Source organism: Streptomyces antarcticus (genome assembly GCF_026627255.1).
In the GTDB taxonomy this organism is placed as follows: domain Bacteria; phylum Actinomycetota; class Actinomycetes; order Streptomycetales; family Streptomycetaceae; genus Streptomyces; species Streptomyces antarcticus.
Genome location: NZ_JAPNLM010000004.1, coordinates 57,077 through 114,111, shown reverse-complemented (window position 1 = coordinate 114,111; position 57,035 = coordinate 57,077). Strand labels below are relative to the sequence as shown.

The following is a 57,035-nucleotide window of genomic DNA, read 5'->3' as shown; positions in this document are numbered from 1 at the left end:
CCTCGGCGAGCTGGAAGAGGGTGTTGCGGGTGATGCTGTCCAGGACGCCGCTGGCCAGGTCGGGGGTGATCAGCCGGCCGCGCTTGACCAGGGCTATGCACGATCCGGACGACTCGGTGACGTTCCCCGCGCCGTTGAGGAAGACCGGCCAGTCGGCGCCACGGGCCCGGGCGTCGATGTTGCCCAGCCTGCCGTTGTGATAGTTCGAGAACACCTTCATCGACGCAGGGGAGGCGCCCGGGTTGAAGCGGGGCCAGGAGCTGACGGCGAGCGTGCAGGTGCGTCCCTGCCCGAGCTTGCTCTCGAACTCCCAGGTCTCGATGGCGATCTCGGCCGGCGTGCCGCGCGGCACCATCTGCTCCTTGTGCGTCCCTCCGGCGAAGCCCCACGGGCGCACGTAGAGGTCCTTGCCGCTGGTCTCCCACGAGGAGAGCAGCTCGACGGTGGCCGCGACGAGCGCGTCCGCGTCGAAACCGGGCTCCATCCAGCTCAACCGGAGCGAGTCCAGCAGCCGCTGCATGTGGTCACGGAGCCGGAATCCGTGCAGCGTCCCGCGCGCGGGGCTCCAGTAGGAGTGCACGCCTTCGAAAGCGGCGGAGACCGAGGCGTGCCCGACGGAACTGATGTGCACCGTCGCCTCTTCCCACGGCATGAAGGTGCCATTGCGCCAGATCAAACGCCCATATTCGGAAGACACGCTTGCCCCTCTCGGTGACCCAGACGAACGCAGCTCAACGCGAGCTCACGCAGAGCATGACCGCACTCTAGATTTGACAGTGAGCACTGTCAAGACAGTCACAATCTGAGTCAATATCGGAGGGAAGGGCGCCGGGCTACCGGGTGGTCGCCGCTGTGACGCGGGTGCTGCTGCGCACCCCGCGGTGGTCCCGCCGGGCCTCCGGCAGAGCATCCACGCGGTCGGCGACGCCGACTTCCAGCTCCTCCTGCGCGCACTGCGGGAGGCCGCGTACGGCGAGGCCGGCTGATCCCCCGGGAACGACCCGGCGGCAGCCCCGGGTGGCCCTCCGCCGCGACGCGGCCGGTGGGCCCGGTGGTCGTCGGGCGTCGGGCGCCGGTCGCCGGGCAGTCGGGCAGTCGGCCCGCGGTGGGGCGGTCCGGCGTCAGCCGGTGTCGAGGACCAGGTCCGCCCGGCCCCGGCCCGGTGCGATGAGCCGGGCGTTGGCCTCGTCCGAGCGGACCACCCACGCACGCGCGTGCGCGGGGTCCTTGCCGTGGCGGACGTGCCGGTCGACCAGGCGTCCGATCCGCAGCCCGTCGTCGGGGGCGAGGTACCAGGCCTCGTCGAGCAGGGGCCGCACCCGGGCCCACTCCCCCGCGTCGTGCAGCAGGTAGTTGCCCTCCGTGATCACCAGGGGCACGTGGGCCGGGACCGCGATGCTTGCGGCGATCGGCTCGTCGAGCGACCGGTCGAAGGCGGGGGCGTAGACCGGGTGCCCGCCCGGTTCGCGCAGGCGGCGCAGGAGGGCGGTGTACCCGGCCGCGTCGAAGGTGTCCGGAGCGCCCTTGCGGTCAACCCGGCCGAGCCGGACCAGCTCCGCCCCGGCCAGGTGGAAGCCGTCCATCGGCACCACCACGGCGCCGTCCGGCCCCAGGGCCTCGGCGAGTTTCGCAGCCACGGTCGACTTGCCGGCCCCCGGCGGCCCGGCGATCCCGAGGATGCTCCGGCCGCCCGGACCGGCCCGGTCCACCAGCGCGCCTGCCCGCCGTGCCAGTTCCGTCATGTCCACCCCCGTATCCTGCCGCACCGGCGGCCCGGACCCGCGGGCGCACGGCGGGGCCCCGCCCGGGTGCCGGGCCGGGCCCCGGGCGCGGTCAGGGGGTGAACGTCCAGCGCTGGGCCGGGGTGCCGTCGCAGGCGGCGCGTCCCAGGGTGGTGCCGTTCCCGGTGGCGGAACCGGCCGGAGCGAGGCACTGCCCGGCGTTGCGCAGGGTGCCCTGGGAGCCCGCCTGCCAGGCCTGGCCGGCGCTGCCGTCGCAGGTGCGGACGGTGGTGCGGGAGGGGGTGGCCGCGTCCAGGCAGACGCCCCCGAGCCCGGTGAGACGGCCATCCGGCCGCAGGGTCCAGCGCTGGTTGGGGCCGCCGTGGCAGGTGTAGAGGGTGGGTGCGGTGCCGGGTGTGGTGGCGCTGCCCGGCAGGTCCAGGCACGTGGTGGAGGCGCCGTTGACGAGGGTGGCTGCGGCCGGGAGAGGGGCCGGTCGGCCGGTGAGGGTGATCTCGGCGGCGCTGGTCCAGGGGCCGCGGCCACCCGCCTCCGTCAGGGCTCTGAGGCGGAGGTAACGGCCGGCCGTGGCGGGCAGCGCGGTGTTCTTGGCGGTCGCGGTGTCGGCGAAGGCACCGGTGGCGACGGGTGGGCCCCAGTCGGCGGTGGTGTCGGAGACGTGGACCTCGTACGCGCCGATCCGGCCGTTGACCCCGCCGTCCTGGCGGGGCAGGTAGCCGAGGCCGTCGACGGCGTACCGGGCCCCGAGGTCGATCAGGACCTCGTGCGGGAGCGCGGCCGGGGTGCCCGTGGACCAGGCGGTGTGCCACTGCGTGGCCGGGTTCCCGTCGAAGGCGTTGCGGGCCGCGCCGTTCTCGGCGGCGCCCTCCTGGCTGTCGGCGGAGACCAGGGACCAGCCCGCCTGGGCGATGGGGGCGGAGGAGGGCAGGGCCTCGGCCGGCGGAACGCTCGTACCGGTGGCCGCGATGCCGAAGGCGCCCGCCTTCGCGCCGGTCTTGACCCGCAGGACTCCGGAGCGGTCGGCGGCGTCGAAGAACCACCCGGTGGCGGCGGCGTCGTAGGCCGCTCTGGAGTCCAGGCGCGGCAGGGAGGCGCCGTCCGCCGTGACGGCGCCCGGCGCGGAGGCCACGTGGAGGGTGAACTCGTAGCCGCGGGCAGCCGGTTTGCCGGCGTAGTCGCCCGTCGGAGCGCCCACGGAGACGGTGACCGTGCCGGAACCCGACGCCGGGGCGGTCACGTTTACCTGCTGGCGGGCGTAGGCGCCGTTCTCGTGGGCCCGGGTGCGGCCGTCGTCCTCGTACAGGCTGAAGGCGGACGCGCCGCGCGGGTGGATGTCGTAGGTGAGGGTGGAGACGGGCTTCTCCCCCGTGTAGTTCATCTGCGGCCACATCGGCACGATCGCACCGCCCTTGGCGAACAGCGGCAGCGTGTCCAGGGGCGCGCGATAGCCGTTCAGCCAGCCCGGACCCGCGTACGTCTTCCCCGTCCAGTAGTCCGTCCAGGTGCCGGCGGGGAGGTAGATGCCGTCCCGGACGGCCGTGTCGGAGACGACGGGCGCGACGAGGAGGGAGTCGCCGGCCATGAACTGGCCGCTGGTGGCGTCGCCCCGGGCCACGGGGTCGTCGGGATACTCCAGGACCATGGCCCGGGTGCTGGGCACGCCGGTCTCGTGCGCGACGCGGCTCATCGTGTACAGGTACGGCATCAGCCGCATCTTGAGCTGGAGGTACGTGCGGTTGATGGACAGGTAGGGCTCGGCGAACCGCCACGGCTGCTTGTCCTGGTAGCCGGCGGACGGGCCGGTCGCGCCCCACCCGGACATCGTCATGAAGGCGGGGGTGAAGGCCTTCCACTGGAGGTCGCGGGTGTACGTCTGGGGGCTGCCGCCGAAGATGCCGTCGATGTCGCCCGCCGCGTAGTTGAGGGCGGACAGGCCGGCGCCGGCGATGGCGGGGACGTGCCAGCGCATGTCGTCCCAGGTGCCGCGGGTGTCGCCGGTCCAGACGACGGCGTTGCGCTGGGTGCCGGCCCAGCCGTCGACGGTCCAGACGTAGCGCCGGGCGTCGGAGTTCTTCTCGATGCCTTCGACGGCCTGCCGGACGCCGTCGAAGGCGTACTTGTAGCCGCTGCCGATCCACGCGACGTCCGTCTTGACTCCCCGGCTTCCCGCGGTGCCCACCTCGTCCGCGATGGAACCGAGGCCGGTGGAGGTCCACAGCCCGGTCTGGAAGCCCTTGGCCTTCAACGCGTCCACGGTGGACTTCAGGGGCGCCGTGTAGCCGCAGCCGTAGCCGTCGTTGGGGAGGAACCAGCCGGAGGGCATGTCCACGGCGCGGGCGTCGGCCGCGTACCCGACGACGTCGGGGGTCCTCTGGTGGCGGAGGCGGTCGTGATCGCCCTGGTATTCCGGGTTGGAGGCGTTGAAACAGTCCGCGTTGCCCAGTTCGAAGCCCCAGTGCGGCGCCAGGAAGGGCTTTCCGGAGACGTCGGTGTACGCGTCGAGCACGGACTTCGGGGAGTCCCCGGTGAAGTACCAGGCGTCGAAGCGGTTCTCGTCGTGGGTGAGGGCGGCCGGGGCGTCGAACGCGTAGGAGCCCGGTGCCCAGGTGTTGCGCATGACGCCGTACCCGTTGGTGGACATGTAGAACGGGGCGGGGCTGGCGTTGGAGTTCTCGCGCCAGGTGTTGTCGACGGCGACGGGGACCGTCTTGCCGCGCAGCGCCCACGCTCCGAGCCGCAGGCCGGTGCCGTAGAACTGCTCGTCCGCGCCCCGGGCGAGGTACTGGGTGGTCCGGCCGCCGGTCCAGCTGGTGGGCCGGGTCTCCTGCCAGACCGGGGTGGTGTCGTCGGCCCGGTACACGGAGAACCGCAGGGGGGACTTGTTCACCCGGATGGAGAGGGATCCGGTGGTGATCCGGTAGTGGGCGCCGGCGTCGGTGTGGGCCGCGGTCACCGGTCCGAAGTCGGTGGTGGGGGCGAGGTCGGTGCCCGCCGGGTCGTCGGTGAACGCCCCGTCGGGCGAGAGCCACAGCCGGAAGATGTCGGCCCGGGCGATGACCACGCGAGCCTTGGCACCGCTGGACGTGGTGACCGTGAACGTGTTGCCGGACCGGGTGAGGCCGGTGGCGTCGCCCGCGGTGGCGGTGGCACCGGCGGGCGCTGCGGAGGCGGGCACGGCTGACCGCCCGGCGGCGGCCAGGCCCGTGACGGCGAGCAGGGCGGCGAGCAGTACGGCGGGCGGGCGGTGCCTGCGGCGCGGCGGGCTGCCGGCGCGCCGCGCCTCGTGCGCGCGGCGGCCCGGGACGCCATGGGGGCCCCGGGAACTCAGGGGGCCATGGGGGACTGGGGGGCCATGAAGGACGTGGGGGGCTGGGGGGACCCGGAGTCCTCGGCGGCCGTCGCGCCTGCGGATGCGTGGCAGTCTCATGGGCAGCTCCTCGTGCGGTCCGGATCACGGACACACCGCTTTGGCATGCACATGGCAAGATAGCGCGACCTCACCTCCTTTTGGAGGAAGATGCTCGAAGTTCCATGGAATCACGCAGCTTTGAGCACTTCCAGAGCGCGGAGACCGGCGCGCGCAGGACGGCCACTTCCCCGCCCCGCCGTCGCGCCGGGCGTTGTCAGACCCCTGAGCCATGATCACGGCATGACGACGACCACCGCTGAAGCCCTGGCCACCCGAGACGAGTACGCCGGCGCGATCGCCACCGCCCTGGGGGCGGCCGCCGCGTACTACGGCTCCGGTGAATCCGCCCTCGACGACGCCTCCTTCGACCTTCTGATGGGGCTGATACAGGCCTACGAGGAGCGGTACCCGGAGCACACCGACACCGCCTCGCCCACGGGCAAGGTGGCCGGCGGCGCCGTCGCGGCGGGGGAGGTCGCGCACACGGCGTCGATGCTCTCGCTCGCCAACGCGTTCAGCCCGCAGGACCTCCTCGACTGGGAGGCCTCGCTCGTCCGGCGGCTGGGGGCGCCCGTCGGCGGCGGGTACGTGGTGGAGCCCAAGCTCGACGGGGCCTCGCTGGCCGCCCGGTACCGCGGGGGCCGCCTCGTCCAGCTCGTCACCCGGGGCAACGGCATCGGCGGCGAGGACGTGTCGCACGCCATCGGCACGCTCGTCGGCCTCCCCCGGCAGCTTGCCGTGAACGCCTCCTTCGAGGTGCGCGGCGAGGTGCTCCTGACGGCCGAGCAGTTCGAGCGGGCCAACGCGACGCGCGCCGCGCACGGGGCCGGTCCGTTCTCGAACGCGCGCAACGGCGCGGCGGGGACGCTGCGGGCCAGGGGCCGCTCGTACACGGTGGAGATGACGTTCTGGGCGTTCGGCGCGGTGGAGCTCGACGGCGGCACCGAACTGCCCCGCACCACGCACTCGGACGTCATGGCGTACGTCGCCGCCGCGGGCGTCCGCACGGCGGCCGACACCCCCGCCGGGCTGACGGTGGCGGGAACGATCGCCGGGGCCCAGGAGCAGGTCGACCGGATCGCCGCGCTCCGCGCCGGGCTGCCCTTCGGCATCGACGGGGTCGTCGTCAAGCTGGACGACCTGGCCGAACAGGCCTCCGCCGGCAGCGGTTCGCGCCACCCGCACTGGGCGACGGCGTACAAGCTGCCGGCCGTGGAGCGGCGGACCCGGCTGCTGGACGTGACCTGGTCGGTGGGGCGTACGGGCGTGCTCGCGCCGACCGCCGTGCTGGAGCCGGTGGAGATCGACGGCTCGGTGGTGCGGCACGCCACCCTCCACAACCCCGCCGACATCGAGCGCCGCGGCCTGCGGATCGGGGACACGGTGACCGTCTACAAGGCGGGCGACGTCATCCCGCGCGTCGAGGCCCCGGTGGTGGAACTGCGCACCGGCGGGGAGCGCGTGATCGAGCCGCCGGCCGAGTGCCCGGGATGCCAGGGGGAGATCGACCGGTCCCAGGAGCGGTGGCGCTGCGCCCAGCCCGCCGACTGCGGACGCATCGCCGCGATCCTCTACGCGGCCGGGCGCGACCAGCTCGACATCGACGGGCTGGGCGAGCGGTACGTACGGGCCCTCGTCGAGGCCGGGGACGTACGGGACGTCGCGGACCTGTTCGCGCTGGACCACGCGCGGCTCGCGCGGGCGGCGGGGAGCGAGAAGCGGGCAGCGAAGCTGGTGGAGCAGATCGGGGCGGCGAAGGACCGGCCGCTCTCACGGGTGTTCTGCGCGCTCGGCGTGCGCGGCACCGGCCGGGGCATGTCCCGGCGGATCGCCCGCCACTTCGGAACGATGGAGGCCGTCCGGGCCGCCGACGCGGCCGCGATGACGGCGGTGGAGCTGGTCGGCGAGTCCAAGGCCGCCGCGATCGTCGCACAGGTGGCGGAGCTCGGGCCGGTCATCGACAAGCTGGCGGCGGCCGGGGTCAACCTGGTGGAACCGCGTGTGGAGGGCCGGGACGGGGCGGCGGACGGGCCGCTCGCGGGCCAGAGCGTCGTCGTCACGGGGAAGATGACGGGCCCGCTGGCCGCGTACGACACCCGCGACAAGGTGCGCGAGCTGATCGAGCGGGCGGGCGGCAAGTCCTCGAGCGGCATATCGGGGCGGACCACGCTGCTCGTGGCGGGCGAGAAGGCGGGCGGCAAGGTGGCCAAGGCCGCGGAGGCGGGCGTCGAGATCCTCGGCGAGGAGGCGTTCGCCGAGCGGATCGCCGCGTTCCTCGCCGGCTGACCGCCCCGGCTCACCGCCCCGGCTCACCGCCCCGGCCGGCCTCGCCGGCCAGGGGCTCCGGGACGGCCGACCCGCCCCCGTCCGGGCCCCGCCGTCCGGGCCCCGCCGCGCGGGCTCAGCCCCTGCCGCGCCGGGGGCCCGGGGCCGGTGGGGTGACCGCGAGCACCGGGGGGGCGGGCGAGGACCAGCGGTGACCGCAGGGGTCGAAGACCAACACCACCGGCAGGCCCGGGCGCTGGCGCCAGGAGATGCGCTCCGGCGCGCTCTCACACATCGGGCAGCGGGGCAACGGGCCCGGCTCCGGCTCCGGCAGGCACCCGGGTGCGGCCGCGAGCGGCGTGGAGTGCGTGTCACGCATGGAGGCTCCCTGGTCGTGCGGTTGGGCTGATCGCACTGTGCCATGGACAGGCGCTTGTCCGCACGGGCGAATCATCCAGGGTTTTCGCTGGTCAGAGGTGTGGTCACCAGGAGTATTCCGGTCCTCTTACGGGCACTTGGTGATCAACTGCACCTGTTTCCGGCCGCCACCAGGCCGGATTCGTCCGCCGCGATCACCGCCTGGGCGCGGTCGCGGACGCCCGGCTTGCCGAAGATGCCCGTGATGTGGTTCTTGACCGTGGAGACGCTGATGTCCAGGTCCCGGGCGATCTCGGCGTTGTCGAGGCCCACGGCCAGGAGGTGCCGGATCTCCCGCTCGCGCGGCGTCAGGTGTCGTTCCCCCCTGGTTCCGGCGCTCGTGCCGCTCTCGGCTCAGGCGAGCTTGTCGATCTCCGGGTGGTCGGTCAGCCAGGCGCGGACCGCCTCCTGCTCCTTGCCCTTGCCGATCTCCTGGATCTTCGCCTCCAGGCCGGTGAGCTGCTCCTCGGTGAGCTTGAAGGAGCGCAGCCACTCGGCCACCTCGGGCTCGTCGGCGGCGAAGCCCTTACGGGCGAGGGTGTGGATGCCGTCGCCCTTGCCCCAGGCGCCCTTCGGGTCCTCGAGCTTGGTCAGCTCGTAGGAGGAGTACGCCCAGTGCGGGGACCAGAGCACGGCCAGGACCGGCTCCTTCTTGTCGTAGGCCCGCTTGAGCTCGGCGAGCATGCCGGGGGTCGAGCCGTCGACGACCTGGTACTCGCCTTCGAGGCCGTACTCCTTCAGGACCTTGTCCTTCAGGATCGACATGGCGCCGGCGCTCGGCTCGATGCCGATGATCCGGCCCTTGAACTGCGCGGACTTGCCCTTGAGGTCGGCGAGCGAGCGCACGTCCTTCATGTACGAGGGCACGGACAGCTCCAGCGAGGTGGGGCCGTACCAGGAACCGAGGTCCTCGAGCTTGTTGCCGTACTTCTCCCAGTACTGGGCGTGCGTGACGGGCAGCCAGGCGTCGGTCTGGAAGTCGAGCTGGCCGCCGGCCAGGCCGGTGTAGAGCGCCCCGGCCTCCAGCTGGCGGGCGTCGACCTTGAAGCCGCGGCGCTCCAGGAGCTCCTTCCAGAGGAAGGTGGAGGCGATGCCCTCGTCCCAGGGGATGTAGCCGACGGAGACGGTACGGCCCTTGCCGATGTTCGCGGCGCCGGCCGGGCCGGTCTCGTCGTCCGCGGCGAAGGTGTTGAGGCCGCCCGCGACGAGGGCCAGGACGACGGCCCCGGAGACGGCGTAGGCGGGCTGGGGCCGGTGGTTCCAGACCTTGGCGGCGCCGGTCGCGGCGGACCGGGCCTTGGCGAGGGCGCGCCGGCCGAGCGGGGACACGTGGCGGCCGAGCGCCCCGGTCATCCGGTCCAGGTACATGGCGAGGATGACGATGGAGATGCCGGCTTCGAAGCCGAGGCCGATGTCGACGTTGCCGATGGCGCGGTAGACGGCTCCGCCGAGTCCGCCGCCGCCGACCATGCCGGCGATGACGACCATGGACAGGCCCAGCATGATGACCTGGTTGATGCCCGCCATGATGGTGGGCAGCGCCAGCGGCAGCTGGACGCGGACCAGGGTGTCGCGCGGGGTGGTGCCGAAGGCGTCGGCGGCCTCGACGAGGTCGGAGTCGACCTGGCGGATGCCGAGCTCGGTCATCCGTACGCCCGGCGGCAGCGAGAAGATGATCGTCGCGATGATGCCGGGCACGACGCCCACCCCGAAGAAGATGATGCCGGGGATGAGGTAGACCATGGCCGGCATGGTCTGCATGAAGTCCAGGACGGGGCGCAGGACGGCGCTCACCCGGTCGGAGCGGGAGGCCCAGATGCCGAGCGGGATCGCGATCACCAGTGTGACGAGCGTGGCGACCAGGACCAGCGACAGCGTGGACATGGCGTCGGACCACAGGTCGACGGAGTCGATGAGCGCGAGGCCGGCGAAGGCGAGGAGGCCCGCGAGGAGTCCGCGCAGCCACCAGGCGCCGACGGCCAGGATGCCCGCGAACAGCAGCGGGTGGGGGGCGGAGAGGACGGCGTCGATGCCGTCGTAGAGGCCGGTGACGAGCGCGCTGATCGCGTCGAAGAGCCAGGTCAGGTGGCGCTGGAGGAAGTCGACACCGCTGTCGACCCAGGCGCCGAGGTGCAGACGGGGCATCAGGCCGCCACCTCCGCGCAGGCCATCGGGGGCCGTTGTTCGTCACCGATGAAGGCGATGAGGCGGTCCTGCGGTACGCAGCCCACGACGGCGCCGTCCCCGCCGGTGACGGCCACCGGGTGCGGGACGCGGGCGCTGACGGCGCACAGGTCGGCGAGCGGGGTGTCGGTGGAGACGGTGGGGCAGTCGCAGGCGTAGGCGTCCGCGTCGGGGACGTCCATGACGGCGTCGGCCGTCAGCACGCGCGAGCGGTCGACGTCCTGGATGAAGGAGGCGACGTACTCGTCGGCGGGGCGGATGAGGATGTCTTCCGCGGTGCCCTGCTGGACGATGCGCCCGTCGCGCATGACGGCGATGCCGTCGCCGAGGCGCATGGCCTCGTTGAGGTCGTGGGTGATGAAGACGATGGTCTTCTTCAGGCGTCGCTGGAGCTCCAGCAGCTGGTCCTGCATGTCGCGGCGGATCAGCGGGTCCAGGGCACTGAAGGACTCGTCCATCAGGAGCAGGTCGGCGTCGGTCGCCAGGGCGCGGGCGAGGCCGACGCGCTGCTGCATGCCGCCGGAGAGCTCGTCGGGCCAGGACTTCTCCCAGCCTTCGAGCCCGCACAGGGCCAGGGCCTCGGCGGCGCGGCGCTCGCGCTCGGCGCGGTCGACGCCCTGTACTTCCAGCCCGTAGGCGGCGTTCTCCAGGACGTTGCGGTGCGGAAAGAGCGCGAAGTGCTGGAAGACCATGGAGATCTTCGTGGAGCGCACGCGGCGCAGCTCGCGCGCGCTGAGCGCCGTGAGGTCCTGACCGTCGAAGAGGATGCGCCCCGCGGTGGGCTCGAGCAGTCCGTTCAGCATGCGCAGCAGCGTGGACTTGCCGGACCCCGACAGACCCATGACGACGAAGATCTGGCCGGGCTCGACGCTGAAGGAGGCGTCGATGACCGCGGCCGTCGTGCCGTCGGCGCGGAGCTCGTCGCGGCCGGAGCCGCTTTCGAGCGCGCGCACGGCGTCGGCGGGTCGTCTTCCGAACACCTTGTAGACGTGCTCGGCCTGGAGCGTGGACACATACACCTCACGGGTCGTACGGGGTACGGCGGCGCCGGGCGGGCCGGCGGGCCGTGGAGCGGGACGGGATCGGCCCGCGTGCGCCGCGCGTCCGGCGCGCGGCGCCGGAGATACGTGGTTCCGCTCCGGCGGCCACCATGCCCGGTATTCGCACCGGCAAACGAAGGGGTGATCCACCTCACGTGCGGGTCAGGGACGCCGCCGATATCCGGCCGCAATGGGGGTTGAGCGGCGGAGTTCGGGTAAGCGGGGGCCATGAAACCGTTCAGCAAGGCGATGACGAAGCCCAGTTGGGGAAGCCGGCTGCGCGCGGGCCGGACCGCCGGAGCGGGGGCCGCGGGGGCCGGAACGCTCGCACCGGATGTGACGCGGCCGACAGGCATGAAGCACGTGGCGGAGCCCTCGCAGGCCGCGCCGCGCGAGACGGAAGGGCGGCGCGAGACGCAAGCGCCGCGGGAGCCCGACGGGGCCCAGGGGGCGGAGGAGTCGCGGCGGGCCGTGAAGGAACGGCTGGCGGCCGCCCGGCAGAACGGGACCGCACCCGAGTACAAGGCGCCCGCCCACCCGGCGGTGCGGGCGGCGGCAATGCTGGCCGCCCTGGCCGGCACGGTGGCGTTCAGCGTGGTCCTGGCCCGGCTGACGCTGGAGCCGTCACCGGCCTCGGTGGCCCTCACGTACAGCAATGTGCACCCGGGTCAGTCGATCCGCGCCTACCTGGACCACGGCACGGCCCGGGAGGCGGCGCGCCAGCTCGGCGGGAACCTGCTGCTGGGCGTGCCGTTCGGGGTTCTGCTGCCGGTGCTGGTGCCGCAGGCCCGCGGACTGGCGCGGGTGGCGGTGTCCACGACGGTCGTGATGGTCCTCGTGGAGCTGGTGCAGGGGGCGCTCGTCACGGGCCGGGCCTTCGACATCGACGACGTGATCCTCAACACGGCGGGCGCGCTGCTCGGGTACCTGTTCCTCGGGCGGCGGTTGGGCCGGGCCGTGCATCCGCGCCGGTACCACTGGTGGCACCGCTTCACCCGGCGGTCTCCCGCCGGGTGAAGGGTCCTGCGGGCGCATCAGACCCGGTCGGCGCAGGCCATGCCTGCCGTCGGCCGGGCGTCCGTGTTCCGGTCCTCCAGCATCGAGGTGCGCAGGTGGGCCAGGAGCCGGGTCAGCAGGCGGGAGACCTGCATCTGGGAGATGCCGAGGGCGGCGCCGATCTGCGCCTGGGTCAGCTCTTCCCCGAAGCGCATCTGCAGCATCCGGCGCTCGCGGTCGGTGAGCTGCTCCAGCAGCGGCGCGAGGCTCTGGATGTCGTCGACCAGCTCCATGGCCGGCTCCTCCTCGCCCATCACGTCGGCGAGGGTGTGACCTTCGGTGGGGCCGTCGCCGTGCTCGGCGTGCGGCGCGTCCAGCGAACCGCTGGTGTGGCCGTTGGCCGCGACGAGGCCCTCTATGACCTCCTCGTCCGAGAGGCCGAGGTGGCCGGCGAGGTCCGCGACGGTGGGCGCGCGGTCGAGCGTGGTCGTCAGTTCTTCCTTCGCCTTGGCTATGTCGATGCGCAGCTCCTGGAGGCGGCGCGGGACGCGCACGGCCCAGGAGGTGTCGCGGAAGTGCCGCTTGATCTCGCCGGTGATGTACGGCATGGCCAGCGTGGAGAACTCGTTCTCCCGGGCCGGATCGAACCGGTCGATGGCCTTGATCAGACCGATCGTGCCCACCTGGACGATGTCCTCGATGTCTCCGCCGTCGGCGCGGTTGCGGAAGCGGCGCACGGCGTACTGCACCAGTGAGGCGTTCATCTCGATGAGCGTGTTGCGGACGTACTGGTACTCCGGGGTGCCCTCGGTCAGCTCGCGCAGGCGCAGGAAGAAGACCTTCGAGAGTTCCCGTGCGTTGCCCGGGGCCACTTCTCGGGGCTCCGCTATGCGGGGCAGGCCCGCCGTGCGGGCGGCCTCGCCGCTGCGGCGGGGCCGGGGGACGGAGATCGCGGTGGGGGTGGAGGTACGGGCGGACGGGGAAGGGACCGGCATGGGGTTCGCTCCTTGGGCTGGTCGGCTTGCGGCGCGGGACCTTGACTGCCGTCGATGGTGGACCGCATCTGCTCACACGTCAAGAAACACCAGAAATCCATTTCACGTCTTGCGTCACCTGAATCATTTAACGCATCATGAGTGCATGGGGAGCACGTCTCAGCGCCAAAATTGGACATTTCTGACGAATCACGCCCGCGTTCTGGTGGCCCTCGCCCGGGACCCGGCCATTCGGCTCAGGGATGTCGCCGCGATGTGCGGACTGACCGAGCGCACGGTCCAGACGATCGTGACCGACCTGGAGGCGGACGGGTACCTGCGCCGCGTCCGCGACGGCCGGCGCAACCGGTACGAGATCTCCACCGGCGCCGTCTTCCGCCACCCCGCGGAGGCGGGGGTCCAGGTGGCAGGCCTGCTCGCCCTGCTGACGGGCGCCGCCGCCGACCCGGACGCCCCGGCCCTGGTCGCCGACCTGGACGACAAGGACGGTGCGCAGGACGCGGACGGTGCGCAGGACGCGGACAAACTCCAGGACACGGACGAAGTGCCCCTGCCCGGGGCGACGGCCCTCCCCGACGCCGCCCCGCTCCAGGACCCCGCTCCCGACGGGGCCTCGCCGGTCCGCTGATCTGTGGGAAACCTCACCAGGCCTTCCCCTCCGTAGAGGACGTCCCGGTGGGTGGCGGAAGCCGCCGCGGCGCGTCGTGGCGGCCTACGTGACCCGGAAGCCGGTGGCCGCGTGGTCGCGGCGGTCCCGGTGGAAGGTCAGGCGGTCCCAGGTCGGAAAGGACAGGTCGGTCACGGCGAGCAGCCGGCCGGCGGGGTCGTGCAGGGTGCGCCGCACGCTCAGGCCGCAGACCGGCGAGGCGGCCGGCGGGTGGCTGGTGCGGGTCATGGTGATGGTTTCGGCGACCCGCCCCTGCGCCTGGACCCGGTCGAGCCAGCGGTGCAGCGGCTCGAGGTCCTCGTCGCGGACGTCGGCAGCCCGGTCCCGGTAGCGGGAGAGCTCGGGATCTGCGGCGGTCACCGCGGGGCTGAAGTACGTGGCCGCGTGCCGCAGGGTCTCCCCCGCCGGGCCGTGGTCGCGCTGGTGGTGGACCAGGGTGCGGGATCCGCCGCCCATGCCGAGGAGTCCCGCGAGCGAGGGCGGCACGGTCACCAGGGTCAGCCAGCTCTGCGTGAAGGCCGCGGCGATCACGCACGCGGATCCCGGAGCCGGGGGGCGGGCGGCCGCCGGCCTGTCGGCGGACGCGGGGTTGGCCGCGGCCTCTTCCGCCGGCGCCGGCTCCAGCGCGGGCCGGGTGCCGCGGCGCCCGGTGACGACGAGCCCGTCCTCGCGCAGCTGCTGGAGCGCGGCCCTGATGGTCTGCCGGTTCACCTGGTAGCGGGCGGCGAGGCTGCGCTCGGAGGGCAGCTTGCCCCCGGGGGTGCGCGCGGCGCGGTCGAGATCGCCGCGCAGGGCTGCGGCGATCCGCTGGTACTTGGGCATGGCGGCCGGGCCGCCGCCCCGCGAAGGGGAGGGCATGGCTTCTCCTCTGACGGGTGGTCAAGGACTGCGCGGTCTGCCCGACCAACGTAGCATTGGTCTATACCTCTGAGTGAGGGCGGACCGGGATCGCGGTCCACGTTGGCCGATTCCGCACCCCCCGCCCGTACCCCCCGGCCCGTACGCCCACGCCCCGGCACTTCGCCGTCGCACGCCTCCCCCACCGAGGCCGCGTCCTACACCCGCAGCGGGTTCGGCAGCGGCAGGTAGCGGGCGTCCGCGCCGTCCGCCCGTGTCCAGCGCAGCAGCAGGTTGGTCTTGGCCGGCAGGGACGGCGCGGCCAGCAGCTGCGCGATCTCGGGGAGCCCACGCGTGGCGTCGTAGCGCAGGAACTCCTCCCGCACCGCCGGCCACACGTGCGGCGCGGTGTCCGGATGGTGCTCGGTCAGCGCCCCGGCGATCTCCATGAGGTGGTTGACCACCAGGCAGTACACCAGCCGCTGCCACGCGGCCGCGCGATCGAGCCCGGACAGGAGCCTGACGCCCTCCGCGTCCCGGAAGAGGGCCTGAACGGGCAGGCCCGACGCGTCCACCGCGACCAGGGTGTTCTGCAGGTGGGCCTCCAGGACGACCCCGTGCCGGGCGAACAGTTCCAGTACCGGCGGCACCACGTGCCGCAGGTACGCCCGCCACCAGGCCGCCGGGTCCGCCGCCCCGGCCAGCGGGCTCCCGGGCCAGCCCTCGGCGAGAGCGGCCGCCGCGAGGGGCGTGGCCCCGGGCAGCGCGTGCGCGTGCAGGCCGTCGCGGAGCAGGACGGCGAGCTCCTCGAAGGCGAATCCGGCGGTCCGGTAGCCCCGGTCGGCCAGCCAGGCCGCCGTCGAACCGGTACGGCGCAGTACGGCGAAGCCGGCCTCGACCGCCGCGTCGGTGCCGCGCAGCCGGAGCAGGTCGTGGCGCCACAGCCGGCGTACGTCGTTGGTGATCCGGACGTCGAGGCTGAACTTCACGAACAGGTCGGCGGCCGGATCCGGTACGTAGACGGTGCGGATCGACGCGGTGGGCCAGACCGGCCGCCGGCTCTCCCCGAGCCGCAGCAGCCGCCCGTCGGCGAAGGCCTCGCGCACCCCCGGCCGGGCGCCGACCAGTTCGAGCTGCCACGGGTGGGCGGGCAGCAGCCGGTATCCGGCGGGCGGGCGCGGGCCGTCGAGCACGTCGGCGAGGGAGTCGAGAGCGCCGGCCGCGGCCGGGCCGCCCTCCTCCGCCGCCTGGTCCTCGCGCAGTCCCAGGAAGACCAGCGGGAAGCGGGCGTGGGCCTCCGGCGCGTACGGCAGCCAGCTCGCCGCCGGAGCCCCGCCCCGGGACTTGGGGGCCGGGTGGTGGGGGTGGCCCATGAGCAGGGACTGCTCGGAGCGGACGAACGGGTCCCCGGAGGGCTCCGCCTCCGCCCGCGCCGCCAGCAGCGCGGCGACCGCGGCCCGGCTGTCGGCGATCTCGACCGGCAGCTCGTCGTTCGCGGTGCCGGTGTACCGGCGCAGTTCGTCGGAGGTGAGCTTGACGAGGTCGGTGTGGCCGAGCGGGCACCAGCCGTCCGCCGTGCGCAGTTCGGGACGTACGGGCCGGCGTCCGGCGCGTACCCGCAGCAGCCGTCCGCTGCCCCGCAGCCGGTGGACGCCCGCGCCCTGGGGTTCCGCGGCCTCCCTGAGCAGGCAGTTCAGGAGCGGGGTGGCGGCGTACGCGTCGGCGGCGGCGTTGAGGTCCACTGGTTCCATTCGGTCCATCCGGTGCGCCGGAGGTGCGCGGGGCGTACCACCGGCTGTGATCTTCAGTATCCGCGATGATGACGTGATCATCCTGTGAAGCGCCATTCCGACCCCGGAGCCGCATCGTGCACGTACCCGCCACCCCGGCCGAAGAGGCCGTCGCCGTCGGACTGGACGGTGTCCGCCCGGCGCTCGGCCCCGCGTACGCCGCCGCGCTCGGCGGAGCCCGGGCGGCCGTACTGACCCGGCTGTGGCGGGCGCTGGCCTTCGAACCGCTGCCGTGGGTGGCGGCCCGGGAAGGGGGGCCGGGCTCGCTGACCGTCCTGCTGGCCGGGGGCTCCCGCCTGGAGGGACCGCAGCCGGACGCCTACGCGACCGGGCCGTACGTGGAGGAGCTGCTGCTCGACGGGAGGCCGTACCGGCAGGCCGCCCGGCTCGTCGCCGCCCTGGGGGTGCCGCACGGCTCGGAGTTCGCCGCCGAACTGGACGGCAGTACGGCCTCCCTCGCGCTCTCCCGCGCCGGACAGCCCCCCGCCGGGCCCGACGCGGCCGCGCCGACCACCCGGGAGTGGGAGCAGCGGGTGGTCGACGGGCACCCGTACCACCCGAACTGCCGCTCCCGGCCCGGGTTCTCGGTGGCCGAGGAGCTGGCGTACGCGCCGGAGCACCGGCCGGTGGTGGAACTCGGGCTGGTCGCCGTACGGGCCGAGGAGTGCCTGGTGACCGGGGAGTGGCCGGACCGGCTGCGGGACGGGGGCCGGATCCTGGTCCCGGTGCATCCGTGGCAGGCCGCCCACGTCCTGGGCAAGGAGCAGGTGCGGGCCGGGTTCGCGGCGCATCCCCTGATGGCCCTGCGCACCCTGGCGCCCGAGGGGGGCGGCCCGCACGTCAAGACGGCGCTGAGCACCCGGCTGACCTCCTCCGTGCGCGACATCTCCGGCTACTCCATCGAGACCGCCGCGGCCGTCTCCGCCTTCGCGCAGAGCCTGTCCGAACGCCTCGACGGACGGCTGCACATCACCCGCACGCTGGGCGCGGCGACCGCGCACAGCCCGGACCTGGCGGCCGTGCTGCGCGAGCCCCCTGAGGCGTACGCGGACACGGCCGCCGGGGAGCGGGTGCTTCCGGTGGCGGCCCTGGCGGCGTTCCCGCCGGCGCGATCGGCCGCCTGGCGGGCCGAGTTCGCCCGGCTCGCGCTGTCGGTGTGCCTGCGCGTCCTGGACCTCGGGGTGGCCCTGGAGGCCCACGGGCAGAACCTTCTCGTGGTCCTCTCCCCGGCCGGAGCCCCGGTCAGGCTGGTCTACCGGGACCTCGCCGACATCCGGATCAGCCCGGCCCGGCTGCGGCGGCACGGCCTGCCGGTGCCGCCGCTGTCCGGGCGGCTGGTCACCGACGACATCGGCGTGCTCCGGCGCAAGCTCTTCGGTTCCCTGCTGACGGGCTCGCTCGGTGCCACGGCCGGTTCGGCCGGGGCCTTCGCCGAGGCTTTCGCGGAGGCGGCCGGCCTGCCCGCCACCGCCGACACCGGCGCCCTGCTGACCAGCCCGCTGCCCACCAAGGCACTCACCCTGATGCGGCTGAGTCCGGGGGTGCCGGGCGACCAGTGGGCGGAGCTGCCCAATCCGCTGCTGCCCCGTCCGCCCGCGGCACGCTGACCGGGGCCGGTGGCACTCCCTGAGGGCGGGGCGTCCGCCCTGCCGGATGTATGACGAAGCGAATCGTTTCCCTTGTGGGCCGTCCGGGGGGCAGCCAGGGCGGTGTGGGCCCGCCTTCGCACCGATCGGTCCGCGCGGTGGCAGGAAGGGGACATGAGCCTCCATCGCCGCCGGGTCCTGGGAAGCGCCGCCGCGGCCGTCCTCGCGTCCGTCGGGGCGGTGGGCCGGGGGCCGGACTTCGGCGCGCTGGCCCGCGGGATCGACGGGCGGGTGGTGCTGCCGGGTGACCGGGACTACTCCGAGGCACGGCAGCTCTTCCAGCCCCGCTACGACGCCGTCGCACCCGCCGCGGTGGCGTATCCGGCGCACGCCGGCGACGTCGCCGCCTGCCTGGACTTCGCCCGCCGCTCCGCCGTGCCCGTGGTCCCGCGTGGCGGCGGCCACAGTTACGCCGGCTGGTCCACCAGCGCCGCCGGGCTGGTCGTCGACACCGGGGCCATGGCGGCGGTCTCCGTCGCGGGCGGCGGTGTGCGCGTCGGCGCGGGCGCGCGGCTCGGGGACCTGAACGCCGCCCTCTCCGCGCGGGGGCTCGGCATCCCCACCGGGCTGTGCCCCTCGGTCGGCATCGCCGGACTGACGCTCGGCGGCGGCCTGGGCCTGGCCTCCCGGGCCCACGGCACCACGTCCGACCGGCTGACCGGTGCCCGGGTGGTCACGCCCGACGGCACCGTGCGCGACGTCGGCGCCGACCGGGACGCCGACCTGTACTGGGCCCTGCGGGGCGGCGGGGGCGGCAATTTCGGTGTGGTGACCGAATTCCGCTTCGCCACGCACCCGGTCGGCGACTGCGCCTTCGCCGAGCTCCACTGGCCCGCGGCGGACTCGGCGGCGCTCCTGCGCGGCTGGCAGCGCTGGCTGGGCGGGCTGCCGGACCCGTTCTGGAGTCAGGTGGAGTTCACGGTCGGCTCGGGGCCCGAGGCGGCCCCGGCCGTACGGGTGGTGTGCCTCGACGGGCGCGCGGAGCTCGAGCGCCAGCTGACCCGGCTGTCCGACCTGGTCGGCCGCCCGGTGCGGGACAGCTGGGTCGTCGTACGGAGCCACGGCGACACCGTACGGGCCATGTCGGGCTGCCTGGACCGGACTCCCGCGCAGTGCCGCCTGCCGGGCACGCTGCCCGGGAGGGACCCGCTGGGGCGGCTCGGCCGGGACTCGTACGCCGCCCGCTCCGACTTCTGGGCGGGGGCGGGGCTGACGGACGCGGCCGTCGGCGCGGTGCTCGACGCCGTCCGGCGCCACCCCTCCGAGGTCCCCCGGGGCGGCACGGGGGTCGTGCAGTTCGACGGGGTCTGCGGGGGCGCCGTGAACCGGGTCGGGCCCGCCGACACCGCCTTCGTGCACCGCGGCGGCGCCTTCCTCGCCCAGTACCTCGTCTACTGGCCCGACTCCGCCCCCGCCGCCGAGGCCGCCCGGCACCGGGCCTGGCTGGACGGGCTCTGGGAGGCGCTGCGCCCCTGGGCGAGCGGCCGCGCCTACCAGAACTACGCCGATCCGAAACTCACCGGCTGGCGCGCGGCCTACTACGGGCCGAACCTTCCCCGCCTGGAGGCCGTCCGGCGCGCCTACGACCCCGACCGCCTCTTCCGCTTCCCCCAGGCCGTCTAGTGCTGCGCGCGGAAAGGTTCACCGTGTCGCGGCGCCCGGCACGGCGGCTCGCCGCGTTGTCGGAGCACACCGGTACGTCCAGTACGAGGCGTGGCCCTCCGCCTTGCGACGCACCGCACGGGACCGGACCGCACCGCACCGGACCGCACCGGACCGGACCGCACCGGACACCACGACCCGGCACACCCCTCCGGCCCCAGCACTGGACGTGTCGTCACACGCGCCCGGCGCGCACTCCAGGACACCTCGGGGCGTGCCGCGCCCGGCCCCGCGACACGACCTCGACGACGCGGCGCGGGGCAGGCCGCTCGCTCCCTCCGCATCCCCCCACGTCCCCCCACGTCCCTCCGCCGTCCCCCACATCCCTCCGGGCCCGGCGCCGTACGGTCCGTTCCCGCCCGTACCGGGGACACGGCACGGCCGGTACCCGCCCCCTCGCCCGAGACCCCCTTCCCCTGGGAGCTGCGCATGCGACGTACGTTGATCCTGGCCGCGGCGGCCGCCGCGCTGTTGGTCTCCGCCGGGCCGCTGCCCGCCGCCGAGGCCGGGAGCCCCGGCACGGCGGCCGCCGGGCTCTGGTCCGCCCGCGAGGCGTCGGCCTTCTGGACCGCAGAGCGGATGGCCGCGGCGGCACCGCTGCCGGACCCGGCGCCCCTGCCGGACCCGGCGCCCCTGCCGGACCCGGCGCCACTCCCCGACCCGGTGTCACGGCCGGACCCGGCGCCACTCCCCGACCCGGCGCCACTCCCCGACCCGGTGTCACGGCCGGACCCGGCGTCACTGCCCGACCCCGCGCCACTGCCCGACCCCGCGCCACTCCCCGACCCGGTGTCACGGCCGGACCCGGGCGCCCCGCCCGCCGCGGACGTGAGCCCGCCACCGGTCGCCGCCGAGCCGGTCGCCCCCGGGACGCCGGCCCCCGCTCCGGTCCCGGTGGCGCCCCCCGCGGAATCCGGGGCCCCGGCCGCGCCCACCCCCTCACCGGTGACGGAGCCCTCGTCCACCCCGTCCGAACCGCCGCCGCCCGTGGTCCCGAAGTCGCCGCTGAGCCCGGTCGTACCGACGCTGCCCGGCGCGGCCGGCCCGGGGGTCGGGCAGGACTTCGGGGGGCTCCCGGTCGTCGGCCGGATGTTCGTCATGAAGGCGGGCGGGGCGTACTTCTGCACCGCCAGCGTCGTCGCCTCCCCCGGCCGCGACCTGGTGCTCAGCGCCGCCCACTGCCTGCTCGGCCCGGACTCCCGGCAGGTGGCCTTCGTACCGAAGTACACGCGGGCCGCGCCCCGGCCGTACGGCCTGTTCCCCGTCCTGCGGGACGCGGGCAAGCGGCCCAGGATCTGGATCGACCCGCGCTACCGCTCACGGGGGCCGAACCGCGCCGCCACCCTCGACGTGGCCTTCGCCCAGGTGGGCCCGGACTCCCGCGGCCGCCGCGTGCAGGACGTGGTCGGCGGCAACCGCCTTGTCACCGGCGCCGCCTACGCCCAGAGCCGGGTCTCGCTGATCGGCTACCCGGCCTCCGCCGCCCGGCCGCGCCTGTGCGTCAACCGGACGACGAAGTTCACCAGCCGCGACGCGCGGATCCCCGGATCGTTCCTGCGCGTCAACTGCACCGGCTACCCCGGTGGAACCAGCGGCGGACCGTTCCTGCTGCGGCTGGACGCCAAGCGCGGGACCGGTGACGTGATCGGGGTGATCGGCGGCTGGAAGACCGGCGGCGACACGGCCGACACGTCCTACAGCTCCTACTTCGGCGCGGACGTCAGGAAGTTGTACGCGAAGGCGGTTGCCGGGGCGAAGGCGGGGTGAGGCCCCGCACCCGTCGGGTCCGCCGCGGGTTGCCGACGGTCCGCGGGGGCACCGGGAGCCCGCCGTCGCTCAGCACGTCCGCGGGCGGCAGCCCGAGCCGGCGCCGCAGGTCGGCGAGGGCCGCGTGGACCGGCGCGAGTACGACCTCGGCGCCCGGGCCGATGTGCGCGAGGGCGTGCGCGGTGGTCTCGATCGCCTCGGCGGCGTCCTCGGCGGCGGTCCGGCTCCAGCCCGCGGGCCCGTCGGCGCCCCGGGGCGCGACCGCGTCGTAGAGGTGGCAGGCGGCATCGGCCGCGGCGTCGGCCCGCGGGCCGACGCCCGGTGCCGCGGTGGTCGGCAGTTCCATGCCGGGTCAACGAGCGGAGCCCGCCGGGGGAACGAGCCCCGCCCCGGGGCCGGGGCCGGGCCCGTCCCGGTCTCCGGCGGCCCGGCCGTCACGTGACGACGTGCAGCCACAGCGGCAGCAGCGGGAGGGAGGCCAGCGAGGTCTTGATGACGAGGGACGCGGAGAGGTCGACGCCCACGTCGAAGCGCTGGGCGAAGACGAACAGGTTCTGCGGGGTCGGCATCGCGGCGATCAGGACCAGGTAGGCGAGCCACGGCCCCCCGATCCCCAGCAGCGGCCCGCACACGGCCCAGGCCAGCAGGGGGAAGGCCAGGCACGTGAAGCCGATGAGGGCCGGCTCCTCTCGCGTGGTGCCCCGCAGGCCGAGGCCGAGGCCGCCGAGGTGGAGGCCGAGGGCGAACAGCGCCACCGGGGAGGCGCTGTCCCCGACGAAGCCGGCCGCGTCCAGGACCACGCCGGGCACGTGCACCGAGAGCAGGTTGAGCAGGATCCCCGCGTTGCAGGCCAGGACCAGCGGCGTCGCGAGCGAGGCACCGACGACGCGCGCGAGGCGGCGGCCGGGACCGCCGGCGGCGGGGCCGGGGCGGCCCAGTTCCATGAGGGAGATGACCACCGGGGACAGCACGCGGACCTGGAAGAGCAGGACGGGGAAAAGCGGGGCGGCCGTGCCGAACACGGTGATGAAGACGGGGACGGCGAAGTAGGCGGTGTTCGCCTGCACTCCGGCCATCACGCGCAGCGCGACGGCGCGGGGCTCCCGTATGCCGTGGGTGACCGCCGCCAGCGCGACGGCGGTCACCGCGAGGGCGGCCGCGGCCGCGTAGCCGCCGAGCGCCCGCCAGTCGAACAGGGCGGCCAGGCCGCTGCGGGTAGATGTTGCCGAAGAGGTAGCAGGGGACGGCGAAGAGGAAGGCGTAGTCGGAGAAGGCCTAGGAGGCCTCGGCGGGCACGGCCTTGCGGCGGGCGAGCAGCACTCCGGCGCCGAAGGCCGCCATCACCGGCACCAGCTTCTCCAGTGCGGCTGCCCCACCCATGCGTACCGGCCCTCCTTGATCGACCGTCGGCAGCCTACCCGCGCCGCCCGGGGCGCATAGGCTGGGCGGATCATGAGCGACAGAGCCCGCAATCGGCCGCGCGGCCGGACCAGTCGACGCACGCCCTCCCGGGCCACCTCTTCCGAGGCAGCCTCCTCCCCGGCCGGCCCCTCCTCCTCCGTCTCCTCCCGAGCCGCCTCCTCCCCGGCCGCCGGCGCCCGCGTGCCCGGCGCGCTTGCGCAGCTCTCCGTGGTGCTGCGCACGCCCGCGAGGGCGGCCGAGCCGCTGCTCGCGCGGGCGCCCAGGACATGGCAGCGGGTGCTGCCCTTCGTGGTCGTCGGCCTGTTCACGCTGACACTGCTGCCGGTGACCATCGCGGTGCTGACCAACGTCTACAAGGCGGGCGGCGGGTGGTCGGGCGCCCTCGGGGTGGCCCAGACCGTGCCGCTGCTCCTCGCCGTGACCCGGCCCATGCGCGCATGGGCGATGGTGCTGGTCGCGGACACCCTCGGCGCCGTGCTGCTGATCCAGGCCGACGACGTGGCGGGCCGCGCCTGGCCGTGGACCCCGATGGTGATCATCGGCTATCTGGCGCTGATGGCCTGTCTGGGGCTGCGCGAGTCCATCCGGACCCTGGTCGGGGTGTGGCTGGCGACCGGGGCGGTGGGCGCGCTCCTGGCGTTCTTCGAACCGCCGGGCGCCATGAACACGGCCGCGCTCCTCTTCGTGCTCAGCGGGGTGGTGCTGGCGCTGACGGGGGCGCTGCGCGGGCTCGGGGACGCCCAGCAGCGGATCGCGGAGCAGAAGAGCATCAGCGAGGCGGAGCGGTCCCGGCGGACGCTGCTGGAGGAACGGGCCCGGATCGCCCGGGAGTTGCACGACGTGGTGGCGCACCACATGTCGGTGATCACCGTGCAGGCGGATTCCGCGCCGTACCGGCTGCCGGGTATGCCGGAGCCAGTCCGGGAGGAGTTCGCGGCAATCGCGGCGAGCGCCCGCGAGTCGCTGGGCGAGATGCGGAGGCTGCTGACGGTGCTGCGCGGGGACGGGGCGAACGGCGCGGACGGGGAACGGGCCCCGCAGCCGGGGATCGACCGGCTCCAGCAGCTGGTGGAGGCGACCGTACGGGCGGGCCAGCCGGTGGAGTTGTCGCTCGCGGCGGGGGCCGCGGGGGCGGCGCCGCCGGCCGTCGGCCTGTCGGCGTACCGGATCGTGCAAGAGGCGCTCGCGAACGTGGTGCGGCACGCGCCGGGGGCGCCGGCCTCGGTGTCGGTGACCGTCGACGCGGACGAGGTCCTCGTGCTCGTGGTGAACGGCCCGGCCCGGGACGCCGTGGTGGCGCTGGAGAGTTCGGGCACGGGGCACGGTCTGGTCGGAATGCGGGAGCGCGTACGGTTGACGGGCGGGACGCTGGACACCGGTCCGCTGCCCGACGGCGGCTTCCGGGTCGCCGCCCGCCTGCCGTTGGACCACCCGACCGAGGACGCCAGTTGACCATCCGCGTGATCATCGTCGACGACCAGGCCATGGTGCGGGCGGGGTTCGCCGCACTGCTGTCGGCGCAGGCCGACATCGACGTGGTGGGCGAGGCCCCCGACGGGCGGGAGGGGGTGCGGGTGTCCCGTTCCACCCATCCGGACGTGGTGCTGATGGACGTGCGGATGCCGGAGATGGACGGGCTGACGGCGGCCCGGGAGCTCCTGGATCCCCCGCGCGGGGTGGTGCACCGGCCGAAGGTGCTGATGCTGACCACCTTCGACATCGACGACTACGTGTACGAGGCGCTGCGCGCCGGTGCCTCGGGGTTCCTGCTGAAGGACGCCCCGCCGGCGGACCTGATCGCGGCGGTCCGGGTGGTCGCCTCCGGCGAGGCCCTGCTGGCGCCGTCGGTGACCCGGCGGCTGATCGCGGAGTTCGTCCAGCAGCGGCCGGCTCCGCGGAAGGATCCGGCGCTGCGGCTGAACGGTCTGACGCCGCGTGAGACCGAGGTACTGGAACTCATCGCGCGGGGGTTGTCGAACCAGGAGATCGCCGGTCATCTGGTCCTCGCGGAGCAGACGGTCAAGACGCACATCGGCCGGGTGCTGGCCAAACTGGACCTGCGGGACCGGGCCCAGGCGGTGATCTTCGCGTACGAGGCGGGGCTGGTGCGGCCCGGCGACGCGGGCTGACGACCGGCCCCTTCGCATTCTTCGTCCGGCTTCGTCCGGCTCCGCCGCCGCGGCCCGACCGGGCGGGCGCGCGCTGAACTCCCGTGGCGGCCGGGTTCGGCGGCCGTCTCCTCCACCCCCTACCGGGGTATGACATCGACGTTGGCACCACGGTCCGACGTGCCGCCGGGTACCTCCTTCCTACCTTCCTCCTCGTCACGAGGAGAGGAGAAGGGGCATGCGCCGCTTCGGAAGGACAGTGGTCACGGCCGCGCTGGCGGTGGCCGTTGTCGCGGGGACCGCCGGCTGGGCCTCCGGGGACAGCCAGCGGGCGGTCACCGGGCCGCCGCCGGGCACCGCGGCCTGGCGGGCCGATGCGGTCGCGGGCCGTCCGCTGCCCGATCCGGCGAGTGCGCCGCCGGCCGGGGTGGCCCGGTTCTTCGCCGGGCTGGACACCGCCGCGCTGCGGTACCTCGTACGGACCCACCCGCTGGTGGTGGGCAATCTGGAGGGGGCGCCGCTCCGCCTGCGGTACGAGGCCAACCGCGCCGCCGTCGCCGCCACGAGTGACGCGCGCTACGCCTCGCTGGCCGCGCCGGACCGGCAGGTCCTGGCCTTCGACCCGAGGGGGCGGGGCCAGGTCGCGGAGGTCTTCGGTGACCTGGAGCACGCGGCGCACGTCTCGGTGGTCGTGCCCGGGGCGGACAACGACGCCAGCACCCACGACGCCCGGCGCGCGCCCCACACCGGACCGGCCGGGATGGCCCGGAGCCTGCTCGCGGCGGCCGGCGGGGGCTCCGCGGTGATCGCCTGGACCGGGTACACCACGCCGGTCGGAGTGGGCCTGGACACGGCCGTGGGACGGCTGGCGGAGGCCGGGGCGGATCGCCTGGCCCGGTTCACGGCGGGCCTCGACGCGGTCGGCGCGCCCGATCCGGTGCTGTTCTGCCACAGCTACGGCTCGGTCGTCTGCGGGCTGGCGGCCCGGCACACGGACGCCGCCGACATCGTGGTCCTCGGCTCCCCCGGCGTGCGCGCCGACACCTCGGCCGCACTGCGCACCGGTGCCCGCGTCTGGGCGGCCCGGAGTCCCTCCGACTGGATCGCCGACATCCCGAACGTCGAGTTCGCCGGTCTCGGCCACGGCGCCGACCCCACGTCCGCGGCCTTCGGCGCCCGCCGCGTACCCGCCGCCGACGTACGGGGCCACGCCGGCTACTTCGCCCCCGGCACCCAGTCCTTGGCGGCGTTCGCCGCGATCGCGAACGGAGAGGTCCGATGAGTACGAGCACGCTCACGACGCTGCGCGAGGCCGCCGGCCGGATCGACGCGCGGACCCCGGCCCACCGCGACCGGGCGGTCGACGGGCTGCGGGCCTTGGCCCTGCTGGCCGTGCCGACCGGGCACTGGCTGCTCGGCGGCTTCACCCTCGACGCGGACGGCGGCCTGCACAACGCCAGCCCGCTCTCCGCCTTCGGCGGCCTCGCCCCGGCGAGCTGGGTGCTCCAGATGCTCGGCATCTTCTTCCTCGTCGGCGGCTACGCCTCGGCCCTGTCGTACGGACGCCGCGAGGGCTCGACCGGAGCCTGGCTGAAGGGCCGGATCGTACGGCTCGGGCGGCCGGTGCTCGGGGTCACGGCGGTGTGGGCACTGGCCGCGCCCGTGCTGTACGCGGCCGGGGTGCCGGAGGCGACGCTGCGGACCGGGGCCACGCTGGTGGTCCAGCCGCTGTGGTTCGTCGGCGTGTACGTGGTGGTCACCGCGCTGACCCCGTACTGCGTCCGGGCGGCGCGCCGCCTCGGCGGATGGGCGGCGGCGCCGCTGCTCGCCTCGGTCGCGGTGGTGGACTTCCTGCGGTACGGGCCGCTCGCCGACTCGGTGCCGTCCTGGCTGGCGCTGGTGAACATCCTCCCGGGCTGGCTGTTCGCGTACCAGCTGGGCGTCTCCTGGGGCGAGGGCCGGCTCGGCCGGCGCGGCGGCCGGCTGCTGCTGGCCGGCGGGGCGCTGCTGTTCGCGGCGCTGCTGGTGGTGTTCCACTACCCGGCGTCCGTGGTGGGCGTACCGGGTGCGGTGCGGACCAACTCGCACCCGCCGTCGTTGCTGGTGCTCGCCTTGGCGGCGGCGCAGTCGGGGGCCGCGATCCTGCTGCGCGACCGGCTCGCGAAGCTGCTGGCGCGGCCCGCGCTGTGGGCCCCGGTGGTCGTGGTCAACCTGTGCGCGATGACCATCCTGTGCTGGCACCAGACGGCCATGCTGGCCGCGGCCGTTCCCGGTTCCTTCGCGGGCGCGGTGGCGGGACTGACCACGGCGCCGGACAGCCTGGGCTGGATCGCGGCGCGGGTGGCGTGGATGCCGGTGTTCGCGGTGCTGCTGGTCGGTATCGCCCGGTACGCGCGCCGGTTCGAGGGCCCGCCGCGGGAGGGGCGCGGGGCGCCGGTGGTGCGCCGGGCGGTGGCGGGGGTCCTTGCGGCGGGGTTCGCGGTGTTCGCCCTGGGTCTGGCGTAGCCGCGGTGCGGGCCCGGCCCCCGGATACGGCGAGAGCGCCGCTCCCTTCGGGGAACGGCGCTCTCCTCGTGTACGGGTGATCCGCCGTCAGGCGATCGAGGCGGCGACGATGGCGGCGACGGCGAGGTTGCAGCAGGCGGTGACCCAGACCGCCGGGTGGGGCTCGGGGTCGACGACGATGGCGCCGAGCCTGCCCGGGGTCACCAGGTCCAGCACGAGGAAGGCCACCGCCATCAGGACCAGGCCGAGGAGGCCGAAGGCCGCGGTCGACAGCAGGCCCTTGCCGAAGTCGTCGTACGTGGTCCAGATCGAGGTGAAGACGATGCCGCCGATGCCCAGGAGAGCGGAGCTGAGCAGGAGCGCCGCGTTGCGGTTGCGCTCCTCCCAGATCTGCTTCGGGAGCTTCCCGGGCGTCAGCACGTCGACGAGGACGATGCCGAGGATCAGCAGCACCAGGCCGAGGGCGCCGAAGGCGCTGGTGCGGCCTAGTCCGTTGATGATGTCGCTCATGGGGAAGCCTGTCTCCGCGTGGTGGGAAGGATGTGCCGTGGGGAGGCTGGCCGAATCTATCGCACACCCTTGCCCCGGACCACGGGGAGGTCGGCACGTGGTAGAGGTCAGGGCCGTGTCGTCCCCTATCGTCCCTGTCGTCCGTGTCGTGGAGGGGCGGCCGGTCTGAGCCGGTGGACTCGAATCCCTGCGTCATGAACCGGTGATGCACCGGGGCACCGACAGCGGAGGAGGAACGGGGACGTCGAACACCCTTCAGATCGAGGGGAGTTGCCGACACGAACGGGCGAGCCGGCACCGGGTCCTTGACCTCGAGCTTGATTGAGGTTCTACCGTTCGAGTCATGGATATGGAAGTCACCGCCTGGACCTCGCTGCACAGCGCGATCAACGCCGAGCAGGACCGGCGCCCGTTCTCCCGGGCGACCCTGCGCCGCATCGCCGCTTTCGCCCGCCCGCACCGCCGGGGCCTCCTCTGCTTCCTGCTGCTCAGCGTGGTCGGGGCACTGCTGGCGGTGGCCACTCCGGTCCTCGCCAGCCAGGTCGTCGACACCATCGTGGACGGCCGGGAGAACGGCACGGTCACCCGGCTCGCCCTCCTCATCGCACTGATCGCGGTGGCCGAGGCGGGCCTGGGACTGCTGACCCGCAGGCTCTCCGCCACCCTCGGCGAGAGCCTGATCCTGGACCTGCGGACCGCGGTCTTCGACCACGTGCAGCGGATGCCGGTCGCCTTCTTCACCCGGACCCGGACCGGCGCCCTGGTCAGCCGGCTCAACAACGATGTGATCGGCGCCCAGCGTGCGTTCAGCAACACCCTGTCCGGGGTGGTCGCCAACACGGTGACCCTGCTGCTGACGCTCGTCGTGATGCTGGGCATCTCCTGGCAGATCACCCTCCTCGCCTTGGTGCTGCTGCCGGTGTTCGTGCTGCCCGCCCGCCGCATGGGGGCGCGGATGGCCTCGATGCAGCGCGAGGCGTCGACGCTGAACGCCGCGATGGGCACCCAGATGACCGAGCGGTTCTCCGCCCCCGGCGCGACCCTGGTCAAGCTGTTCGGGCGGCCCGCCGACGAGTCCGCGGAGTTCGCCGCCCGGGCGAGGAAGGTCCGGGACATCGGCATCCGTACGGCGATGGCCCAGTCGGCGTTCATCACGGCCCTGACCCTCGTGTCCGCCCTGGCCCTCGCGCTCGTCTACGGGCTCGGCGGGTACTACGCGCTGCGCGGGAGCCTGGACGCCGGCGCGGTCGTCGCCCTCGCCCTGCTCCTGACCCGGCTGTACGCCCCGCTGACCTCGCTGGCCGGGGCCCGCGTCGAGGTGATGAGCGCGATGGTGAGCTTCGAGCGGGTCTTCGAGATCCTCGACCTGAAGCCCCTCATCGCCGAGAAGCCGGACGCCCGCCGGGTCCCGGAGGGCCCGGTGGCCGTCGAGTTCGACCGGGTCACCTTCGGCTACCCCGCCGCGGACAAGGTCTCCCTCGCCTCCCTGGAGGAGGTCGCCGCCCTCGACGCCCGCGGCGGCACCGAGGTGCTGCGCGAGGTGTCCTTCCGCGCCGAGCCCGGCCAGATGATCGCCCTGGTCGGCTCGTCCGGCGCCGGCAAGTCGACCATCGCGCAGCTGCTGCCGCGGCTGTACGACGCCGACGCGGGCACGGTCCGCCTGGGCGGGGTGGACGTACGGGACCTGACGGCCGACTCCATCCGCGAGACGCTCGGCATGGTCACGCAGGACGGGCACCTCTTCCACGAGTCGGTACGGGCGAACCTGCTGCTGGCCCGGCCGGAGGCGACGGAGGCCGAGGTGTGGGAGGCCCTGCGCCGCTCCCGGCTGGAGGGGCTGGTCGCCTCGCTGCCGGACGGGCTGGACACGGTCGTCGGGGAGCGCGGGTACCGGCTGTCCGGCGGCGAGCGGCAGCGGCTGACCATCGCGCGGCTGCTCCTGGCGCGGCAGCGGGTGGTGATCCTCGACGAGGCCACGGCGCACCTGGACTCCACCTCGGAGGCGGCGGTGCAGGAGGCCCTGGGCGAGGCCCTGGCGGGGCGGACCGCGGTGGTGATCGCGCACCGGCTGTCGACCGTGCAGGCGGCGGACCTGATCCTGGTCGTCGAGGACGGCCGGATCGTGGAACGCGGTACGCACGGCGAGCTGCTGGCCTCGGGCGGGCGGTACGAGGAGCTGTACCGCACCCAGTTCGCGACGGCACCCGCCGGTCCGGGCGGCGCGGGGGCCTGACCCGCGGCCACCGCCCCCGGGCGGCGCCCCCGGGCGGCGGCCGGGGGCCCTCGTCGAGCGGCTCCGATGCGGCGAACCGGCCGGCACCCGCGTACGGTCGGCGTCATGCGCATTGTCATCGCAGGTGGACACGGACGGATCGCCCTGAGGCTGGAACGGCTCCTCGCCGCGCGCGGGGACGAGGTCACGGGCATCATCCGGTCGGAGGAACAAGCGGACGCCGTACGGGCGGCCGGCGCCGAACCCGTCGTACTGGACCTGGAATCCGCCCCGGTCCGGTCGGTCGCGGCGGTCCTGCGGGGCGCCGACGCCGCGGTCTTCGCCGCGGGCGCCGGCCCGGGCAGCGGCCACGCGCGCAAGGACACCGTGGACCGCGGCGCCGCGGTCCTCTTCGCGAACGCGGCCGAGCGGGCCGGCGTACGCCGCTACCTCACCGTCTCCGCCATGGGCGCGGACGTGGAGCACGAGGGCGACGAGGTCTTCGACGCGTACCTGCGGGCCAAGGGCGCGGCCGACGACGACCTGCGGTTCCGCTCCGGCCTCGACTGGACGATCCTGCGCCCGGGCGCCCTCACCGACGGGGCGGGAACCGGACTGGTCCGCCTGGAGGCGAGCACCGGCCGCGGCCCGGTCCCCCGCGACGACGTGGCGGCGGTCCTCGCCCACTTGATCGACACCCCGGAGACCGCGGGCCTGGTCCTGGAACTCACCGGCGGCACGACACCGCTCCCGGCCGCCGTGGACGCCCTCACGGGCCGGTCCCGGTAGGCCCTGCCGGTCGCGGGGCCCGGACGGTGGGTGGTCAACCACGCTCACGCCCTCAGAGGGAGCGGGCGGCGCCGCCGTCGATGCGGACGGACTCGCCGTTGATGTAGGCGGCGTCCTGCGAGACAAGGAAGCGGACGAGCCCGCCGATCTCCCGGACCGTGGCGTAGCGGCCGGCCGGGATCCTGGCGAGGAAGGCGGGGTCCTCGGGCCAGCTGTCGACGAAGCCGGGCATCACGCTGTTCATCCGGATGCCGCGGGCCGCGTACTGGTCGGCGTACAGCTTGGTGAAGGCGGTCAGGGCGGCGCGGAGGCTGGAGTTGACGGGGATCAGGCCCATCGGCTCGAAGGCCGTGTAGGAGGAGAGGTTGACGAAGGCCCCGCCGCCGGCCGCCTCCATGTGCGGGGTCACCAGCCGCGCCATGCGGACCACGCTGAGCAGCAGCATGTCCAGGCCGTCGTGCCAGTCCTCGTCGGTGACCTTGAGGAGTTCGTCGTTGCGGGCGTGCCCGGCGCCGTTGACCACGGAGTCGACGCGTCCGTAACCGGCAAGGGTGGCCTCGACGAGGCGGGCCAGGTCGGCGGGGTCGGTGAGCGAGCCGACGGTGGCCGTGCCGCCGAGCTCCGCGGCGAGGTCCTCGACGCCAGGGTCGATGTCGAGCAGCGAGACGCGGTGGCCGGCGGCGGCCAGCTCGGTGGCGATGCCCCGGCCGATGCCGGAGCCGGCGGCGGTGACGATGGTGACGGGGCTGTCGGTGGGGGTGGGGGCGGGGGCGGGGGTGATCACGACGGTGCCTGCTGCTTCCGTTCGGGGTACTGTACGAGATTTACCGTACAGTCGTATTGAAGGTCGGGCAAACCCGGCGGCCACGGCCCGGCGGGTACGCCGCGCGCCGTACCATCGGAACCATGGCCACGTACCACCCCGTCCGCGAACAGCTCCTCGTCGAGGACGTCCTCGCCGCCCTCGGCAATCCCGTACGCCTCGGCATCGTCCGCGAGCTCGCCTCCTCCCCCGACGGGCGCACCTGCGGCAGCCTGCCCCTGGAGGTCACCAAGGCCACGGCCACCCACCACTGGCGGGTCCTGCGCGAGTCCGGGGTCACCCAGGAGCACAAGGTCGGCCGCTACAAGGCGGTCTCGCTGCGCCGCGAGGACCTCCAGCACCGGTTCCCGGGCCTCCTGGACGCCGTGCTGGCCGCCACCCCGCCGACCGTCGGCTGACCCCGGGGGCGACTTCCGGCCGACGCCGGGGCCGACTGCCCCGCAGGCCTCCGAGTTGACCTTCCAGTGGGATGAAAGTCGACAATCGGCGGCATGGACAACGCCACACCCGATCTGATGAGCATCAGCGCGTTCGCCCGGCGGGTCGGACTCGCTCCGAGCGCCCTGCGCTTCTACGACGACTGCCGCGTGCTGACCCCCGCCCACGTGGACGGCGCCACCGGCTACCGCTCCTACTCCCCCGCCCAGGAGACCCGCGCCCGGCTGCTGCGAGGCCTCCGCGAAGCCGGGCTGGCGCTGGCGGACGTGGCCGCCGTACTGGACGGACCCCCGGACCGGGCCCGGGAGGTGCTGGAGCGGCACCGGGTGGCGGCCCGCGCCCGCGGACGCGCCGCCGACGCGGCGATCACGGCGGTGCTCGCCGGGCTGCCCGGCGGTCCGCGGACCACCGAGTTCACCTTGGGCGGGGCCGAGCTGGCGAGCGCGGCCCGGCAGGTCACCCCGGCCGCCGGACGCGACGCCGCACACCCGGAACTGGGATGCGTACTGGTGGAGTTCGATCAGGACGAGGTCCGCTTCGTGGCCACCGACCGGTACCGGCTCGCACTGCGCACCCTGCGGCCGGCCGCGCTGACCGGGCCGGCGGGCCGCGTGCTCGTCGAAGCCGACGCCCTCCTCGGGCTCGGGGCCTGGGCCGCCCGCATCGCCGAGGTGACCCTGGCCGTTGGACCGGCCGGCGTCACACTGGCTGTACGCCACCCGGGCGGCTCGCGCGAGGTGGCCGGCGCGGCCGGGGAGTACCCCGCCTACCGGGACGTGCTCGCCGCGCTGCCCGCGCCCCGGCACCGCGTGCTCGTGGACCGGGCCGCTCTGCTCGGTGCGCTGGAGGCCTGCGGCGACGCTCCGGCCGTCGCCGTCGAACTGGGCAGGGACCGGCTGCTCGTGGCGGACCACGAGCTGCCCGCCCTGCGCGCGGAGGCCGAGCCCGTACGCCTCGGCTTCGACCCCGCGGTGCTCGCGCCGGCCCTGGAGGCGAGCGTCGGCCCGGACGTGCTGCTGGAGGTCGCCGGGCCCGCGCTGCCCGTCCTGGTGCGCTCCGCGGACCAGGGCAGCTTCACCGCGCTCGTGATGCCCGTCGCCCTGCCCGCCCGCCGAGCCTGAAGGAGACCACCCCCGTGAACACGGATCAGCAGACCGTCAGGCTGTGCGCCCAAGGCATGGCCGCCGAGGCCGAGGGACGCGACGACGACGCCCGGGACCTGTTCCGGGAAGCCTGGGACAGCGCCGGCGACGACTACGAGGCCTGTGTCGCCGCGCACTACCTCGCACGGCAGCAGCCGACGCCCGAAGCCGCGCTCCACTGGAACCGGACCTGCCTGGAACTGGCCGACCGGGTGGGGGACGCGCGCGTCGCGGGCTTCCGCCCCTCCCTGCACGGCACGATCGGCCGGGCCCTGCTCGACCTCGGCCGGCCGGCCGAGGCCCGGTACCACTTCGAGGCGGCCGCCGACGCGCTGGGCACCCTGCCGGCCGGCCCGTACGCCGACTGGCTGCGGCTGTGCGTCGCCCGCGGCCTGCGCACCACAGGCGCCGCCACCGACGGCACCGACACCGCCACCACCACCGGCGCCGCGGACGGGGGCGGGTACGAACACGGGTACGCGGACGGGCCGCTCCGCCCGCTGCTGGCCCTGCTGTGCGAGCGGGCCGACCTGGAGGCCCTGAGCCTGCTCCTGCCCCCGTACACGGGCAACCTCCACCGCCCCGAGGACGAGGAACGGCTCACCACCGCGCTGCGCATGCTCCACGCCGAGCGGCGCCTCCCGGAGGCCGAACAGGCGCTGCTCGGCGAGGCCATCGGGCTCCGGGCGGCGGCCGGCGCCGCGTAGGCGTCAGGCCTGCGCGGCGACAGCGGGGACGGCAGTGGGGGCCGGGACGGCGGCGGGTGCCGCGTCGAGCTCCCAGGCGTGGCGCTTGAACTCCCGCCGGAAGTCGGCGTGGTCCTCCCACTGGCGGGCGACCCCGCGCAGGACGTCCCAGTGGAGCTCCACGGTCTGGTCGATGACGCGGCGCACCGCCGGCTCGGCCGCCCCGCGCGTCTCGAGGAGGCCCTTCGTCACCGAGGCCTCCAGCACGGCGTTGCGCAACGCGCGCAGCGCGCGGGAGGTGTCGTCCATCCCGAAGCCGTTCTCGCTGCCCGTGTCCGCCGCGAACAGCGGGGTGAGCCGCGCTTCGATGAACGCGGTGATCCGCTCGAAGTGCTGCACGTCCATCAGGGGGCTCCGCTCCTGCCGGTCCACCACGGGCCCCGGCATCTTGATCGTCAGCTGTACGGCGTCATTATGCGGGCCCGGGCCACGGTCCGGCGCTCGTCGACCGCTCGGCAGGCCTGGTGACGGCGCCGCTCGGCAGGCTGTTCCCCGGACGGCCCCGGTCCGCGCACGGACCGGGGCGTTAGTCTGCACCGCATGGACGAGCTCGACGGAGTGGAGATCATCGCCTTCGCCGACGTCGCGGCGTTCGACGCGTGGCTGGCCGGACACCACACCCGCCACGAGGGGGTGTGGGTCAAGGTGGCCAAGAAGGGGTCCGGCATCGCGTCGGTGACCTCCGACGAGCTGGTCGACGCCGGGCTCTGCCACGGCTGGATCTCAGGACAGCGGCGCTCCCTCGACGACCGGCACTACCTGCAGAAGTACGTGCCGCGCCGGCCCAGGAGCCTGTGGTCGCAGGTGAACGTCGACAAGGTCGCCGCGCTGACGGCGGCCGGGCGGATGCGCGAAGCGGGGCTGGCCGAGGTCCGCAAGGCGCAGCAGGACGGCCGCTGGGCCGCGGCCTACGCGTCGCAGCAGACGGCGACGCCACCGCCCGACCTCGCGGCGGCGCTCGACGCCCGCCCGGAGGCGAGGAAGGCCTTCGACGCCCTCGACCGGACCGGGCAGTACCAGCTGATCCTGCCGCTGCTGCAAGCGCTCACTCCCAGGGCGCGGCAGGCCCGCCTCGACAAGGCGGTGGCCTCGCTCACGCACGGCTGAGCCTCTCGTACGTGTCCCTGGCCCTGTCCCCGGTCCCCGCCCCTGACGCGGGCGACCGGTTTCGCTTACGTACGCACGGGCTGACGATTGCCCTCTCCGTGTGCGCCGCGGCTGGAGTCGAACGGGGGGTGCGGCGGCGGCTGACCGGCTCTCACCCGGCGTCGTACGGCGGACCGCCGGCCCGCTGGGCGTGGCCGTGGCGGACCCCCTCGCGGAAGGCTTCCTCGTACGCCTGGTCGCCGAGCGCGCCGCGGGCCGTGCGCTCCAGCTCGGCGCGGACCGGCTCCAGTTCCGGGGTCCCGCGCTGGGGGTGGCCGACCGCCTGCCAGTAGGCGTGCCCGGTGCCGTACGCGCGGACCGCTCCCTCCTCGTCGCCGTCGGCGGCGCGCGCGGCCGCGAGCAGGTCGAGGCCGAGGGCGGTGCCGAAGCTGTCGTCCAGTTCGCGCTTGCTCTCCAGCATGGCGCGGGCGTGCCCGGCGGACTCGGCGGGGCGGCTCTCGAACAGGCAGATCAGGGCCAGTTGGTAGTCGGCGTAGGCCCGGGTCCAGTGCTCGCCGCGCTCCGCGCAGCCGGACCGCAGCAGCTCGGCCTCCGCGCGGGCGTCGTCGAAGAGACCCATGCCGGTCAGGGCGAACACCCGGACGAGGTGGCAGCGGACGCGCGGCCCGGACGCGAACGGCGAGGCGGGGAAGGCCTCCAGGACGTTGTCGGCCACGATCCGCGCGGCGAGCGGCCGTCCGGCCAGCAGGTGGCTCAGCCCCAGCAGGTACGCGGCGTCCAGGGCCGGCCGCAGGTCGTCCGCGGAGCCGCTGCCCGGGCCGCCCTCCGCGGCCAGGGCCTCGCAGCCCACCGCGAGCCGGTGCGCCTGGTCGTGCTCGCCCCGCAGCAGCAGGGTGACGCCGAGGGCCCACAGGGCGCGGCCGCGGCCGGCCCGGTCCACCTCCTCCGGCCGGGTGGCCGCCAGCGCCCGCTCCAGGTAGCGCCGGGCGGTGTGCAGGTGGCCGCAGCAGGCCCAGAAGAATCCGACCCGGCCGGCCAGCTCCAGGGCCCGGGCGGGGGCGGTGCTCTGGTAGTGGTCGAGGGCGGCGCACAGGTCCCCGTGCACCGCGGCGACGCGCCGGTAGGCCTCGCGCTGCCCCGGCCCGAGCCAGTCCCGTTCGGCGGTGCGCACGAGGTGCAGGAAGTAGGCCGCGTGCCGGTCCCGCAGCGCGTCGGCCTCGCCCAGCCCGGCCAGCCACATGGCCCCGTACTCCCGGATCGTGTCCAGCATCCGGTACGTCCCGTCCCCGGCGGAGCGTACGACGGACTTGGCGGCGAGGGCGGCCAGCAGCGGCGGGACGTCCGCCCCGGTGAGCGGCGGGGCGGCGCAGACGGCGCGTGCGGCGGCCTCGTCGAAGACGCCGCCGAAGACGGACAGCCGCAGCCACAGCAGCCGTTCGCGCGGTTCGCACCACTCGTGGCTCCACCCGATCGCGGTCCGCAGGGCGCGGTGGCGGAGCGGCTGGACGGGGCGGGTGGTGGACAGCGGCCCGATCCGGCGGGCGAGGCGGTCGGCGAGTTCCTCGACGGTGTGGTCCGCCAGTTGCGCGGCGGCGAGTTCCAGCGCGAGGGGGACCCCTTCGAGACGGGCGCAGATGGTCCGCGCGGCGACGAGCGACCCGTCCGACCACGGAGGCCGCCGTCTCGGCGGGGCGTCGGCGGCCCGCGCGGTGAACAGCGCCAATGCCTCGCCGCCGCCCGGGGGGTGCGGCAGCGGCCCGAGCTCGGTCACCCGTTCCTCCGCGAACCCGAGCCGCTGGCGGCTGGTCAGGAGCAGGGCGAGGTGCGGGGCGGCGTCGAGCAGGTCCCGTACGAGCACGCGTACGGCGGGCACCAGATGCTCGCAGCAGTCCAGTACGAGGAGCAGCCGGCGCTCGCCGATCCACTCGCGGACGGCTTCGGCGAGGGTGCGGGGAGTGTGGTCGGCGAGGTCGAGCGCGTCGGCGACGGTGTCGACGAGCAGCCGGTCGTCGGGCAGCGGCGAGAGGTCGGCCCAGTGGATCCCGTCGGGGAACGGCCCGTCGGGGCCGGTGAGTCCTGGCGCGCCCTCCAACAGCTGCCGCACCAGGCGGGTCTTGCCGACGCCGCCCGGTCCGGTCAGGGTGGTGAGCCGGCCGTCACTCAAGGCCGTTCGCAGCGCGGCCAGTTCACCGCCCCGCCCCACGAAGGTGGCGGCTCCGCCGTCGTTCGCCCCGTCCAGTCCCAGCACGGGTCCAGTGTGGCCTACGGGGCGGGGCCCGCGCGCTACGGAGCAAGGACGTCCAGCTCTTCCAGGGCGCCCACCGCGATCTGCCGGGTCAGTGCCTCGGCGCGGGCCGCGTCGCCCTCCCGGACGGCTTCCGCGACCTGGACGTGCAGGGTGACGGCGGCCGGATCGGGGTCGTGGAACATCACCTCGTGCCGGGTGCGGCCGGTCAGGACCGCGGCGACGACGTCGCCGAGCCGGGCGAACATCTCGTTGCCGGAGGCGTTCAGCACGATGCGGTGGAAGGCGATGTCGTGGCGGAGGTAGCCGTCGAGCTGGTGTCCGCGCGAGGTGCGGACCATGCCGAGGGCCGCCTCGGTGAGCTCGGCGCACTGCTCGGGGGTCGCCAGGGTCGCGGCGAGCCCGGCGGCGACCGGCTCGACCGCGGAGCGGAGCACGGTGAGGGAGCGCAGCTGGCGGGGTCGGTCGGTGCCGGCCAGCCGCCAGACGATCACGCGGGGGTCGTACACGTTCCACTCGTCCGTGGGACGCACCGTGACGCCGACCCGGCGGCGGGACTCGACCAGCCGCATCGACTCCAGGACCCGGACGACCTCACGGACGACGGTGCGCGAGGCGTCGAACCGCTCGGCGATCTCGTCGGTCCGCAGGACGCTGCCCGGCCGGTGGTCCCCCGCGGTGATGGCGAGGCCGAGGGTGTCCAGCACACGGGAGTGGAGCCCCTGCCCAGGGCTGCCGTCGGTCGTCATGGGCGTAAGCGTAGGTGACGCCGCAGCGAACGGCGGCGAACAAAAGATGCGACGTTTTCGGTCCACCACTTGAATACGTCGTACTTAATAGGCTTCAGTGGTGCCACACGAACCGATGTCGACGAGGACAGCGAGGTACGGCGTGAGCACCCAGCGCGTCATTGTGGTGATGGGCGTGGCCGGTACGGGCAAGACGACCGTGGGCCGGCTGATCGCCGAGGCACTCGCCCTCCCGTACGCGGAGGGCGACGCGTTCCACCCGGCGGCCAACGTCGCCAAGATGTCGGACGGCATCCCCCTGGAGGACGCGGACCGGTGGCCGTGGCTGGACGCCATCGGCGACTGGATCCGCGGCCGGGCCGGACGCGGCGGCGGGGTGGTCGCGGCCTCCTCGCTCAAGCGCGCCTACCGCGACCGGCTGCGCACGTCGGGCCCCGGGACGGTCTTCGTCCACCTCACCGGGGACCGGCCGCTGATCGAGGAGCGGATGGCCGCCCGCAGGGGCCACTTCATGCCGCCCGCCCTGCTGGACTCGCAGTTCGCCACCCTGGAGCCGCTCCAGCCGGACGAGGCGGGCGTCGTCGTCGACGTGTCCGGCTCGCCCGAGGACATCACCGCACGGGCGCTGGCCGCCCTGCGCCGGCTCGGCACGCCCGAGAACCCCAGCACGCCCGAGAACCCCAGCACACCCGAGAACTAAGGAATCGTCACAGTGACCGGTCTCAGCGTCGAGACACTGGCAGCGGCGGGCGGCGAACCGATCACCTCGGCCGGGAACGCCCAGCTCGGTATCGCCGTACTCGCCGGCATCGCCGTCATCGTCCTGCTCATCACCCGCCTCAAGATGCACGCCTTCCTGGCCCTGACGCTGGGCTCGCTGGCCCTCGGGGTCTTCGCGGGCGCACCCCTGGCCAAGACCATCGCGAGTTTCACCGCGGGGCTGGGAGCCACGGTCGCCGGTGTCGGCGTACTGATCGCGCTCGGCGCGATCCTCGGCAAGCTGCTGGCGGACTCCGGCGGAGCGGACGAGATCGTGGACACGATCCTCGCCCGGGCCAAGGGCCGGGCCATGCCGTGGGCGATGGTGCTGATCGCCTCGGTCATCGGGCTGCCGCTCTTCTTCGAGGTCGGCATCGTGCTGCTGATCCCGGTGGTGCTGCTCGTGGCCAAGCGCGGCAACTACTCCCTCATGCGGATCGGCATCCCCGCGCTGGCCGGCCTGTCGGTGATGCACGGGCTGATACCGCCCCATCCCGGGCCGCTCGTCGCCATCGACGCGCTCGACGCGAACCTGGGCGTCACCCTCGCGCTGGGCGTGGTCGTGGCGATCCCCACCGTGATCATCGCCGGTCCACTGTTCTCCCGGTACGCGGCCCGGTGGGTCGACATCCCGGCGCCGGAACACATGATCCCGCAGCGCCCCTCGGAGGAGCTGGAGCACCGGCCCCGGTTCGGCGCCACCGTGTTCACAGTGCTGTTGCCGGTGGCCCTGATGCTGGTCAAGGCGCTGGTCGACATCATCGTGGACGACCCCGCCGACCCGGTCCAGCGGGTCACCGACGTCGCGGGCTCCCCCCTGATCGCCCTCCTCACGGCGGTGCTGGTGGGCATGTTCACCCTGGGCCGCGCCGCCGGCTTCACCCGGGCGAGGATCTCGACGACGGTGGAGAAGTCCCTGGCCCCGATCGCGGGCATCCTGCTGATCGTGGGGGCGGGCGGCGGCTTCAAGCAGACCCTGATCGACGTCGGTGTCGGGCAGATGATCCTCGACCTGTCGGAGAGCTGGTCCATCCCGGCCCTGCTGCTGGCCTGGCTGATCGCGGTGGCCATCCGCCTCGCGACCGGTTCGGCGACGGTGGCCACGATCTCGGCGGCCGGCCTGGTCGCCCCGCTCGCCGCGGGGATGTCGACCACCGAGACCGCGCTCCTGGTCCTCGCCATCGGATCGGGTTCGCTGTTCTTCAGCCACGTCAACGACGCGGGCTTCTGGATGGTGAAGGAGTACTTCGGGATGACGGTCGGACAGACCCTGAAGACCTGGTCGGTGATGGAGACCATCATCTCGGTGGTCGGGCTGGGCTTCGTCATGCTCCTGTCGCTCGTCCTGTGACCCCCGGGGCGCGGCCGCCGAAGCGGCCGCGCCCGAAGACGTCAGCGCGGCGTCGTCAGCGCGGCGTCGTCAGCGCGGCGCGCGGTCCGCGTCGAGCTGGGCGGCGGCGAGGGCGAGGCCGTTCGCCGCGGTGGTGCACCGGTCGGCGAAGGTGGTGACCTCGTCGCGCAGCGCCTCGGACCGCAGCCCCGGCCACACCGCCACGGCCGGGGTGACGGTGCCGTGCAGCCGCCGGGCGTGCGTACGCAGCGCGTCGGCGTGGGCCCGCAGGCCGGCGGCGGGCCCGGCCCGGTGGGGCTCCGGCCCCGGCGGCCCCTTCGGCGGGCGGGCGGCGGGGGGCTTCGGCTCCCCCGCGTCCGGGCCGCGCGGCGCGGCGGGGCGGGACGGTATGCGGGACGGCCCGCGGCGGCCTGGCCGCCGACCTCGCCACCGACCGGGCCGCCGGCCGGGCCACGGCCGGAGCACGTGCCCGCGCCCCCGCCCGCGCCCTCCTCCTCGTGGCCCCCGCTTCGGTCGCGGTCGCACAAGGCCCGGAAGGCGGCGCCGAGTCCGAGGAGCGGGTCGGCGGTCACGGCCCGGCCGGTGGCCACCTGCCAGCCCGCGTGGTCGTTGAAGGGATTCGCGTCGGTCAGCGCGTTCCAGGCGAGGACGTCGGCGAAGGCGGGGCCGAGCAGCGCGTAGGCGTATCCCGCTCCCCGGTCGCGCACGATGGCCCGGAAGAGGCGGACGGCCTCGGCCTGCCGGCCCGCGTCGGCCGCGGTGAGGACCGCCGCGGCGGCCGGGTCGAGGAGCAGTTCGGGGCGGCCCGCGCTCGCGGCGCCGATACGGACCCGCAGACCGCAGACGGCGACGCTGACCGCGAGGTTCTCCCGGCCCGCCAGCAGCCCGGCGAGCCGGCCGGCGCCGGCGACGCCCCGGCCCCGCGGGGCCCAGCCGAGGCCGCCCGGGTCGGTGAGGGTGCGCATCAGGGTGCGCCAGGCCAGTCGGCGGCGGCCGCCCCGGGCCAGTGCGGCCGAGGGCAGCCGGGCGCCGAGGGCCAGCCCGGAGGCGTGGCGGGCGGCCTCGCCCACCGCGTCGGCGGTCTCGGCGAGTTCGCGGCACAGCGTGTCGAGCAGGACGACGTCCGGGGCGGTGGACGCGGAGGTCGCGGCGTCGGGCATGGGGTCCTCTGTCGTTCGGCAGGGGGTACGGGGCGGATCGGGGCGGGGCCGGGCCGGTGGCGTTCCGTCAGCGGCGGCCCAGGGTGAGCCGGATTCCGTGCGGATCGAGCGTCTCCGGGAGGGGGCCGACGGGATCCAGGACCGGTCTGGTGGTCTCGATCCGGTGGCTGCGCAGCACTTCGGCGCAGAGCGCGGCGGTCACCAGCAGACCAAGCTGGTCGCCGGGGCAGCGGCCGGCGCCGTGGCCGAAGGGGGCCATCCGGATGTCCTGGTCGGCTCCCCGGCCCTTCCACCGGCCCGGTACGAAGGCGTGGGCGGCCGGTACGTGCTCCGGGTCGCGCTGGTGGAAGGCGGCGGGCAGCAGTACGGCGGTGCCCGCCGGGTGGCGCACGCCGTGCCAGTCGGTTTCGGTGCGGGTGACGCGGATCAGGTCGGGGACCACCGGGTAGAGCCGCAGGGATTCGCGGACGCAGGCCCGCAGCCACGGCAGTTCACCGGGAGCCGCGGCGGCGGTGGCTTCCGCGGCGGCCCGGCGCTGCTCGGCGGGGTGCGCGCCGAGCAGCAGCAGGGTGCGCAGCAGCGTCTCCGGGAGGGTGTCCAGGGCGGCGAGCCACTGGTGTGCCCGGCCCGGGGCTCCGGGGTGGCCGGCGGCCCGGCCGAGGAGGGTGTCGCGGCCGGCCCGGCGGGCGTACTCCCGGATGCGTTCGTCGGCCTTCCCGTACAGGGAGCGGGCGGTGGCGCGGGACCTGCCGGTGCGCGGGCCGGGCTCAGCCCCGGGTCCGGGGCTGCCGCCTCCGGCGCGCAGCTGCCTCAGCCAGCCGGTGAGCCGCTCGTCCTGCGCGGCCGCGTGGCCCAGTACGATCCGGCGCGCGACCCGGTCCACGGTGTGCCGGACACGGGTGAGTTCGAGGGTGCCGGAGGCCGTCAGCTGCCGGGCCTCCTCGGCGAGGAGGGTGAGGATCGGCTCGTAGGAGGGGTGTACGGGGAGCCCGGGGACCAGGGCCTGCGTGTCGGTCCGGCGCGGTTCCGGGCGGGGTGCGCCGTGTCCGCAGCCGGCGCCGGCGGGCTCGGCGGCGTACGGGCTGCGGCACTTCTCGGGGGGCTCGGCCGCGAGGACACTCGCGGGCTCGGCGTAGAAGCGGCCGAGGTCCCGGGGGTCGAGGAGGACGAGGACCGCCCGGCCGCTCCGGGTGCGCAGCAGGAGCGGCGCGTACCCGTGGCGCGCGCGCAGCGCGTGCAGGGCGTCGGCCGAGGCGTGGACCGCGTCGGTGCGGCGGGGGCGGGTGCCGACGAGGCCGCGGACGAGGGCGCCGAGGCCGCCGAGGGCGGCCTCCTGGACCGTGCGCATGCGTGTACCTCCGCGGCCGGAAAGGGACGGTCGGTGACGTCGGGATCACCGTACGTCGACCGGGGAGGCTGCGCGCCCCGAGCGCTACGGGGGCGGATCCAGCCCGGCGAGCAGGGCGGCGATGTCCAGGCCGTCGGCCAGGTAGGCGGTGAAGATCTCGTTGTGCAGGGCGTGCGGGGACCTCCTGCTCCGGACGAGCGCGACGGCCCGGTCGGGCGGCAGACCGCGGTCCACCAGGCACTGGGCGACGACGAGGCCGGACCGGTTGTAGCCCGAGCGGCAGCGGACGAGCGTGGTGAGACCCAGGTCGAGGGCGAGGGAGACCGCGCCGGCGAGGTGCTGGACGGCGCGCAGCTGCGCGGTGGTGAGCGGCGCGTCCGGCAGCTCCGTGACCACGTGTTCGGCACGCGGACCGGGGCCGTGTCCGGAACGGGTGAAGAGGCTGACGACGAGGTCGAACTCGTCGGTCACGACGGCGGGACGGCGCTCGCCGGAGGGGCCGGTCCAGAAGTGGCCGCCCATCCAGAGCCCCGGGGTGATCTCGTCCCACGGGGTGGCCGGGTCGGGGATCCCGTGGTCCTGCTGACGGGTCTTGCTCATGGGACGGGACCTCCCGGGCGCGATGGCGCAAGCGTATCCCGCCCGGCCTACGCCCCTTCAGCCGCACCGGGCCCGGCCCCCTCAGCCGGCCGGGGCCCGGGTGAACGCGGCCTCGCGGAAGGCGGTGCGGACCGGGGTGTGGGCGGAGGCCGGGAGGAGGACCGCCCAGCGGCGGAGGCGGGGCGCGACCCAGAGGGCGGGGGCGTCGGCCGCCGGGGCGTGGTGGGCCCAGACCCCGTGGGGCGCCGGGTGCCAGAGGAGGCCGCGGGCGGGGGTGAGTTCGCCGGTGCGGATGCGGAGGGACTCGGCGGTCCAGGCGGGGCTGACGCCCGGGCCGTCCGGGGCCAGGAGGTGGCACGGGAAGCGGACGAGGTCGGTGAGCGGGGCCCGGAGGGTGCCGTCGGCGAAGCGGGTGCGGGTCATGCCTAGGGGCTGCCAGACGCGGGTGGCGGCGAGTTCGGCGAGGGAGGTGCCGGCGAGGCTCTCGGCGAGCCGGGTGAGGGCGGCGGTTCCCTCGGGGTGGGTCAGCAGGTGGTGCGCGGTGGTCCCGGGGGCGGACGTCGTGTCCCCGTACGCGGTCAGGGGGGTGTGCAGTTGGAGCGCGCCCTCGGCGACGAGGCTGCCGAGGGCCGGCCACAGGGCCAGGACCGTGGCGAGCCCGCCGACGTCGAGGTCCCCCGGCGCTGCCCCGGCGCCGCTACCGTCGCCCGGCGCACGCACGGTGGCCGTGATGTCCTGGCCGCCCCGGTCGTCCGGGGAGACAGCGGTGTCCGCGGAGCCGCCGAGGCCGCGGCCGGCGGACGCCGCGTGGACTCCCTCGGGTCCGCCGACGGCCCAGACCGCCCCGGGGTCGGCGGACTCCACGAGTGCGCGGATGTCCTCGGCCTGGTCGCTCAGGAGCGTCATGGTCGGTCACGCTAGCGAACCGGCCCGGGCCCGCCCGTCGCGTCACGCCGGAGCCCCGGCGCCGCCACCCGAATGCCGGGCCGGGCGCGGGGGGCGTACGGGAGGGGGCGGGGTGCCGTCCGGCGCCCCGCCCCCCGTCGGACCCGTGCGGCTAGCTCTTGTCGGGGCGGTCCGTCACCCGCAGCGAGTTCAGCAGGGGCTTGCCGAACCCGCCGTGCGTGACGAAGCGGATGTTGAGGACCCCGTCGGTGACCGTGACCGTGTACGTGCGGGTCAGGGCCGTGTAGGTGCCCGCCTCCAGCGAGATGTCGAGGGAGGGCAGGACCTGCGTACCCTCGGCCAGGACGTCGAAGACGCGCTTGTTCGGCTTGGTGGAGGAGAGCTCCGCGAAGCCCAGCTCGACCGTGTAGGTGCCGTTCGGGACGTTGTCGAAGCGGTACTCGTACATGCCCTCACGGGCGTTGCGGTACAGCTTCTGGTCGGCCGTGCCGGCGATGGTGCGGCCGGTGGCCTGGACGGAGGCGTTGCCCTGGTAGCCGTAGGAGCCGGCGGTGTACTTGCGGTCCGGGGACCAGGGGTCGCCCAGGGCGTCCGTGCCCGCGTAGTCGGAGCCCGCGTCCAGGGCGACCTGGTAGCGCGGGACGATGACCTTGACCGGGACGGTGAGGACCGGGCTGCGGCCACTCACCGAGGTGATCCGCACGTCGGCGGTCAGGACCGTGCCCGGGGCGAGGCCGGCGGTGTCGACGGCGAGCGTGACCGGCGCCTTGCCGCCGGTCGGGAGGTTCCCGGTGGCGGGGGTTGCCGTCAGCCAGGCCGCGTCCTCGGCCACGCTGAACGCCGTGCCGAGGCCGGGGTTGGTCAGGTCGAGGGTCCGGGTGCGCTTGCGGTCGGCCGGCAGGACGACCTCCACGGCCGGCTGGGACGCGGTCACCCGGCCCGTGCGCAGGGACCGCGTCACGGCCGTGACGTCGGCGGCCTTGACGTCGACCGCCGCGGTGACTGCCTCGTACTGGGGTGCGGAGACGGAGACGGAGGTCGGGCCCGAGGGGCTCTGGACCACGTACCCGCCGTCCGCCGCCGTGGTCGCCGACACCGCCGAGCCGCCCGCGGCGACGCTCACCGTGGCGCCCGCGATCCCGTTGCCGTCGTTGGCGTCGAGGACGCGGCCGGCCACCACGCCGCTCTTGGTGGTGCGGAAGGCGATGGAGAGGCCGTCCGTGATGACGGCGGTGTTGAAGGAGTACTTGAACGCGTCGGTCCCGGTGGCGTTCTCCACACCGACGGTGGCCGTGGAGCCGCCCTTGATGCCGGTGCCGCCGGTGCCCTTGTAGGCGTACGTGACGGTGCCGTCCTCGCCGATCGCGGCCGAGAAGGAGAACTTGTCGGCCTGCGCCGACCAGTGGGACACCTCGCGCCACTCGATCACGTAGCTGCGGTGCGGGGCGGTGCCGGTGACCGCGGTGAAGACGCCGGAGCCGCTGCCGGCCGCGCCGACGACCAGGTCGTCCCAGAACGGGTAGAGGGCGGCGTTGGGCGTGGCCGTGCTCGGGATGTCCCCGTTGATGTCACCGGTGTTGTTGCCGCCGAAGCTGACGGTGCCGTTGGTGCCGATCCAGGCCTGCCCGTACGTCTTTCCGTACAGCGGGAGCGGGAACGGCAGGTCGACGCGCTCGGTGGTGTTGTCGCCGGTCAGGGCGAGCTGGCGGCTGCCCGGGGTGTACGGGCGCTCGCCCGAGGCGGCGCAGGCGTAGCCGTAGCCGTCGGTGCGTTCGGGCAGGCTGACCGCGACGGTCGTGTCGCCCGCGACGGTCACCTGCGCCGAGCCGCCGGTCACGCACCGCGAGGTGTGGGTGGCGTTCACGGTGTACGTGCCGTGCGGGAGGGTGACCTCGAAGCGGCCCTGCGCGTCGGTCGTCGCCGTCACCGGGGTGTCGGCGAGGGTGACGGTGGCGCCCGCGGCGGGGCCGGCGGCGGAGGAGACCGTGCCGGTGAGCTTGCCGGAGGCGGCCTGGGTGAGGGTGAAGTCACCGGTGGCGGTGGCGTTCTCGGTCACCGTGGCGGTGGCGCTCTGCTGTCCGTAGCCGAACTTGGAGGCCGTCAGGGCGTAGTCGCCGACCGAGAGGGAGGCGAAGGCGTAGCTGCCGTCGGCGCCGGTGGTCGTCGTACGGTCGATCGGGCCGTCGGCGGTGACCTTCACGCCCGCGACGGGCTCGCCGCCGGAGCGGACGGTGCCGCCGAGCGCGCCGATCGCGCCGCGCGGGGCGGCGTTCACGGCGGCGAGGGCGTCGAGCTTGCCCTCGCCGAAGACGTTGTTGTCGGCGGCCGTGCCGCCGCACTGGCCGTTGTCGGTGTCCTGGGCGGTGCCGTCGAGGAGCGACTCGGTCTGCGCGATGTCCCCTTCGAGGGCGGGCGCGGCGGACCAGAGCAGGGCCACGGCGGCCGCGGTGTGCGGCGAGGCCATGGAGGTGCCGGAGAAGGCCTCGTACCCGCCGCCGGGGACGGAGGAGCGGACGTTCACGCCGGGGGCGGCGATGTCCGGCTTGATGATGCCGCCGGGGCCCGCGCCGCGCGAGGAGAACGAGGCGATGGTGTTGTTGATGTCGAAGGCGCCGGAGCTGTAGGAGCTCGCGTAGTCACCGGGCGAGCCGCTGGTGGAGCAGCCGGGGCCGGCGTTGCCGTTGCTGAAGGCCGGGAAGATTCCGGCGGCACGCCAGGCGTCGACGATCTGCTGGTACCAGTCGTCGTGCGCCGAGCTGCCCCACGAGTTGTTCACGATGTGCGGGGCCAGGTCGGGCCGGGGGTTCTGGCCGTTGAGGTCGGTCGGGGCGACGATCCACTGGCCGGAGGCCAGCAGGGAGGCCTCGGAGCACGAGTTGGTCTCGCAGCCCTTGGCGGCGATCCACTTGGCTCCCGGGGCCACGCCGATCTTGTTGGCGCCGCCGTCGTCGCCGACCATGGTGCCCATGGTGTGGGTGCCGTGGTCGTTGTTGTCGCAGGGGGCGGCGGTGGAGCAGACGCCGGCCGGGTCGAACCAGTTGTAGTCGTGGCCGTAGGTCCCGTCCGCGCTCTTGCCGCGGTACTGGTTGTTGACCGCCGGGTGGGTGTAGTCCACGCCGCTGTCGATGTTGGCGACGACGATGCCCTCGCCGCGCACGCCGGCCTGGTCCCACACCTGGGGGGCCTTGATCCGGTCGATGTTCCACTCGACGGCGTTGGCCGCCGCCTTCTCCCGCTCGCCGTCGGCGGGCTTCGGGAGGGCGACCTTGTCGTCGGCGTCGATCCGGGCGACCTCGGGACGCTGGGCGAGCGTACCGGCGAGCTTCTCGCTGCCGACCACGCGGATGGCGTTGACGATCCAGTACGAGGTGTACTCGGCCTTGGCGCCGTCGAGGGCCTTGAGGACGTCGGCCTGGCTGCGGGCCGCGTGGGCCTTCTTGCTCCGCAGCACGGTCTCGGCCTTGGCGGCGCGGGTCTGCTGTTTACCCGCGGCGGTCAGGTCGGCGGCGCTGTCCAGGTAGACCCAGAAGACGGCTTTGGCGGACTCGTCGAGCTGGGCTCGGAGCTTCGGCTCGATCTTGCGTTCGGCCGCGCTCGGGGTGGGGCCGGGCTCCGGAGCGGCCGCGGCGGCGCCCGCGCCGACGGGTAAGAGCAGGACCGCGGTGAGTGCGGCGAGTGCCGCGCGCAAGGGTCGTCTGGCGAGTTGTGCCACGTGTTGTCTCCTCGTACGCCATGTGCGGGATGTGCGGGAAAGATGTGCGTGTGACGTGCGCGGGTCATGGTGATCGAGGTGCCATGCTCATTACAAGAGGCCCAAATGAGCCGTCCTGGTCGCCGCCGGGGGCGCCCTCGGGGCGCCGGGTGGCCCTTCCCGGCCGCGCGGGCCAGCCTGAAGGCATGACAGCGCCCGCCGATCCGCCTGCCGATCCACCTGTGGAACCGCCTGCCGATCCGCCCGTGGAATCGCCTGCCGATCGACCCGTGGAACCCCCCGCCGATCCGCCGGCCGAGCCCCCCGGAGGCTCCCGCGGGCCCGGCGCGGGGCCGTCCGGCCAGGTCCCCGGCGTCCGGCTGGCGTCCGCGCGCGGCCGGTGGATCCTGCTGACCACCGTGCTCGGCTCCGCCATGGCCCTGCTGGACTCGACGGTCGTGAACGTGGCCCTGCCCGCCATCGGCGAGGACCTCGGCGCCGACCTGGCCGTGTTGCAGTGGACGGTCAACGCCTACCTGCTGACCCTGGCGGGTCTGATCCTGGTCGGCGGGGCGCTCGGCGACCGCTTCGGGCGACGGCGGATCTTCGTGCTGGGCGTGGTGTGGTTCGCGGCGGCCTCCCTGCTGTGCGGGATCGCGCCGAACGCCGGGGTGCTGATCGCCGCCCGGGCCCTGCAGGGGATCGGCGGGGCCCTGCTCACCCCCGGCTCCCTCGCCCTGATCCAGGCCTCGATCCGGGCCGGCGACCGGGGCCGCGCGGTGGGCCTGTGGTCCGGACTCGGCGGGGTGGGCGCGGCCGTCGGGCCCTTCCTCGGCGGCTGGCTGGTGGACGGGCCCGGCTGGCGCTGGGTGTTCCTGCTGAACGTGCCGGTGGCCGCGCTGTGCGTCCCGGTGGCGCTGCGGCACGTACCGGAGTCGCGTGACCCGCGGGCGCACGGACGGTTCGACGTCGCGGGCGCGGTGCTGGCCGCGGCGGCGCTCGCGCTGCTGACCTACGCGCTGATCGAGGCGCGGTCCGGCAGCCCCCTGGTGCCGGCCGCCGCGGTCGGCGGGGTCCTGCTGGCCTGCGCGTTCGTCTACGTGGAACACGAGCGGGCGCACCCGATGGTGCCGCCGGACATCTTCGCCTCGCGGCAGTTCACGGCCGTCAACCTGGTCACCCTGTGCGTGTACGCCGCCTTCGGCGGGTTCTTCTTCCTCGTCGTGCTCCAGCTCCAGGTCGTGGCAGGCTACTCGGCCCTGGCGTCCGGGGCCGCGCTGCTGCCCACCACCGTGCTGATGCTGTTGCTCTCCGCCCGGTCGGGGGAGCTCGGGGAGCGGATCGGGCCGCGGATCCCGCTCACGGTGGGGCCGCTGCTGTGCGCGGCCGGAATGCTGCTGATGCTGCGGGTGGGGCCGGACGCCTCGTACGTACGGGACGTGCTGCCCGCGCTGCTGGTGCTGGGTGCGGGCATGGTGACCCTGGTGGCTCCGCTGACGACGACCGTGCTGGCCTCGGTGGACCCGGGCCGGGCCGGGCTGGCCAGCGGCATCAACAACGCCGCGGCCCGGGCGGCCGGGCTGCTCGCGGTCGCGGCGCTGCCGCTGCTGGCCGGGATGGGGCCGGAGGCGTACCGCTCGGCGGAGCAGTTCGACGCGGCCTTCGACCGGGCGATGCCCTGGTGCGCGGGCATCCTGGTGGCCGGTTCCGTGCTGGCCTGGGCGACCGTACGGACGCCCGCGCCCGGGACGCCGTACCCGCGGCCGCAGTGCCGTACGCAGTGCGCGGTCACCGCTCCGCCGCTCGAACCCCCGGGCGCGGCGGAGCGGTGAGCCCTACCAGCGGGAGGGCGGCGGTGGGGGCACGACCGGCGGGCGGTCGTCGCAGGTGAGGGTGTTCGGCAGCTCCCAGGCGGCGAGCCAGGGTCCGGTGGTGGTGCCGCCGCCGTCGTTGCCTCCGAGGTCGGTGAGGGCGAACTCCGATCCGGTCGCGGGGAAGTTGAAGGAGCCGCAGTTGTTGACCCCCACCGCGCCGACGTTGCGGGCGTCGACGTTCTCGAACGTCGCGGAGCCGGCCGAGCGGACGCTGACCACGGAGGTGCCGGTGCCGTCGACGCGGGTGTCCTTGAAGTGGACGTGTCTGATGCGGTGCGTGTCCTTCACCGGCCAGTCGGTGACGAGCATGATCGCGTTGTAGGTGTTGTCGAGGAAGGCGTTCCCCCCGGCCCGGATGTCGGCCCGGTCGATGCTGCGGTCCAGGGCGTAGAACCAGATCGCGCCGAGCCCGATGTTCCAGTTCAGCTCGTAGGTGCCCGCGCGGACGGTGGTGTTGTCCGCGATCCGCAGGGACCCGGTGAAGGGCTCGGCGCCGAAGCGGGCGCCGATGTGCAGGGCGCTGCCCTCGCGGACGGGGTCGGCGACGAGGTTGGCGGAGAGGGTGGTGTCGGCACCGCCGTAGACGGCGATGCCGTTGGCGAGGCTCGGGCTCTGCACGGTGTTGTGGTCGAAGGTGTTGCGGGTGTTCGCCGTCTTCTCCGACCACATGGCGAGGCCGTCGTCGCCGGTGCCCCGGACGAAGTTGTCGCGGACCAGCGAGTCGGTGACGCCGGTGTGGAAGTTGAGGCCGTCGGCGATCTGGTCGGTGATCACGTTGCGCGTGACCCTGACGTTGCGCATGGGGCCGTCGAACCAGATGCCCACCTTGGTGTGGTGCAGGTACATCCGGTCCACGGTCGAGTCGCTCATGGCGCCGCCGATGGCGTTGACCTGGTCGGTGTCGACGCGTTCGCGGACGTCGCCCTCGATGGCGAAGCGGGAGAGGTGCACGTCGCGGCTGCCGCCGACCGAGGCGTCCTTGCCGTAGAAGCCGACGCCCTTGCCCTTCACGGTGGTGTACCAGCTGCCGGCGCCGGTGATCGTGACCCGGTCCACGATGACGTGGCGGTTCACCCGGAAGGTGCCGGGCGGCAGGTAGACGGGGAGCCGGTGGCGCTGCGCGAAGGCGATCGCCCGGTCGAAGGCCGCGGCGGAATCGCGGACGCCGGTCGGGTCGGCGCCGAAGAGGAGCACGTTGGCGGCGACGGCCTCGACGTGCGGCGCGCCGACGACCTGGGAGTCGAGCAGGTCGATCACGGTCCACGCGGCGGCGGACCCCGCGGGGACGGTGAGGCGCACCTTCTCCCCGGCCCGGTGCGTGCGGCCGAGCGGCAGGCGCTGCTCGTCGTACATGTGGTGGGGGCGGAAGGGCTTGGTGATCACCGGGGCCGGGGTGGTGGCCGCCGGGACGCAGCCGCACTCGGTGATCCACCAGTCGGGGTGCAGCAGCTCGGCCCGCGGGTCGTTGGTGAAGGGGTACTGGTTGTACAGCCAGGAGTATTGGGAGGTCAGGGTCATGGTGCGGCGGTTCTGTCCGCCCACGGTGACGTCGAGCGGGGCGGTGATCCCACCGCCGTCGGGCGCATCGGGAAGGCTGTAGCGGACCGTGACGGCATCGGCCGCGGCGGGCAGGGTGAACTCCACGTACTGGCCGGGGGTCAGCTTCACCGCCTTGCGGCCGGAGGCCTCCGCCGGGAGGGAGTACGCCGTGCGGTCCGGGCCGATCACCGTGCCGTCGGTGGCCGCGTTCTCCGCTTCCTGCTCGGCGAAGTCCACCCGGGCGCCGCGTCCTTCGACGAGCGCCGGGTCGAGACCGGCCCGGGTGACGACGGGAGCCGCGGCGCGGTCGGCGCCCGGACGGGCGAGAGCCGGGCCCGCGCCCAGCGCTCCGAGGCCGAGCGCGGACGCTGTGAGCACCGCCAGCACGGCGGCCGTTCTTCTAGGGGGCATGGCCGGGACAGTAGGGCGGCCCGCAGGAAGACAGCAAGAGTCGCGCAGGAAATATTCGCCGGACTGTCGGGAATTTGCAGCCAGTTGTGGCATGACGGACCGCGGCCCCCTTCGCGCCGGGCAGGGAGCCCCCGGTGAGCCGGCCGCCCGGCCGCCGCGGCCCCCCCGGGGCGGCGGGCGGCCGCCGGGCACGGCGCTCCGGCGGCGCCCCGGCGGCCGGAATCCGCCTGTGCCCGAAGCGCGTTCACCACGGCCGCGTCCCTGCCGGCCCTGGGCCGGGTGCGCCGCCGCGAGCCCGCCAACCCTGTTGCGCGATCGGCTTGAAGTTACGAAGTTACCAATAGGTATGTAGTGACTTCACACGCACGTAGCAGTAGAACTCGTTCTCATTCAGCCGAGAGTGAGGAACGTCACATGAGTGACAACGCCCTGCCCAGAAACGGCTCCAACGGCTTTTCCCGGCGTGGATTTCTTGCAAGAACAGGTTCCATTTTGGGCGCGGTGGCCCTCTCTGCCCAGGTCCTCCCCGCACACGCGGCACATGCGTCGGCCGCCGGCGCCGCCATCGACAACGGCGCCCACGTCCCGGTCCTGGTGATCGGCACCGGATACGGCGGATCCGTCGCGGCCCTGCGTCTCGCGCAGGCCGGTGTCAACGTGCACATGGTCGAGATGGGCATGGCCTGGGACACCCCCGGCAGCGACGGCAAGATCTTCGCCCACACCACGAACCCGGACTACCGCTCGTACTGGCTGCGCACGAGGACGAAGGCGCCGCTCAGCAACTTCCTCGGGTTCCCGATCGACAAGAACGTGCCCAAGTACACGGGCATCCTCGACGCCGAGGAAATGGGCGGGATCATCGTCTACCAGGGCCGCGGCGTGGGCGGCGGCTCGCTCGTCAACGGCGGCATGGCCGTCACGCCCAAGCGGCAGAACTTCAGCTCCGTACTGCCCTCGGTGAACGCCGACGAGATGTACGCCACTTACTACCCCCGTGCCAACGCCGGGCTCGGGGTGGGCCTCATCGACCCGGCCTGGTTCGACACCGTCGACTGCTACCAGTACGCCCGCGTCGGCCGCAAGCACGCCCAGCGCTCCGGCTTCCCCTTCGTCTTCGTCCCGGACGTATACGACTGGGACTACATGAAGCAGGAGGTGGCCGGCACCGTCCCCAAGTCCGCGGTGAGCGGCGAGATCCTCTACGGCAACAACTACGGCAAGAAGTCGCTCCAGCAGACGTACATCGCGTCCGCCAAGGCCACCGGCAGGGTCAGCATCTCGCCCCTGCACCAGGTCACCTCGGTGGCCCCCGCCCCGGGCGGCGGCTACACGGTCTCCCTCAACCAGCTGAACACCGACGGCACCGTCTCGGCCTCCAAGAGCGTCACCGCCGACCGGGTGTTCTTCGCGGCCGGCAGCGTCGGCACCAGCAAGCTGCTCGTCAAGCTGAAGGCCACCGGCGTCCTGCCCAACCTGAACAACGAGATCGGCAAGGGCTGGGGCGACAACGGCAACGTCATGTGCGGCCGCGCGAACCACATGTGGGACGCGACCGGCAAGGTCCAGGCCTCCATCCCCTGCGGCGGCATCGACAACTGGGACGCGGGCGGCGCGTTCGCCGAGGTCGCGCCCCTGCCGACCGGCATCGAGACGTACGCCTCCTTCTACCTGTCGATCACCAACAACCCGCACCGCGCCGAGTTCTCCTGGAACGCGGCGGCGGGCAAGGTCGACCTCAACTGGCAGACGGCCTGGAAGCAGGCGTCCATCGACATGGCCAAGACCATCTTCGACAAGATCAACAGGAAGGAGGGGACGATCTACCGCACCGACCTCTTCGGTCTCAACAAGATCTGGGGCGACCACCTCACCTACCACCCGCTGGGCGGCGCGGTCCTGAACAAGGCCACCGACAACTACGGCCGCCTGCACGGCTACACGGGCCTGTACGTGATCGACGGAGCGCTGATCCCCGGCAACACCAGCGTCAACCCGTTCGTCACCATCACGGCCCTCGCCGAGCGGAACATCGAGAAGATCATCGCCACCGACCTGTAGCAGGACGGGCGGGCACGCAAGCCGGGGCCGGTCGGACACACCGAACGGCCCCGGACCCATGTCAGTGGCCCGGCAGCATGCAGACGCTGTCGAGGCCGAGCACGTGGTTGAGCCGGCCGAAGGCCAGCCAGGACCCGATGCTCATGGTCAGCTCGACGATTTCGAGCTGGCTGTAGTGGCCCGTCATGCGGTCCCAGAACGCGTCGTCGAGGCCGTGGTGGTCGAGGGTGTAGCGCTCGGCGTACTCGGCCGCGAGCCGGGTCCGCTCGTCGAAGCGGTCCGTGGTCCGCCACTCGGTCACCGCGTCGGAGAACTCCTCCTCGACCTGCTCCCCCTCGCGCTCGGTGCGCCAGTCGAGGCAGAAGACACACCCGTTGATCTGCGCGACGCGCAGCCGCGCGGCCTCGAACTCGCGCAGGCCCAGGGTGGTGTGGGCGTACACGGACAGGGAGAAGTTGGCCGCCGCCATGCCGATGCCGGGGACCATGTCGCCCCACACGTACTCGATCGGGTGCTGGCCTTCGGGGATGTCGATCTTCATGGCTGTTTCCTTCCGAGTTTTCCGACGGCGGGGCGCATCGGGACGTCGAGGGCGTCGTAGAGGCCCGGTTCCGCCTCGGCGAGCCAGTCGATGGCGCCGACCAGGCGGCCCACGGCGGTGGCGTTCCCGCCGGCGGAGCGGTTCTCCCCCTCGTCGGTGGCCTCGATGGTGACCTCGATGCGGGGACGGCCCTCGATGACGACGCGGTGGGCGCCGTCGCCCCCGTCGGGCGGCGACGGCCAGTCCGGGGCGCAGGAGGCGTGGATGCGGGTGACGTGCTCGATGACGATGCGGGGTTCGCCCTCGACGATGCCCTGTACCTCGAAGCGGACGGCGCCCTGGGTGCCGGCCTCGAACTCACCCATGGTCCGGGTGGTGACGGTGGTGTCCAGCGCCCGCCGCTCCAACGTCTCGCGTATCTCGTCGAGTTCGACGCCGAGCGCCCGCGCCATCATCCGCACCTGGCCGCCCCACACCATCGTGGGGATCGAGGGCAGGAGCATCATGGGCTCGTAGTCCATGGGCTGGCCCATGCCGATGAGGTAGCGCACGGAGTCCGGCTGGTCGTACGTGGAGTAGTCGAAGATCTCCTGGCAGCGGATCACGTCAACGGTGGTGCCGAGCCCGCTGAGCAGCAGCGGGAGCACGTCGTTGCCCCAGCCCGGGTCGACGCCGGACGCGAAGAGGGAGCCGCCGCCCTCGGCGATCGCCGCGAGCACCGGGTCCCGGAACTCGGGTGGGGCGCTGCGGTGGTCGTAGAGCGGGTAGAGCGCGGGGCTGACGACGACGGCGCCGGAGCGGACCGCCCGGGTGATGTCGGCCAGCGCGTCGTCGGGGCGGACGTCCCCGGAGGCCGCGTAGACAACGGCCCGGGGGCCGGCGGCGAGGACGGCGTCGATGTCGTCGGTGGCCGCGACCCCCAACGGGCGGTCGAGTCCGCCGAGTTCGCCCGCGTCGCGGCCGACCTTGGCTGGATCGTGGACGATGACAGCGGAGAGTTTCAGTGCTGGATGGGCCTCGACCGCGCGGATGGCCAAACGGCCGACGTTGCCGGTACCCCAGACAACCGTGGAAATCATGCGCGGAGGGTAGCGACAGGACCTGCAGGTTCCTAGCTCGAGTTTCGCCCTTTTCGCAGGGTCGCTCGGGTGGTTGGGCTGTTGGCGTTTGGGTCCTGTGGCTTTGGCGGCGGCCGTAGGGTGGGGCTGTGGATGAGCGGCTTGTAGCGCAGGTACAGCAACTTGATCAGCAGGGTCGGTCAGCGAAGGCGATCGCCAGGACGCTGGGGGTGGGTGTCTCGGATGTCGTCGGCGTGCTCAACAGCGCCGTGCAGGTTTCGGTGCCGGGTCGTGGCGAGCCGCGTTGCTGGGTGAACGCCGGCTGGAGCCGCAGTGTGGATCTTGAGGCTGCGCCGCAGTGGACGGGCTTGGACCCTGGAGCTTCCGATGCCGAGGAGGTACGCGGCCTTGTCGCCGTGCTCGTTGCCGCGGACAGCACGCGCTCCGCGAAGGCGCAGGTTGCCGGGTTCCTGCTGGACGTGTGGTGTCTGGGGGTGAAGAACGCGCTGCCTCCGGAGCCGATGACCCCGAGTCGGCTGGCTGCGCATCGGCACGCCTACTTCAGTGCCTTCGAGGGGCATGTGCAGGTTCCCGCCGAGCTTGTCCGTGCCCTGGTGTTCGGCGCCGCCGCCTACGCCCGCGAGCTCGGGTTCGATCCCGAGGCCGACTTCAATGCCGCCGCCGCTGTGCTCGGCGAGCCCGCCGGCCCCAGCCCGATCCGCTTCGGCCGTGACGGCAAGCCCTTCTACGTCAACGGCCCCTACGACGATCCCGAGGCGATCGTGCGGACTTTGCGAAACGCCGTCGGCGACGACGGCTTCGACTACGCCGTCGCCTTCCCCGAGCAGCCGCGGCGTCGGCTGTTCCGAGCGCGCCGGTAGCCCTCGGGGCGGCCGATGATCCCCCCGGCGGGTGACGTGCGGGCCGGTTGGGGCTGTCCGCAGGCCGGACGGCGGCAGCATCGGCGGTGTTGTTGACCGCTTCCGGCAAGGGAAGAAGTCCGCCGATGCTCCCGGATCCGACCGTACCCACTTCGCTGCTCGCTGTCCTGGAGTTGGTCGGGGGTAGCTTCACCACTCCAACCTTCCGTACGTTCGTCGCGCTGGTCACCGGGATGATCGCGCAGACCGGCCGGTCAACGGTGACCGGGATGCTCGGCGGCGTCGGCTTGACGCGGCTCTGGTCCCATGACCGGGCGCACGCCTTCTTCTCCAGGGCCCGCTGGAACCCCGACATCCTGGGCATCTCCCTGTCTCACCTGATCGTGCGCCGACTCCTTGCCGAGGGGGCAGCGCTGACCGTGGCGGTGGACGACACTCTGTTCAAGCGGCGCGGGAAGAAGGTGTTCGGCGCGGCCTGGCAGCACGACGGCGCCGCGACGGGCCCGAAACCCGTCGGACGCGGGACCTGCTTCGTCGTGGTCGGCCTGGTCGTCGAACTACCCATGCTGGCCCGGCCGGTGTGCCTGCCGGTGATGGCCCGCCTGTGGCGTCCGGGCCAGGAGCGGTCCAAGGTCGACATCG

At 74.1% G+C, this 57,035-nt stretch carries 46 protein-coding genes (2 of these 46 running past the window's edge); 22 read left to right on the top strand and 24 right to left on the bottom strand.

Annotated elements, in window-relative coordinates; translation table 11 throughout:
- From OTB16_RS08455 to OTB16_RS08445, 3 genes are all read right to left on the bottom strand, one after another.
- Window positions 1-676 carry the 5' portion of an aminotransferase class IV gene (locus tag OTB16_RS08455; RefSeq protein WP_267719343.1) on the bottom strand. 254 nt of this gene lie to the left of the window's left edge, so only the first 676 of its 930 coding nucleotides appear in the window; it begins with the start codon at window positions 674-676; its stop codon lies off the left edge, out of view.
- A gap of 445 nt (window positions 677-1,121) precedes the next feature.
- Window positions 1,122-1,742 (bottom strand): nucleoside/nucleotide kinase family protein, encoded by a 621-nt coding sequence (locus OTB16_RS08450; RefSeq protein ID WP_420717649.1) that lies wholly within the window; start codon window positions 1,740-1,742, stop codon window positions 1,122-1,124.
- A 91-nt stretch (window positions 1,743-1,833) separates the two neighbouring features.
- Complete coding sequence (locus tag OTB16_RS08445) at window positions 1,834-4,917, bottom strand: TIM-barrel domain-containing protein (RefSeq protein WP_267719341.1); 3,084 nt, start codon at window positions 4,915-4,917, stop codon at window positions 1,834-1,836.
- A 474-nt stretch (window positions 4,918-5,391) separates the two neighbouring features.
- Between OTB16_RS08445 and ligA the strand changes: the two genes are divergently transcribed.
- Window positions 5,392-7,437 carry an NAD-dependent DNA ligase LigA gene (ligA, locus tag OTB16_RS08440; protein ID WP_267719340.1) on the top strand — a complete coding sequence of 682 codons (2,046 nt, stop codon included), beginning with the start codon at window positions 5,392-5,394 and terminating at the stop codon, window positions 7,435-7,437.
- A gap of 501 nt (window positions 7,438-7,938) precedes the next feature.
- Here ligA and OTB16_RS08435 read toward each other — a convergent pair.
- From OTB16_RS08435 to OTB16_RS08425, 3 genes are all read right to left on the bottom strand, one after another.
- Window positions 7,939-8,106 (bottom strand): response regulator transcription factor, encoded by a 168-nt coding sequence (locus OTB16_RS08435; RefSeq protein WP_420717648.1) that lies wholly within the window; start codon window positions 8,104-8,106, stop codon window positions 7,939-7,941.
- 81 nt (window positions 8,107-8,187) lie between these two features.
- Window positions 8,188-9,978, bottom strand: coding sequence for an ABC transporter permease/substrate binding protein (locus tag OTB16_RS08430; protein WP_267719339.1), 1,791 nt, complete (start codon window positions 9,976-9,978; stop codon window positions 8,188-8,190).
- On the bottom strand, window positions 9,978-11,030 hold the full coding sequence (locus tag OTB16_RS08425) for a quaternary amine ABC transporter ATP-binding protein (protein ID WP_267719338.1): 1,053 nt from the start codon (window positions 11,028-11,030) through the stop codon (window positions 9,978-9,980). Before OTB16_RS08425 ends, OTB16_RS08430 begins: the two co-directional genes overlap by 1 nt.
- Window positions 11,031-11,285: 255 nt before the next feature.
- On the opposite strand from OTB16_RS08425, the gene OTB16_RS08420 reads away from it, so the two are divergent.
- Window positions 11,286-12,074, top strand: coding sequence for a VanZ family protein (locus tag OTB16_RS08420; RefSeq protein WP_324290784.1), 789 nt, complete (start codon window positions 11,286-11,288; stop codon window positions 12,072-12,074).
- Window positions 12,075-12,091: 17 nt separating this feature from the next.
- Here the strand turns inward: OTB16_RS08420 and OTB16_RS08415 are convergent, their stop codons facing one another.
- The gene (locus OTB16_RS08415; RefSeq protein WP_267719337.1) at window positions 12,092-13,048 is read right to left on the bottom strand and encodes a SigB/SigF/SigG family RNA polymerase sigma factor; all 957 of its coding nucleotides are present in this window, start codon (window positions 13,046-13,048) and stop codon (window positions 12,092-12,094) included.
- Between OTB16_RS08415 and OTB16_RS39475 the strand changes: the two genes are divergently transcribed.
- Window positions 12,942-13,676: a winged helix-turn-helix domain-containing protein gene (locus OTB16_RS39475; protein ID WP_420717647.1), complete on the top strand. Its 735-nt coding sequence runs from the start codon at window positions 12,942-12,944 to the stop codon at window positions 13,674-13,676. The genes OTB16_RS08415 and OTB16_RS39475 overlap by 107 nt on opposite strands.
- 84 nt (window positions 13,677-13,760) lie before the next feature.
- On the opposite strand, the gene OTB16_RS08405 is transcribed toward OTB16_RS39475, so the two are convergent.
- Together OTB16_RS08405 and OTB16_RS08400 are read right to left on the bottom strand one after the other, a co-directional pair.
- On the bottom strand, window positions 13,761-14,573 hold the full coding sequence (locus OTB16_RS08405; RefSeq protein ID WP_267719336.1) for a winged helix-turn-helix domain-containing protein: 813 nt from the start codon (window positions 14,571-14,573) through the stop codon (window positions 13,761-13,763).
- Between the two features lie 197 nt (window positions 14,574-14,770).
- Window positions 14,771-16,312 carry an IucA/IucC family protein gene (locus OTB16_RS08400; RefSeq protein WP_267719335.1) on the bottom strand — a complete coding sequence of 514 codons (1,542 nt, stop codon included), beginning with the start codon at window positions 16,310-16,312 and terminating at the stop codon, window positions 14,771-14,773.
- A 107-nt stretch (window positions 16,313-16,419) separates the two neighbouring features.
- Here OTB16_RS08400 and OTB16_RS08395 point away from each other — a divergent pair, with 107 nt between their 5' ends.
- The 3 genes from OTB16_RS08395 to OTB16_RS08385 all read left to right on the top strand — a co-directional run bounded on the left by OTB16_RS08395 (window position 16,420) and on the right by OTB16_RS08385 (window position 21,417).
- Window positions 16,420-17,949 carry an IucA/IucC family siderophore biosynthesis protein gene (locus tag OTB16_RS08395; protein WP_267719334.1) on the top strand — a complete coding sequence of 510 codons (1,530 nt, stop codon included), beginning with the start codon at window positions 16,420-16,422 and terminating at the stop codon, window positions 17,947-17,949.
- Window positions 17,950-18,102: 153 nt separating this feature from the next.
- Complete coding sequence (locus OTB16_RS08390; protein ID WP_267719333.1) at window positions 18,103-19,611, top strand: FAD-binding oxidoreductase; 1,509 nt, start codon at window positions 18,103-18,105, stop codon at window positions 19,609-19,611.
- Between the two features lie 468 nt (window positions 19,612-20,079).
- Window positions 20,080-21,417, top strand: coding sequence for a trypsin-like peptidase domain-containing protein (locus OTB16_RS08385; RefSeq protein WP_267719332.1), 1,338 nt, complete (start codon window positions 20,080-20,082; stop codon window positions 21,415-21,417).
- Here OTB16_RS08385 and OTB16_RS08380 read toward each other — a convergent pair.
- The gene (locus OTB16_RS08380; RefSeq protein ID WP_267719331.1) at window positions 21,371-21,763 is read right to left on the bottom strand and encodes a hypothetical protein; all 393 of its coding nucleotides are present in this window, start codon (window positions 21,761-21,763) and stop codon (window positions 21,371-21,373) included. The genes OTB16_RS08385 and OTB16_RS08380 overlap by 47 nt on opposite strands.
- Before the next feature lie 88 nt (window positions 21,764-21,851).
- Complete coding sequence (locus OTB16_RS08375) at window positions 21,852-22,562, bottom strand: AEC family transporter (RefSeq protein ID WP_267719330.1); 711 nt, start codon at window positions 22,560-22,562, stop codon at window positions 21,852-21,854.
- 307 nt (window positions 22,563-22,869) lie between these two features.
- Here OTB16_RS08375 and OTB16_RS08370 point away from each other — a divergent pair, with 307 nt between their 5' ends.
- The 4 genes from OTB16_RS08370 (at window position 22,870) to OTB16_RS08355 (ending at window position 27,452) form a co-directional block, all read left to right on the top strand.
- Window positions 22,870-24,291 (top strand): sensor histidine kinase, encoded by a 1,422-nt coding sequence (locus tag OTB16_RS08370; protein ID WP_267719329.1) that lies wholly within the window; start codon window positions 22,870-22,872, stop codon window positions 24,289-24,291.
- Entirely contained in the window at window positions 24,288-24,968 is a 681-nt protein-coding gene (locus OTB16_RS08365) for a response regulator (RefSeq protein ID WP_267719328.1), read from the top strand. Before OTB16_RS08370 ends, OTB16_RS08365 begins: the two co-directional genes overlap by 4 nt.
- Window positions 24,969-25,185: 217 nt before the next feature.
- Window positions 25,186-26,229: an alpha/beta hydrolase gene (locus OTB16_RS08360; protein WP_267719327.1), complete on the top strand. Its 1,044-nt coding sequence runs from the start codon at window positions 25,186-25,188 to the stop codon at window positions 26,227-26,229.
- On the top strand, window positions 26,226-27,452 hold the full coding sequence (locus OTB16_RS08355) for an acyltransferase family protein (RefSeq protein WP_267719326.1): 1,227 nt from the start codon (window positions 26,226-26,228) through the stop codon (window positions 27,450-27,452). The genes OTB16_RS08360 and OTB16_RS08355 overlap by 4 nt, the downstream gene beginning before the upstream one ends.
- Before the next feature lie 87 nt (window positions 27,453-27,539).
- Here the strand turns inward: OTB16_RS08355 and OTB16_RS08350 are convergent, their stop codons facing one another.
- Window positions 27,540-27,962, bottom strand: coding sequence for a DUF350 domain-containing protein (locus OTB16_RS08350; RefSeq protein ID WP_150516484.1), 423 nt, complete (start codon window positions 27,960-27,962; stop codon window positions 27,540-27,542).
- A gap of 343 nt (window positions 27,963-28,305) precedes the next feature.
- Here OTB16_RS08350 and OTB16_RS08345 point away from each other — a divergent pair, with 343 nt between their 5' ends.
- Both OTB16_RS08345 and OTB16_RS08340 read left to right on the top strand, forming a co-directional pair.
- Window positions 28,306-30,195, top strand: coding sequence for an ABC transporter ATP-binding protein (locus OTB16_RS08345; protein ID WP_267719325.1), 1,890 nt, complete (start codon window positions 28,306-28,308; stop codon window positions 30,193-30,195).
- A 105-nt stretch (window positions 30,196-30,300) separates the two neighbouring features.
- The gene (locus OTB16_RS08340; protein WP_267719324.1) at window positions 30,301-30,963 is read left to right on the top strand and encodes an SDR family oxidoreductase; all 663 of its coding nucleotides are present in this window, start codon (window positions 30,301-30,303) and stop codon (window positions 30,961-30,963) included.
- A gap of 52 nt (window positions 30,964-31,015) precedes the next feature.
- On the opposite strand, the gene OTB16_RS08335 is transcribed toward OTB16_RS08340, so the two are convergent.
- On the bottom strand, window positions 31,016-31,747 hold the full coding sequence (locus OTB16_RS08335) for an SDR family oxidoreductase (RefSeq protein WP_267719323.1): 732 nt from the start codon (window positions 31,745-31,747) through the stop codon (window positions 31,016-31,018).
- 122 nt (window positions 31,748-31,869) lie between these two features.
- Between OTB16_RS08335 and OTB16_RS08330 the strand changes: the two genes are divergently transcribed.
- From OTB16_RS08330 to OTB16_RS08320, 3 genes are all read left to right on the top strand, one after another.
- A complete protein-coding gene (locus OTB16_RS08330; RefSeq protein ID WP_267719322.1) occupies window positions 31,870-32,184 on the top strand; it encodes an ArsR/SmtB family transcription factor in 315 nt (104 codons plus the stop codon).
- A 93-nt stretch (window positions 32,185-32,277) separates the two neighbouring features.
- On the top strand, window positions 32,278-33,345 hold the full coding sequence (locus OTB16_RS08325) for a DNA polymerase III subunit beta family protein (protein WP_267719321.1): 1,068 nt from the start codon (window positions 32,278-32,280) through the stop codon (window positions 33,343-33,345).
- A 14-nt stretch (window positions 33,346-33,359) separates the two neighbouring features.
- On the top strand, window positions 33,360-34,073 hold the full coding sequence (locus tag OTB16_RS08320; protein ID WP_267719320.1) for a hypothetical protein: 714 nt from the start codon (window positions 33,360-33,362) through the stop codon (window positions 34,071-34,073).
- A 3-nt stretch (window positions 34,074-34,076) separates the two neighbouring features.
- Here OTB16_RS08320 and OTB16_RS08315 read toward each other — a convergent pair whose 3' ends face one another.
- Window positions 34,077-34,457, bottom strand: coding sequence for a hypothetical protein (locus OTB16_RS08315; protein WP_267719319.1), 381 nt, complete (start codon window positions 34,455-34,457; stop codon window positions 34,077-34,079).
- A 195-nt stretch (window positions 34,458-34,652) separates the two neighbouring features.
- Here OTB16_RS08315 and OTB16_RS08310 point away from each other — a divergent pair, with 195 nt between their 5' ends.
- Window positions 34,653-35,219 (top strand): YdeI/OmpD-associated family protein, encoded by a 567-nt coding sequence (locus OTB16_RS08310; protein WP_267719318.1) that lies wholly within the window; start codon window positions 34,653-34,655, stop codon window positions 35,217-35,219.
- Window positions 35,220-35,370: 151 nt separating this feature from the next.
- Here the strand turns inward: OTB16_RS08310 and OTB16_RS08305 are convergent, their stop codons facing one another.
- Both OTB16_RS08305 and OTB16_RS08300 read right to left on the bottom strand, forming a co-directional pair.
- On the bottom strand, window positions 35,371-37,467 hold the full coding sequence (locus tag OTB16_RS08305) for an ATP-binding protein (protein ID WP_267719317.1): 2,097 nt from the start codon (window positions 37,465-37,467) through the stop codon (window positions 35,371-35,373).
- A 35-nt stretch (window positions 37,468-37,502) separates the two neighbouring features.
- A complete protein-coding gene (locus OTB16_RS08300) occupies window positions 37,503-38,213 on the bottom strand; it encodes a FadR/GntR family transcriptional regulator (RefSeq protein ID WP_267719315.1) in 711 nt (236 codons plus the stop codon).
- Window positions 38,214-38,355: 142 nt separating this feature from the next.
- Between OTB16_RS08300 and OTB16_RS08295 the strand changes: the two genes are divergently transcribed.
- The gene (locus tag OTB16_RS08295) at window positions 38,356-38,913 is read left to right on the top strand and encodes a gluconokinase (protein ID WP_267719314.1); all 558 of its coding nucleotides are present in this window, start codon (window positions 38,356-38,358) and stop codon (window positions 38,911-38,913) included.
- Between the two features lie 12 nt (window positions 38,914-38,925).
- Window positions 38,926-40,323, top strand: a complete 1,398-nt coding sequence (locus OTB16_RS08290; protein WP_267719313.1) for a GntT/GntP/DsdX family permease — start codon at window positions 38,926-38,928, stop codon at window positions 40,321-40,323.
- A 41-nt stretch (window positions 40,324-40,364) separates the two neighbouring features.
- Here the strand turns inward: OTB16_RS08290 and OTB16_RS08285 are convergent, their stop codons facing one another.
- The 5 genes from OTB16_RS08285 to OTB16_RS08265 all read right to left on the bottom strand — a co-directional run bounded on the left by OTB16_RS08285 (window position 40,365) and on the right by OTB16_RS08265 (window position 48,049).
- Window positions 40,365-41,483 carry a hypothetical protein gene (locus OTB16_RS08285; RefSeq protein ID WP_267719312.1) on the bottom strand — a complete coding sequence of 373 codons (1,119 nt, stop codon included), beginning with the start codon at window positions 41,481-41,483 and terminating at the stop codon, window positions 40,365-40,367.
- A 67-nt stretch (window positions 41,484-41,550) separates the two neighbouring features.
- Window positions 41,551-42,831 (bottom strand): cytochrome P450, encoded by a 1,281-nt coding sequence (locus tag OTB16_RS08280; RefSeq protein ID WP_267719311.1) that lies wholly within the window; start codon window positions 42,829-42,831, stop codon window positions 41,551-41,553.
- A gap of 84 nt (window positions 42,832-42,915) precedes the next feature.
- Window positions 42,916-43,431 (bottom strand): protein-tyrosine phosphatase family protein, encoded by a 516-nt coding sequence (locus OTB16_RS08275; RefSeq protein ID WP_267719310.1) that lies wholly within the window; start codon window positions 43,429-43,431, stop codon window positions 42,916-42,918.
- Between the two features lie 81 nt (window positions 43,432-43,512).
- Window positions 43,513-44,337, bottom strand: coding sequence for a serine hydrolase domain-containing protein (locus OTB16_RS08270; protein WP_267719309.1), 825 nt, complete (start codon window positions 44,335-44,337; stop codon window positions 43,513-43,515).
- A 151-nt stretch (window positions 44,338-44,488) separates the two neighbouring features.
- Complete coding sequence (locus OTB16_RS08265; protein WP_267719308.1) at window positions 44,489-48,049, bottom strand: S8 family serine peptidase; 3,561 nt, start codon at window positions 48,047-48,049, stop codon at window positions 44,489-44,491.
- Between the two features lie 185 nt (window positions 48,050-48,234).
- Between OTB16_RS08265 and OTB16_RS08260 the strand changes: the two genes are divergently transcribed.
- Window positions 48,235-49,860, top strand: a complete 1,626-nt coding sequence (locus OTB16_RS08260) for an MFS transporter (protein WP_420717645.1) — start codon at window positions 48,235-48,237, stop codon at window positions 49,858-49,860.
- 3 nt (window positions 49,861-49,863) lie between these two features.
- On the opposite strand, the gene OTB16_RS08255 is transcribed toward OTB16_RS08260, so the two are convergent.
- Complete coding sequence (locus tag OTB16_RS08255; protein WP_267719307.1) at window positions 49,864-51,852, bottom strand: glycosyl hydrolase family 28-related protein; 1,989 nt, start codon at window positions 51,850-51,852, stop codon at window positions 49,864-49,866.
- A gap of 414 nt (window positions 51,853-52,266) precedes the next feature.
- On the opposite strand from OTB16_RS08255, the gene OTB16_RS08250 reads away from it, so the two are divergent.
- On the top strand, window positions 52,267-53,913 hold the full coding sequence (locus OTB16_RS08250) for a GMC oxidoreductase (protein ID WP_267719306.1): 1,647 nt from the start codon (window positions 52,267-52,269) through the stop codon (window positions 53,911-53,913).
- A 61-nt stretch (window positions 53,914-53,974) separates the two neighbouring features.
- Here OTB16_RS08250 and OTB16_RS08245 read toward each other — a convergent pair whose 3' ends face one another.
- Together OTB16_RS08245 and OTB16_RS08240 are read right to left on the bottom strand one after the other, a co-directional pair.
- A complete protein-coding gene (locus OTB16_RS08245; protein WP_267719305.1) occupies window positions 53,975-54,454 on the bottom strand; it encodes a carboxymuconolactone decarboxylase family protein in 480 nt (159 codons plus the stop codon).
- Window positions 54,451-55,533: an NAD(P)H-dependent amine dehydrogenase family protein gene (locus OTB16_RS08240; protein WP_267719304.1), complete on the bottom strand. Its 1,083-nt coding sequence runs from the start codon at window positions 55,531-55,533 to the stop codon at window positions 54,451-54,453. The genes OTB16_RS08245 and OTB16_RS08240 overlap by 4 nt, the downstream gene beginning before the upstream one ends.
- A 128-nt stretch (window positions 55,534-55,661) precedes the next feature.
- On the opposite strand from OTB16_RS08240, the gene OTB16_RS08235 reads away from it, so the two are divergent.
- Entirely contained in the window at window positions 55,662-56,393 is a 732-nt protein-coding gene (locus OTB16_RS08235) for a hypothetical protein (protein WP_267719303.1), read from the top strand.
- Between the two features lie 125 nt (window positions 56,394-56,518).
- A protein-coding gene (locus OTB16_RS08230; RefSeq protein WP_267719302.1) for an IS701 family transposase crosses the window boundary here: on the top strand, window positions 56,519-57,035 show its 5' portion. Its footprint extends 809 nt past the window's final position; only the first 517 of its 1,326 coding nucleotides appear in the window; it begins with the start codon at window positions 56,519-56,521; the stop codon falls past the right edge of the window.

Coding starts and splice junctions, on each gene's coding strand:
- OTB16_RS08450 (WP_420717649.1), bottom strand. CDS start 1,742: ATGACGGAACTGGCACGGCGGGCAGGCGCGCTGGTGGACCGGGCCGGT.
- ligA (WP_267719340.1), top strand. CDS start 5,392: ATGACGACGACCACCGCTGAAGCCCTGGCCACCCGAGACGAGTACGCC.
- OTB16_RS08430 (WP_267719339.1), bottom strand. CDS start 9,978: ATGCCCCGTCTGCACCTCGGCGCCTGGGTCGACAGCGGTGTCGACTTC.
- OTB16_RS08420 (WP_324290784.1), top strand. CDS start 11,286: ATGAAACCGTTCAGCAAGGCGATGACGAAGCCCAGTTGGGGAAGCCGG.
- OTB16_RS39475 (WP_420717647.1), top strand. CDS start 12,942: ATGCGGGGCAGGCCCGCCGTGCGGGCGGCCTCGCCGCTGCGGCGGGGC.
- OTB16_RS08415 (WP_267719337.1), bottom strand. CDS start 13,048: ATGCCGGTCCCTTCCCCGTCCGCCCGTACCTCCACCCCCACCGCGATC.
- OTB16_RS08405 (WP_267719336.1), bottom strand. CDS start 14,573: ATGCCCTCCCCTTCGCGGGGCGGCGGCCCGGCCGCCATGCCCAAGTAC.
- OTB16_RS08400 (WP_267719335.1), bottom strand. CDS start 16,312: ATGGACCGAATGGAACCAGTGGACCTCAACGCCGCCGCCGACGCGTAC.
- OTB16_RS08390 (WP_267719333.1), top strand. CDS start 18,103: ATGAGCCTCCATCGCCGCCGGGTCCTGGGAAGCGCCGCCGCGGCCGTC.
- OTB16_RS08385 (WP_267719332.1), top strand. CDS start 20,080: ATGCGACGTACGTTGATCCTGGCCGCGGCGGCCGCCGCGCTGTTGGTC.
- OTB16_RS08380 (WP_267719331.1), bottom strand. CDS start 21,763: ATGGAACTGCCGACCACCGCGGCACCGGGCGTCGGCCCGCGGGCCGAC.
- OTB16_RS08370 (WP_267719329.1), top strand. CDS start 22,870: ATGAGCGACAGAGCCCGCAATCGGCCGCGCGGCCGGACCAGTCGACGC.
- OTB16_RS08360 (WP_267719327.1), top strand. CDS start 25,186: ATGCGCCGCTTCGGAAGGACAGTGGTCACGGCCGCGCTGGCGGTGGCC.
- OTB16_RS08355 (WP_267719326.1), top strand. CDS start 26,226: ATGAGTACGAGCACGCTCACGACGCTGCGCGAGGCCGCCGGCCGGATC.
- OTB16_RS08350 (WP_150516484.1), bottom strand. CDS start 27,962: ATGAGCGACATCATCAACGGACTAGGCCGCACCAGCGCCTTCGGCGCC.
- OTB16_RS08345 (WP_267719325.1), top strand. CDS start 28,306: ATGGATATGGAAGTCACCGCCTGGACCTCGCTGCACAGCGCGATCAAC.
- OTB16_RS08340 (WP_267719324.1), top strand. CDS start 30,301: ATGCGCATTGTCATCGCAGGTGGACACGGACGGATCGCCCTGAGGCTG.
- OTB16_RS08330 (WP_267719322.1), top strand. CDS start 31,870: ATGGCCACGTACCACCCCGTCCGCGAACAGCTCCTCGTCGAGGACGTC.
- OTB16_RS08325 (WP_267719321.1), top strand. CDS start 32,278: ATGGACAACGCCACACCCGATCTGATGAGCATCAGCGCGTTCGCCCGG.
- OTB16_RS08315 (WP_267719319.1), bottom strand. CDS start 34,457: ATGGACGTGCAGCACTTCGAGCGGATCACCGCGTTCATCGAAGCGCGG.
- OTB16_RS08310 (WP_267719318.1), top strand. CDS start 34,653: ATGGACGAGCTCGACGGAGTGGAGATCATCGCCTTCGCCGACGTCGCG.
- OTB16_RS08300 (WP_267719315.1), bottom strand. CDS start 38,213: ATGACGACCGACGGCAGCCCTGGGCAGGGGCTCCACTCCCGTGTGCTG.
- OTB16_RS08285 (WP_267719312.1), bottom strand. CDS start 41,483: ATGCCCGACGCCGCGACCTCCGCGTCCACCGCCCCGGACGTCGTCCTG.
- OTB16_RS08280 (WP_267719311.1), bottom strand. CDS start 42,831: ATGCGCACGGTCCAGGAGGCCGCCCTCGGCGGCCTCGGCGCCCTCGTC.
- OTB16_RS08275 (WP_267719310.1), bottom strand. CDS start 43,431: ATGAGCAAGACCCGTCAGCAGGACCACGGGATCCCCGACCCGGCCACC.
- OTB16_RS08270 (WP_267719309.1), bottom strand. CDS start 44,337: ATGACGCTCCTGAGCGACCAGGCCGAGGACATCCGCGCACTCGTGGAG.
- OTB16_RS08260 (WP_420717645.1), top strand. CDS start 48,235: ATGACAGCGCCCGCCGATCCGCCTGCCGATCCACCTGTGGAACCGCCT.
- OTB16_RS08255 (WP_267719307.1), bottom strand. CDS start 51,852: ATGCCCCCTAGAAGAACGGCCGCCGTGCTGGCGGTGCTCACAGCGTCC.
- OTB16_RS08250 (WP_267719306.1), top strand. CDS start 52,267: ATGAGTGACAACGCCCTGCCCAGAAACGGCTCCAACGGCTTTTCCCGG.
- OTB16_RS08245 (WP_267719305.1), bottom strand. CDS start 54,454: ATGAAGATCGACATCCCCGAAGGCCAGCACCCGATCGAGTACGTGTGG.
- OTB16_RS08240 (WP_267719304.1), bottom strand. CDS start 55,533: ATGATTTCCACGGTTGTCTGGGGTACCGGCAACGTCGGCCGTTTGGCC.